Origin of the sequence: Anaerovirgula multivorans (assembly GCF_900188145.1) — a bacterium.
In the GTDB taxonomy this organism is placed as follows: domain Bacteria; phylum Bacillota; class Clostridia; order Peptostreptococcales; family Natronincolaceae; genus Anaerovirgula; species Anaerovirgula multivorans.
In genome coordinates this window covers 115344-173014 of record NZ_FZOJ01000002.1, presented here as the reverse complement: position 1 = coordinate 173014, position 57671 = coordinate 115344, and the positions used below count along the sequence as shown (strand labels likewise).

The following is a 57671-nucleotide window of genomic DNA, read 5'->3' as shown; positions in this document are numbered from 1 at the left end:
ATTCATGGATATAGAAAACCAAGGATATCTATATTTACTGAGGCGCTGGAAGCAATGGATTCTATTCCTAATGAAGCAGTATATGTAGGAGATACAATCTCAAGAGATGTTATTGGTTCGAAGGCTGCTGGATTTGCACTAGCAATACAAATAAAATCGTTTTTAACTAATCTAAAGGATACAAATGTCGGAGATCATGGAGCTGATTATGTAATAGAGGATTTAAATGAAATTGTAAATGTTTTGGATAAAGTAAACAGTTAACTTTTCACCTATTATAATATTTGAGATTCAAATAATTATTAAAATCAATAAGAAATTTTATGAAAGTAGAAGGGTACTTAGAAGATCCTGCAATACATGCTTGTTTTATAAAGAGATATTCCTTTATTCATATCCTTATAATGATTTCCTAAATGAACTATGGTTTAAAAGGGAAGCTAACTTACCTATAATATAGCATTTAGGTTACTTTTCTATATATTATTGATGATATAAGCATTTTGAAAGATTACTAAATGTTATGTTATTTGATTCATGAAAAAAGGAGTATAATGCCTAAAGTGAAGACAATTACCATAAAAAGCTCCTTTTTTCCCCCTTGATCAATGGTAGCAATTTTTTTGAATAAGCAAGAAAATGGACTTTAAGACGATGTTGCATATGAGAAATTGACTGAATACTCAAACTTTAAAAGGGGTTTTTATTAATTATAGAATTTAAATTTTTAAGTGGGGGGAGGATTCAAGTAATGCCAAAGTTGAGTACAGATTTTTCAGGTAAAACAATCAGAACATGGAATAAAAACTTCTACAAAAATACTTTTATATCATTTTTTACAAACCCATATAAACTAATTAGTATGATAACCCTTATGCTTTTAACATGTCTTATCATCATGCCTTTATGGGAGATACTCACTACTACTTTTAAATGGAGACAAATTGATTTGAGGGAAGTAAAGGATGCGGTTCCAGGGGAATTTACCCTATATCATTGGAAAAATTTATTATCTAGCAACATAAGTCAATCCTTATTTTACAAACCTATGGCCAATACTTTATTGATATCTATTACAGTTTCATTTTTCGCTATTAGCTTAGGGTCAATCATGGCATGGCTTATCGTTCGTACTGATCTTCCTTGTAAAAAACTTTTCACCTTTCTAATTATTGTACCTTATATGCTGCCTTCTTGGTATAAAGCAATGGCATGGCTAGCAGTATTTAAAAATGATAGAATTGGTGGAAATCAAGGACTTTTGAATTATATTTTCAATATTACAACGCCTGACTGGCTTGCTTATGGATTCGTACCAATTGTACTTATTCTTTCAATCCATTACTATGCATTTACCTTTCTTCTAATGTCCTCTGCCCTGAGTTCTGTTGGAGGAGATTTAGAAGAAATGGCGGAAATTGCAGGAGCAAATAGGTTTACTATTCTCAAAAAAATCACACTTCCCATAGTACTTCCAGCAATATTATCTTCTATTATACTTACTTTTTCAAAGGTGATTGGAACATTTGGAGTACCTGCCTTTTTAGGACTAAAAGTCAATTACTATACGATATCAACTATGCTGTACTCCAGTATGCGCAATAGACAAACAGTTCAAGCCTATATACTCAGTATATTTTTAATACTAATTGCTGCCTTAACAGTTTATATTAATCAGAGGGCAATAGGAAAAAGAAAAAGTTATACTACAATTGGAGGAAAAGATACAAGAAGAAACCTGTTTGAATTAGGAAAAATGAAAAACCCAGTTGTCATCATACTTTCTACATTCTTAGTTTTTGCTGGGATAATGCCCCTTATATTAATGATTCTTCAGACATTTATGCTTAAGGTTGGAGAATTCAGTTTAAGTAACTTCACAACTCATTTTTGGATAGGTCAATCAATTCCAGCTATAGGGGAAGGTGAACCTGGAATATTAAAAAATCCTGCAATATGGAGTTCTATTAAAAATACATTCAAATTAGTAATAAGCTCTTCAGTCATAGCTACATTCGTTGGATTGATACTAGGATATATTATATCTCGAGGCAGAAAAAAATTATCAGGAAGAATAATAGACCAGTTGTCATTTACGCCGTATCTGATACCTTCAATTGCATTTGGTGCTATATATCTTTCAATGTTTTCTCAGCCCAGATTTATAATGCCGGCACTGTATGGTACATTAGCCCTATTAATATTAATAAGTGTTGTTAAATACCTTCCCTTTGCAGCAAGGGCGGGGACCAGTAATATGATTCAAATAGGAACGGAACTGGAGGAAGCGGCTGCTATTGAGGGTGCATCCTTTATGAAAAGATTTTTACGAATAATGATGCCTCTTTCTAAACAAGGTTTTCTAAGCGGGTTTCTACTGATATTTATTAGTGCAATGAAGGAGCTAGATCTTATTGTATTACTTGCAACGCCTTCTACAACTACGCTCACTGCTTTAACATACGCATACTCTGATACAGGTTTCCGACAGTATGGAGATGCGATGACTACTATTATTGTTATAACCATCATAGTAGTTTATCTGTTATCAACAAAAATTGGAAAAGCCGATATGTCTAAAGGAATAGGGGGATAATCATGAGTCAAATAGTGCTTAGCGATATAAATAAATATTATGATAAGGTGCATGTTTTAAAGGACGTAAATTTAGTTGTAGAGGATGGAGACTTCATGACCCTTTTAGGCCCATCAGGATGCGGGAAGACTACTACGCTAAGGGTTATAGCAGGTCTGGAGAATCCTCAAGAGGGAAGAATTACCATAGACAATAAAGAGGTTACTAATGCTATTGAAGCATATTATGTACCACCATCAAAACGAGGCTTAAACCTTGTATTTCAAAGTTATGCTTTGTGGCCCCATATGACAGTAAAAGAAAACGTTTCTTTTGGATTGACAATTAAGAAGCTATCAAAGAAATTGATAGAAGAAAAAGTAGAAAATGCTTTGAAAAGAATGCGGATCTTTGAATATATGGACAGATATCCTTCAGAATTGTCTGGAGGTCAGCAGCAAAGAGTTGCAATTGCTCGAGCTATTGTTTCTGAACCTAAAATACTTCTTTTAGATGAACCTCTCTCTAATTTGGATGCAAAGTTGAGAGTTGATATGAGATCGGAGCTAAAAAGACTTCATAGGGATCTAAATACTACAATCATATATGTTACTCATGATCAGGTTGAGGCACTAACAATGTCAACGAAAATTGCTATATTCTTTGAAGGCAATCTTGTGCAAGTAGACACACCTAAGAATATCTATAACAACCCTGCAAGTAAAAAGGTTGCTGACTTTATAGGAAACCCTAGAATCAATTTTATTGAAGGGAAATGTACAAGAATAATAGAGGGTTTAGAAGTAGATAGTATTTTAGGAAAAATGAAATTTTACAATAATAAATTGCTGAGAAAAAATATGGAAAGCATTAAAGAAAAGGTGATCATGGCACTGAGACCGGAACACGTGAATATCAAGAGAGATCTATGTGATGGTGGCATCGAGGGAAAGATATATTCTATATTACCTGCCGGATCTGAAACATTAATTCAGGTAGATATCAACGGCACACGAATCATGGGAAAAGTAATTGGGCAAGAAGATTTTGACTATGATCAAACAGTATGGTTGGATATCGATTCTAAAAAAGTAAATGTTTTTGAGCAGGAAACAGAAAATCTAATTGTAACAATATAGTACGGAATAGGTGTTAGTGGCTGTCTATTGGTTTGAATGAAAAATAAATCCTAGGATTTATTATAAAAAAAGTAGAAGGGGGTCAAGGTTATGAAAATGGGAGCCATTAGAGTAAGGACAAAATTACTAATCACGGTTGTTTTACTAATCGTTATGATGCTTACAATAGTAGGATGCGGAGAAAAAGCTGTACAACAGGATATTGATGCAACAAATTCAGGCAATGTGTCTGAATGGTTGGAAAATGCGGAATTAGATAAAGATTTTACAGTAGAAGAATTATATGAAAATGCAAAAAAAGAAGGTAAGGTTGTAGTATACTCCATGTCAAGTAGGATAAAAACAATAAAGGAAAGTTTTGAAAAAGAATATCCTGGAGTAACTGTTGAGGGTTATGACATGAGAATGGCTGAAATATTTGAAAAAACTGAAAGAGAACATGCAGCTGGCTTGAATAATGTCGATGTACTGTTTGTAAAAGATTCCGATGGAGCTATGGTAAACGAATTTATGAAGACTGGTATTTTACACAAATATATTCCAAGTGATATCGGCGCACAAATACCTCAGGAATATCATAAATATGCATTTGCTCCTTATATTGAAATGAAGCAGGTTTTCTATAATACAGAGGCTTATGAAACCTGTCCAGTAACGAACTGGTGGGATTTGACAAAATCTGAATTCAAGGGAAAAATTATGTTGGCAAATCCTATATCTACAGCAGAGAACATGGGACTATTTATGGCAATGATACAAAACGCTGATGAAATGGCAGTAGCCTATAAGGAAGCCTTCGGTGAGGAAATAGTTCTTGATGGAACAGAAAATGCTGGATATGAGTTTATGAAAAGACTTGCTGCAAACGATTTAATTCTAACCAACTCAGATTCGGAAGTAGTTGAAGCTATAGGAGCACCAGGTCAAACAAATCCTCCAATAGGCATTGCGGTTTCCTCTAAGCTAAGAGATCGATCAAAGGGTCTAGAGATTGGTACAACTTATGAAATGGAGCCAAGATTTTCTGTGCCCGCTCCTGCTTACTTGGTTATTGCTGATCATGCTCCAAACGTTAATGCTGCCAAACTATTTATAAGATGGGTAGGCGGTGAAGCAGATGGAGCTGGTGAGGGGTTAGATCCTTTTAGAGTAGTAGGTTCATGGCCAACTAACGAGAATATCCCTACTGAGGAAGAAACACCTCCTCTGGATACTTTAAATGTATGGGATTTAGATTTGGATTTTAATTATGATCATCTTAATAAAATTAATAATTTCTGGATATCTGTACTTAACTAATTTAAATAGGGGAAGGGATGAAATGATGAAGAGAACTATCCCATTATTATTAATGATTACAATGCTATTCACTATACTTTTAGGCGGTAGTAGTGTTGTAGCAATATCAGCCCAAGATGATAGCCCAATAATGATTAATCATGAGGATTTACAGCTATTGCATCCAAGGAGAGGACATAGTGCTACAGTGATTGGTGATATATTATGGATTACAGGAGGAAGAGCTTATTACTCTCATTATCTAGGTTGGGGGCAAGATGGGACTAAAGAATTTCAAGATTTCCCTAACATAGAATGGATCAACTTAAAAACTGGAGAAAGAGGATACACCGATGTTGGAACTGGTAGTAAGTACTACAAATCTACAGCCTTCACTATAGATGATCATAGTCCTTATATCTACATAGCTGCAAATAGGGAAATGCAGAGATTTAATACTGAAACATTAGAAATAGAAGCTATGGAAAACATTGGCGAACTGGATACGTGGAATACTGGCTCGTGGGGACAAATGGAAATTGACGGGAAAAACTACGTAGTTATTATGGCTGAAGATGCTACTATATCTATATTTGATCCTGTGACTGAGAAATTTATAGATAGAGAAGCCTTTGATTATGAGATTCCTGCTGAAGGTGGATATGCAGGTGCTGTGGTTGAAAACAAATTTTACATATTTGGAGGAGAACCACTTCACGATGATTCCCTCGATAGTGAAGACGAGGGCGAAGCCAGCCGATTAGCATGGGTATTTGATCCCAATGCCGAAAAAGGTTCACAGTGGAAACAATTAAGTGATTTGCCTAGCGGTGTTGATGGACCCTGTGTAGCTGTTGTAGGCGACAAACTATATATCCTAGCAGGAAGAAATATGGGTGAATTCCTCCCCACTGTTTATGAGTATACCCCTGCTACCGACAGCTATATCAGAAGAAGTGACTTGCCTTATGGTTCACATAAGCATGCAATTGCAGCATATGGGGATAGTATATGGGTAACATATGGCTATACGTGGGGACTCGAAGAAGAAAATAAATTCGGTTTTAGAATGCATCATCCCCATGTAATTGAATACTTTCCTTTGAGAGATGATATAGTACTACAGCCTGGAGAGATGAAGTCAATTAAGGGAGATAAAATGAACATCAATCTTACTTGGTCTGAGGCAGATCATATTACAGGAAAGAAGCAAAGTCTTTCAATAAACTGGATTGCTGCTACATCATCAACAGAAGGCGTGATTTACATAAGAGAAAAAGATGGAGGAAAATTCGAGGAAATAAAAGTTAAACCAGAGTATTTCTCCATGGATATTTATGAAGCTCATTCATATCAGGCAGTTTTGAAAAATCTAATACCAGACACTGTATATGAATATTATGTAGAAAGCAAAGGAACGAATCCGATAAAATCAGAAATATACACACTTAGAACAAGCCCAGAAGATCCCATAAACTTCACTTTTGTTGTTATGGGCGATACAAAAGCCCAGTATGATGTTTTTAATGATTTAAATGGTGAGATTTTAGAAATGTTTGGTAAAAATGCAGAAAAGGGAATACCAGGATTTGTGGGTTTTACAGGTGACTACGGTGGAAATGGTGCATTTATTGAGTATGATGCATGGTTTAATTATGGAGTAGGTGGGAAGTCCAATACTAAGGAAATGATGGCAAGATATCCGATGATTCATGTACACGGGAATCATGAAAGGTTAGCACCAACATGGTGGAATTTATTTAACTTCCCTGAAAAGGCAATGAAAGGTTGGCCAGATTTGAACAACGAAGGCAATGAAGAATATTGGTATTCTTATAATTATGGGAATGTACATTTTGTAGCCTTCATGTCAGGTTATCCTAAGCAGGAATGGAATAAGGCACAGCTTGAATGGTTGAAGAATGACCTAGCTAAAGCCAAGCAAGCAAAAGATACTGGAGAAATTGATTGGGTGGTTATTTTGTTACATCATTCAATCTATACAACCAGCACAGGGCATATGAATGATGTTCTTGAAGGTGCTGGACTAATGGAAGAAGGCGGATTTATAGATATTGCAGAAGAATCAGGTGCTGTTGATGTTGTTTTTACTGCGCATGACCACAACTATGAGCGTACGAAGAACATAGTGGGCTACCGTTCAAGACTTGAGGGTGAACTGCAACAGGCACAGTATTATAAAAAAGATAATGCTTATGCTGAAGAGGGTTCAGGAAGGTTCGGGGAGGCGACTGCGGACAAAGGTATCATATTTATTACCAGTGCTGGGGCCGGAGCTCAGAATAGAGATATGTATCCTATAGAAGAAGTAGGAGATTCTTCGTGGCTTGCATTTAGAAAGACTGACCCGGCTTTAGAAGAAGCTGCTTCTACTCATCCGGTATTTCATTATATGACAATAGATGTAACTCCCGATACATTAACAATAACAGCTATTGAAAAGGATGTTGCTCATCTAGAGGGTTGGGAAGAAGCTGATGATGGATTTAACGGTGTATTGGATTCTATTGTAATCAGAAAACCAGTGAGTAAACAGTAGTCAGCAAAATGCATATTTCTAAGGTTGGTGCCATTCTGAGCATAGCGAAGAATCTTGATCAATATTAAAGGAAGATTCTTTACTTTGTAAGATTCTTCGCTATCACTCAGGATGACAGATTCAAAAGAAGTAATGAATTTTATTAAGCTATATAGTTGGTTACCCATATGATGATGAGAACAAATACTTTTTAAATAATAACAGATCGTTATGGAGGGGCTATGAGAGCAATAGAGCAGAATAGAATGAATAAAGCCATAATAGAAACAGGGAAAACATCAAGTTTGGCGGTTTTGGAGACTTTGCCTGAAATGAAAGAAGTAGAGATACAGAACACATATGATTTTCATGATCTTTCGAGAGCGTGTTTAAAAGTAGTTTTGTTTAATGTAGAGAGAGGCTTACATATTAATGAGATTGAAGTATATATGAAGCATCATCCAAAATTAAGAAATGCAGACATAATTTTCTTTAATGAATTAGATTATGGAATGTTTAGAACAGGAAACATCAATATGGCTTCTGAGCTTTCACAAAGACTTTGTATGAATTATATTTTTGGAATAGAGTTTCTAGAACTTGTGGCAGGGGATTCAAGGAAGAATATAAAAACTACTATGCAATGTGAACAAAATAAAGAGGGTTTTCACGGCAATGCAATCATGAGTCGGTATAAAATACGAGAACCCTCTCTTATGAGATTACCTGTAGAATATGATTGGTTTTATGACCAGCAAAAAAGGCTGGGTACAAGGATAGCAATTTTTGCAAAAATAACCTTGGGCAATAGAGAATTAGGACTTGTCTGTACTCACCTTGAGAACCGTACTTCCCCTATGGGTAGAAAGAGACAGATGGCTGCAATAATGGAAGAAGTTGAAAAAAGATTTAAGGGTATCTCAGTGATTGTAGCAGGCGATATGAACACCAATACATATGATGGAACAGATACGTTAGAGGTTTCAAGAATGCTAGAGGTTTTTAAATATGAAAGTGATAGAACTCAAGAACCTGAAAAATTTGAACCGCTCCTTGTCTTAGCAGAAAACTATGGATTTGACTACAAGAATGCAAACCTAAAGGGTAAAATTACAAGAAGAAAACCGATTGAAGGAAAAGATACTTTACTAATGAACCTTGATTGGTTTTTCGTTAGAGGAATGAAATGTTTTGAACCTGCTGTTATCAGTACAATTTTTACAACAAGTGAGCTTAAGGATTTTAAAGATATGGAAGATAGAGAAGGAAAGGAAATCTCCGACCACAATGCCATATCTGTGAAATGCACTTTTTAACAAATGAAACTGAAGGGAGAAATTATTACTATGAAGAATTATGATACTTTTATTATTGGACATATTTGTCTTGATAAAATTGTTGCCTTTGACACTGGAGAAATATCAGAGGCAGTTGGGGGAGCAGTTACATTCAGCTCCTATTCAGCGGTTGCAGGAGGACATAAAACTGGCGTGTTGACAAAAACTTCAAAGGAAGATATGAATCTTCTGGATTATTTTATTCTGCCTAAAGAAGATATCTATTTTTTAGAATCAGAAAAGACGACATCAATTAAAAATGAATTTCTTTCAGCAGACAATGAAAGAAGGATTTGCACAGCTTTAAGCGTTGCTGATCCATTTACTATGAAGGACATACCTAATGTAAATTCTAAAATCTATCATTTAGCAGGGCTAATTGCTGGGGATTTTGACAATGATATGATGAAGCAGCTTTCAACAAAAGGAAAGGTTGCAGTAGACATGCAGGGTTTTTTAAGGGTAGTTGAAGATGGGAAAATGGTTTTTAAGGATTGGAAAGAGAAAATGGAATACTTGCCCTATATACATTTTCTAAAAACAGATGCTGCAGAGGCAGAAGTTTTAACGGGATATGATGACAGAGAAAAAGCAGCTAGGGTTCTATTTGAATGGGGTGCTAAGGAAGTAATGATTACTCATAATACAGAGGTGATCACTTATGGTGAAGAAGGGCTGTGTACTTTTCCGCTAAAGCCAAGAAATATATCTGGTAGAACTGGAAGAGGAGATACGTGTTTTAGTGCTTATATAACAGAACGAATGAATAAAGGAATGGAAGAGTCACTTCTATATGCTGCCGCTTTAGTCTCACTAAAAATGGAAACACCAGGACCCTTTAAAGGAACCAGATCTGATGTGGAGAACTATATTGATAGATTTTACCATTGTAATACAGAGCTGGCAATTGATTGACAATGGAAAATTTTAGTGGTATACTCATGCTATCTTAAACGTATAAGTAGGTGTGATGATGAGTGTGACAATTAAAACCATTGCCAAACTAGCAGGAGTATCATCTGCTGCGGTTTCAAAGGCATTAAACGGACACAGTGATATCAGCGATGAAACAAAAAATAAAATATTGAAAATAAGTAAGGAGATAGGATATACTCCAAATGCTATTGCCAGAAGTTTGGTAACTCAAAAAAGCAATACCATAGGACTTCTTATTCCTAATATCTCTACTCCTATCTATGCAGAGATATTTAAAGGTTTAGATAATGGCGCAAGAGAACTTGGATATAGCTTATTTTTATGCAATACCAATGATGACATAGAAATAGAACGAGACTATGTTAGAAATTTAATGGAAAAGAGAGTAAATGGAATTATAATTGCTCCTGTTTCTGAAAATATTGATGATATCGTTGATATCACAAGGAATAGTATTCCTGTCATCTATATTGGGGGAAAAGTAAGTGATAATATGAACAATTATGTGATTGTTGATAATCTTTACGGCTCTAGACTTGCAACGGAATACCTGATACAACTTGGGCATAAGGATATATATATGCTAACTTATAATAAAGATACTAAAACAAATAGAGACAGAATAGCTGGCTATAGAGCAGTTATGTTAGAAAACAAAATAGATCCGAAAGTATTTATATATCATGAAAATTGCAGCAGAAGAGAATGTGGATATAGGCAAACTATTAAACTGATTGAAAGTGAGGATGTACCTACTGCTATTTTTGCCTCAAATGATATGGTTGCACTTGGAGTTATGGAAGCTGCACTTGAAAAAGGATTGAAAATACCAGATGATATTTCTCTAATAGGGTATGATGATATCGTATATGCTTCACTACCAACAATAAAATTAACTACAATATCACAACCCAAATTTGAAATGGGCGTCCTAGCCATAGATTTGCTTTTCAAAATGATGAATAATTTTAATGTAAATGATAAACATAGAAGAATTGTAAAGCCCGAACTAGTTATTCGAAATACGTGTAAATCAATATAGCAAATTATTCTCTTATTCAGATTCTTCATCTGTAAAACGAATTTATGGGGGGAGGCAATTATGATAACTAATTACGAAATCATATTAAGATTAGTGTTGTCGGCAATTATTGGAGGACTTATCGGAATGGAACGAGAAGCCAACAATAGACCAGCAGGACTTAGAACCCATGTTTTAGTAACTTTGGGAGCCTCTTTAATCATGTTAATTTCAATAGACGGGTTTAACAACTTAGCACAAACAGGAGATCCTGCAAGGTTAGCAGCACAGGTTGTCAGTGGTATCGGATTTTTGGGGGCAGGCACAATTTTAAGGACAGGTAATAATATAAGAGGACTAACAACGGCAGCAAGTTTATGGGTATGTGCAGGTATTGGATTGGCCATTGGTGGAGGATATTATGTGGGGGGGTTGACAACAGCAGCTATTGCTCTCTTTGCACTAATGAGCTTAGGCGTGTTTGAGAAGAGAATCTTCACAAAAAAATATAAAGTTTTGATAGTACAATGTAAAGAAAGAACTGGGTTGATAGGAGATATTGGGCAGGCTTTAGGGAGACATAATGTTACTATAAAGGATATAAAAATATTAAGAAATGGAGATGATGATTTCGAAGTAGATGATTATGGTATGAATATAGACACAGATCATCTTATAGAAATACACTTTGCAGTGAAGATTCCTAAGGACTTTAAATCAAAAAAATTTTTTGAAGAAGTTAAAAAGATTTATGGAGTTGAACATGCTCTATGGTATCAAGATCGAATTTCTTGTGAAGGATCTTCTCCTATATAATAAAGCCCAAAATATGTACAGTACGAATAAAACAAAGATTAAGTTATGAAAGTGTAATCTCTATCAAATAAGATAAAGATTACACTTTTACAATGTCTGGAATATATCAAAAGAATATGATAATTTTTAAATTATTATTTACAAAAAAAAAACCATGTGATATTATTGTCCTATAAAAAAACTATTCAGAATAAACAAAATATTATATAAAAAATTACTGCGATGTAATAGTGGTAAGCATAAGTAAGACGATTTTAGCTGCCGGATAGGTGGAATAATTTTACAAAATATGAATAGACACTATTGCATTTTTCTGCAAACGTTTGCTGCTGTTTTTCGTAAACGTTTGCAGAAAGGGAATGAAAATGGAAAAGTTGCATATACAGTAGGTACATAGGGAATAACCTTGATTTATGCTTGTAGACAAGTCTTTACTAACCAAGTTTTTATAGTAGGTATAATCTTAACTCTCAAGCTTTGTTAGGGTTAAGTTTATATAAAAAAGCAATAAAAAACTTAAGGGGGAGAAAGTATGAATCAAAAAAGAATTTTAGCATTATTGTTAGTTTTAGTGCTGACATTGGTAGCTTTTGTGGGTTGCAGTGGTCCGGCACCAGCAGGAAACGAGGGAGAAGCTGAAGAAACTGGTCAAGAGGCTGATCAAGGGACTGATGAAAAAATTAAAGTTGGTGTTTCTATTGCTAACTTTGACGATACCTTCCTAATGTACATGAAGGATGGTATGGATGCTTTTGCTAAGACTTTAGGTAGCGAAGTAGATGTAACCTATGTTGATGCAAATGAAGATGCTCCAAGACAGTTGAACCAAGTAGAAAACTTCATTTCTCAAGGTATGGATGCCATCATCGTGGTACCGGTTAATACTCAAGCTACAGAGCCTATGTCAAATGCAGCTGTGGCAGCAGGAATTCCACTAGTTTACGTAAACAGAGTACCTGATTACTTACCAGAAGGAACTACCTTTGTAGGTTCTGAGTCCATTGATGCTGGTATCTTCCAAATGGAATATCTAGCTGAAAAATTAGACGGAAAAGGTAATGTAGTAATTATGCAAGGTAGATTAGACAACGAAGCTAGTCAAAAGAGAACTGAAGGAGTACAAGAAGTAGCTGCAAAACATCCAGAAATAAACATCACTAAAGTACAAACAGCTAATTGGTCAAGAGAAGAAGGTATGACCTTAATGGAAAACTGGTTGTCCTCTGGAGATCAAATTGATGCAGTAGCATCTAATAATGATGATATGGCATTAGGAGCAATTATGGCGATTGAAGCTGCAGGTTTATTAGGAGAAATATTAGTAGGCGGCGTTGATGCTACACCAGACGCTATAGCACAAGTAGAAGCTGGCAAGCTAGATGTAACTGTATTCCAAGATGCCAATGGACAAGGTGGCGGAGCGATGGAAGCTGCTGTAAATTTAGCAAAAGGTAACGCAGTAGATCAATATGTATGGATTCCATTCCAATTAGTTACTCCAGAAAATTATCAAGATTTTAAATAAGAGAAGATCATCAAAACATACAAAGGATACCAGTTTATATTGGTATCCTTTGTATTAAAATAAAGGGACAAAGAAAATGGAAAATAATTATATTTTAGAGATGGAAAATATAACAAAAATATTTCCAAGAGTAGTAGCCTTAGAAAATGTTCGGTTAAAAGTTAAGAAGGGTACAGTAATTTTGGGTTTTGCTGGGTTGAAGGGGGCAGGAAGAACAGAAGTAATGCAGTGTATTTTCGGAATTGCCAAATCTGACCAAGGTGAAAAAATAGAAATCAAGTCTCCGCAAGAGGATATAAAACACAAGATAGCATTATTGACTGAAGATAGAAAACGAGCGGGATTATTTCCTTTATTATAAAGATATCTTCTAAGAAAATGATATATGTAGATAAACAGAAGCAATAAAAAGTGTTATAATAAAAAACATATGAGGATGAATAAACTAACGATAATATGATAAGATAGAAGGGTATAATAGATAGATAGGAATTAATATGATCTACAAACTTTACGCTTAATATATAATTAATATAATTATATATTGCTAAAAGTACCTAATAATAAAGCATAAGTGAGGGAGGAAAATTTATGAGCCAAAAACAATACAAAAGCCCATTGCATGAGATGGTGAATACAACCAAAACAGATTTCTGGAACGATTCTTGTTCTATAGCTGAATTAGAGTATGCCTTAGAATATGGAGCTGTAGGTGCTACAACCAATCCAGTAATTGTAGGAGAAGTATTAAAAAAAGAAATGCATTTATATGAAGACAGAATTAAAGAAATGATTCAAGAGATGCCTAATGCCACAGAGGACGATATTGCGTGGAAGCTAAATGAAGAGATGGCAGTTGCTGGAGCAAAGCTATTAATGCCAATATATGAAGTATCTAAGGGGCAAAAAGGAAGAATATCTATCCAAACGAACACAAAATACTACAGAGATCCTGAGCTCATATTGGAACAGGCAGTAGGCTTTCATACCTTGGCACCAAATGTTCAAGTAAAGATGCCTGTCACAAAGGCGGGTGTAAAGGCTGTAGAAGAGGCTACTTACCAAGGAGTGAGCATCAATGCAACTGTTAGCTTTACTGTTCCTCAAGCATTGGCAGTTGCTGAGGCGGTAGAACGAGGTTTAAAGAGAAGAGAGGCGGAGGGTAAAGATACTTCTCTAATGCATCCAGTATGCACTATTATGTTAGGAAGAATAGACGATTGGTTAAAATTCGTAGCAGACCGAGATGGAATCATCCTTGACCCAGCTTGCTTAGAATGGGCTGGTGTTGCCATCATGAAAAATGCCTATAAAATCTATAAAGAAAAAGGTTATAGAACCCAATTATTAGCGGCTGCTTATCGAAATCATCATCAATGGTCTGAGTTAATAGGAGCAGACATGTCATTAACTATACCTCATAAATGGATTAAACGCTTCAATCACTCTGATATTAAAGTAGAGAATCGTATTGATCAACCTGTAGATACTAAAATAATAGAAAAATTGACTCAAAAACTACCAGATTTTATTAAGGCATATGAACCAAATGGTATGACAGTAGAGGAGTTCGATTCCTTTGGAGCAGTAAATAAAACTTTATTACAATTCCTCGGAGGATATGACGACTTAGTAAGCATGATTCGTAAATATATGGTGATTGTAAAATAGTATAAGTAAATGAGCAAATACAGAAGCAATCTGCGGTTTTGAAGCAGCCGCTTATACAGAGGAAAATGAAAAGCTGGTAGAAGACAAATTTCACCAGCTTTTATAATCCCCTGATTATAAATAAATATCGTAAGAGAAGTTTGGGAATAGACTTACCATTTTAGTAATTCTTCTAAGTTAATTTAATAGGGTTTTTAAAAAAGAAACCAAAATCATGCATCTTGATCTCTGATAGTATCTATTTAAGCTAATTTTTCAATTTTAACACCAGATACTTTAAAGCCTGGAATCTTACAGTAAGGGTCTAATACTTCCCCATTAGTTAAAACGTTGGCGCCATCTCCCCAGTGGAATGGAATAAATACCACGTTTTCATCAACAATATCAGTAACTCTAGCTATAACTTGAATTTCGCCTCTTGGAGAAGTCGCTTTTACTAAATCCCCATCTTTAATATTCTTTTCTTTAGCCAAAGTAGGATGGATCTCAATATAGTTGTGAGGAGCCACAACGTTGATACCATCAGTTTTGTCTGTCATAGTTTTGGTATGGAAATGATATAAAATTCGACCAGTTGTTAATATATGTGGATATTCTTTATTACTTAGTTCTGGAGATTCAACCCATTCAACAGCTTTAAATAATCCAGTACCTCTTGTAGGTTTGCCTATATGAAGAATAGGGGTTCCAGGATGATCTTCTGTTGGACATGGCCAGGAAATACCCTCCTTATCAATTCTTTTATAGGTTATACCAGCATAGGAAGGTGTTACACTTCTGATTTCTTCAAATATTTCTTCGGGACTATTGTAAGAGCATGCATAGTCTAATTGATTCATAATCTCTGTAAGAATCATCCAATCAGGCTTAGATTCCCCAGGCGCATCCACAGCTTTTCGAATTCTTTGTACTCTTCTTTCGGTATTAACAAAGGTACCGTCTTTTTCAGCAAAGGCAGCTGCTGGTAATATAACATCCGCTAATTCTGCCGTTTCTGTTAAGAAGATATCTTGAACAACCAAGAAAACTTTTTCTAAAGCTTTACGAACATGATTTGTATCTGGATCCGAGATCATAGGGTTTTCTCCCATAATATAAAGCAGTTTTACTTCACCATGTTCTGCTGCAGGGATAGCTTGTGTAACGGTTAAACCTGCTTTATCTGATAACTTTGATCCCCAAGCTTTTTCAAACTTAGCTACAATATCTGGGTTTGTTACTGGTTGATATCCAGTGAACACTACAGGAAGTGCTCCCATATCACAGGCACCTTGAACGTTGTTTTGTCCCCTTAATGGATTTACTCCAGCACCACTTTTACCAAGGTTGCCAGTGACTAAAGCTAAATTTGATAAACTCATAACGTTTTCAGTTCCATTAACATGTTGAGTAATACCCATAGAATAAATAATACTTGCTGCGTTACAGGAAGCATAAAGTCTAGCGGCTTTACGGATATCCTCTGGATCTACTTCACAAATTTTAGCAGCATATTCAGGCGTATATTTCTTCACTACTGTAGCTACTTCTTCAAAACCTTCTGTATTATTTGTAATGTATTCCTCATCCTCTAAGCCTTCCTGTAGGATAACATGAATCATTGCATTGGATAGTGCTACACTTGAACCTGGTTTAATTTGCAGGTAAACATCAGCTTCTTTAGCTAAAGGAATTTCTCTAGGATCTGCTACAATTAACTTGGCCCCATTTTTTCTAGCTTGATGAACAAATGCTCCCATGACAGGGTGAGCCTCTGTAGTATTAGAGCCCGTAATAAAAATAGCGTCAGCATGTTTAACGTCTGCGATTCCATTGGTCATAGCACCACTACCAAGTGTTACAGCAAGACCTGCTACTGTTGAAGCATGGCATAGACGGGCACAATGGTCTACATTGTTGGTTCCAATAACAGCCCGCATAAATTTACTCATTAGATAATTTTCTTCATTACTAACTCTAGCTGAAGAAAATCCTGCAATTGCGTCAGCGCCAAATTGTTCTTTCACTTCTCTAATTTTATTAAGAATTATTTCATAAGCTTCTTCCCAAGTAGCTTCTTCCAATTTACCATTTTTTCTTATTAATGGTTTCTTTAATCTATCTGGATGGTTGACAAAATTATACGCAAATTTCCCCTTAACACATAATAGACCTTCATTAGATTCACCGTGGGCTGGTTTAATATCAACTATTTTATTTTCCTTCACTAATAACTCCAATTGACATCCAACACCACAGTAGGAACAGGTGGTTCTTGTAGCTTTTGTTTCCCAATATCTGAATTTTTCCTTTGCTTTTGGCATTAAAGCTCCAACTGGACATACTGATACACAGTTTCCACAGGATATACATTCAGATTCTGCTAATGACATACCAAACGGAGGAGAAACCTTGGTAGATACTCCTCTTTCAATCATAGAAATTGCATTTGTACTTTGAAGCTCATTACATACTCGAACACATCTTCCACAGGAGATACACTTGGCTGCTTCACTATAGTAGAAAGGGTTACTGTCATCTATTGGTTGGCGGGTGGTAGGTGCTATATAAGCAGGTTCTTTAATCTCATATTTGAAACATAGGTCTTGCAAAGCACAAAATCCTGATTTAGCACATGTCAAACAATCCATTGGATGCTTAGATAATAAAAGATTTAATATTTCCTTTCTTGCTTCCACAACAGAGGGGCTTTCTGTCCAGATACTCATTCCCTCTCCTGCTGGAGTAGTACAGGCTGTTGGTAGTTTAATGTTGCCTTCAACCTCAACCGTACAAATTCTACAAGCACCATCTGGTTTTAGCCTTGGTTCATTACAGAAGGTTGGAATTGTTATCCCAATTTTACTAGCTGCTTGTAAAATAGAAGTACCTTCTTCTACTTGGACAGAACGTCCATTAATTTTAACGTTAATCATTTTTCATCATCCTTTCTCAATTAAAATAAAATGAATTAAAGAAATAATTAAATATCAAATTCATAGATGTTCCTCATCTATATCTATAAAACATATGAATCTAAAAGCCTTCAAATATGAAACACAGAATTAATTGATTTTAGTGAGTAAGTAATGTAATTAAGTATATGAAAATTGAATTTTTCATTAGAAATTACGACAAGTTGGGTTAGTTATAGAAAAAGTATGCAGCTTAAATGCCTCCCTCGTAAGAGAGAAAAGCTACATAAAAGCTGCATAAAATGGATGTTGAAAAGATGTGCCGAATTTTTTACATATAACACAACTTGCCATAAGTATAGCAACAGCTAACTTTAGTGTCCAATTAAGAATAACTATATAAACCTTAGCATGTATTTATATTATTTTGGAAAAATTCATTGCGCGTATTATTCCATTTGATTGGAAAGAAAAAATGATACAAAGTAGTATATAATAGTTGTGATTTTTAATATTTATTAAGAAAAACTTTGTAGTATAAGAATTATCTATAATAAAGGTGTTTTCAATTGAAAAAATCAAATTGATAAATTAGTCATAATTTATTATAATTAAAACCAAAATGATAATGGTAAATAATAGTGTTTATTTAGAAAAGATCTATAAAAGTCTTAAGCCATTAATTAAGTTTAGTATATAGGAGAATTATCATGGATATTAGACAGCTAGAAACCTTTGTTGCTATTGTAAAATTTAAAAGCTTTTCAAAAGCTGCAGATATTCTCCATCTTACACAACCTACATTAAGTAATCATCTGCAAAATTTAGAAGAAGAATTAGGTACAACTCTATTGAATCGCAGTAATAGGAAAATAACCTTGACAAAAACAGGAGAAATACTATTTAATTACGCCACTAGCATAATTAATCTCAAAAAAACAGCTGTTTTTGAGTTGGGAAAATTTAAAGGAGAGATCACTGGTGATATTGAAATTGCAGCAAGTACTGTACCTGGACAATATTTATTACCAGAATTAATAGCTTATTTTAAAAAGATGTATTGTGGCACAACTTTTAAAGTTTATCATTATGATACAGAACAAATTGTAGATGGAATAATAAAGGGTGATATAAATTTTGGATTTGTTGGTGCCAAAACATATAGTAATCAATTAAAATATGTTGAACTAGAAGATGATGAATTATTACTGATTACACCCTATTCAAAGCCATATATTGATTATAAAAACAATGAAATTAGCTTTGAAGCATTTTTAAAGCAAAAGGAAGACTTTATATTTCGAGAAAAAGGTTCTGGTACCAGAAAGTTAATTGAAACAAAATTAATAGAAAAGGGATATAGTGTTGAAAATTTAAATGTTGTTGCTTATATTGAAAATACAGAGACAATAAAACAAAGCATAATGAAAGGCTTAGGAGTTTCTTTTTTATCTAAATATGCAGTTGAATACGAAGTGAAAAACAATCTATTAAATGCCTTTAAAATTAAGGAGTTCAAGTTAGATAGAAAAATATATTTTGTATATCATAAATATCGTTCTCCTTCACCTGTAGAAGTAGAGTTTCAAAAATTTGCCTGTAAATTCAAGACAAACAGAATAAGTATTTAGAGAACCATTTGATGGAATCTATAAAAAGATGCCATCTTTTTTATATACTAGGAAAGTTCTACTTTCCTAGTATATAAAAATAGGGGTTGTAGGGGATGAAATCCACTGCCCGCCTTCAGGAAGGTGCTCAGACAGCTTTGCTGTCGTCGAAGGAAACCTAGGGTTTCCTATAAGCAGGCAGCCAATTTAGCTTGCTAAATTGTGCTGATCGCTTAGTTGTTTCACCCAGCGAAAGCATCGAAGATGCTTTTTTTATTGTATTAGGACAATTTAGACAAATTGATGGGTTTTTGATATGATAGATCTATAATAATCATGTTGATAAGGTGATAAAATGACAAATAAACTAGAGAAACTAGAATTACAATTATATAAAGCCAATACAACCATTGAAATGTTAAATGATATTATAGAAAATTTAAGTGATGGCATTTATCTTACAGATGGTGAAGGAACTACCTTAAGGGTGAACCGTACCTATGAAAAAATGGCGGGGTTAAAGGAAAAGGAATTGATAGGAAAAAATATGAAGGATTTAGTAAAAGAAGGATACTTTTCTGAATCCGCCAGTTTGCAAGTAATGAGAATAAAAGCTCCTGCTACTGTGATGTATACCGTTAAAACCGGTAAAAAGCTTCTTGCAAAAGGGGTGCCGGTTTTCGATGATGAAGGCAACATCAAACTAATTGTAAACAATGTATGGGACTTAACGGAAATCTATAATCTAGAGAGCCAAACGTTAAATCAAGAGATGCCCTTTGATAAGAAGGATAAAGATTTTGTCTTTCATAGTGAGGCAATGGATAAGGTGGTAGAACTGGCATTAAAGGCGTCTAAGGTCAATTCAAACATACTAATATTAGGAGAATCTGGTGTAGGCAAGGATGTTATTGCAAAGCTTATTCATGATGCTAGCAGCTGTAGAGGTGGATTTATCAAAATTAATTGTGCTGCCATACCAGAGCATTTGCTGGAAAGTGAGCTTTTTGGTTATGAGCAGGGGTCTTTTACGGGAGCAAAAAAAGAAGGAAAACCAGGGATGTTTGAACTAGCTGACAAAGGTACTATTTTCTTAGATGAGATAGCAGAATTGCCGATACACCTGCAGGCAAAGCTGCTTAGAGTTATCCAGGAAAAAGAAGTTATTCGTATTGGAGGCACTAAACAAATATCTATTGATACTAGGGTCATTGCTGCTACCAATAGAGATCTTGAAGAAATGGTGAGAAAAGGAAGTTTTAGAGAGGATTTATTCTATAGAATAAATGTTGTTCCGATTAAAATTCCACCTTTAAGAGAGAGGAAAGAAGATATCATTCCTCTAATCCATTACTTTACAAATGTTTTCAATAAAGAATATCACTTTGATAAAAGATTTACTCAAGGAACCTTAGATCTCTTTTATCGTTATGGCTGGAAGGGTAATGTAAGGGAATTGCAGAATGTTGTTGAGCGGCTGATTGTTGTAACAGATAAAAAAATAGTGGAGGAAGAGGATGTTGTAGAAATATTAAACCTAAAAAACATAGGTGGTATTTCTGCTAAAGGAGGGAACCTAAAGGAAGCGGTAAAGCAACTAGAAATTAAACTTATAAAGGATGCACTAAAAATACATAGATCCACTAGAGGCGCTGCTAAAAAATTAGGAATAGATCAGTCCACTTTAGTAAGGAAGATAAAAAAATACAAACTAAACTACGATGCTATATTACATCAAGATGATGCGTTATAACATCAAAAAAACGTTTAAATAACAATAGAGCACTTGGAAACGATGTATAAAAGCATCGATTATATTTTTTGATATATAGAATAAAAGTTAAATGCCCAAGTATTGTTGAAATACTCAGTGTTGGCGCAGATGAGCAATCACAAATGTAGGATATAAGGTTGGCATAAATATTGCTATATTACTATGGTAAATAATAAATGAAGGGGGATATTACATGAGTAAAATCGTGGAGTTAGAGAAGGCGTTGGAGTATGTTAAAGATGGCATGACGGTTATGATTGCTGGTTTCATGGGGGTAGGAACTCCAGAAACCCTTGTAGATGGTTTGATTGAAAAGGGAGTAAAAGACTTATTTATTATCTGTACAGATACAGCGAGACCGGAAAAGGGCATCGGAAAGTTAATTGTGAATGATAGGGTGAAAAAACTAATTGCCTCTCATATTGGAACGAATCCAGTAACAGGTCAAAAAATGAATGCTGGTGAAATCGATGTCACATTAGTTCCGCAAGGTACATTGGCAGAAAGAATTAGAGCAGGTGGTGCAGGATTAGGAGGCATATTAACCCCCACCGGCATTGGTACTGTTGTAGAGGAAGGCAAAGAAAAAATTACAGTGGATGGAAAGCAATATTTATTAGAGTTACCCCTCAAGGCGGATATTGCATTAATTAGAGGTAGTAAGGTAGACAAACTGGGAAATGTTTGGTATAAGGGAGCTACTAGAAACTTTAACCCTATGATGGCTACAGCTGCAGATATAGTAATCGTTGAAGCGGAAGAAATTGTAGAAATAGGGGAAATTGATCCTAATGATGTGGTAACTTCAGGAATCTTTGTAGATTATGTTGTAAAGGGGGAAGAGTAATGGATATTAGAGAAAGAATTGCTAGAAGAGTCGCTAAAGAACTAAGTGATGGAGATATAGTAAACCTTGGTATAGGTATGCCGACGATGGTATCGGATTTCATTCCTGAGGGAGTGGAAGTGATTCTACAATCTGAAAACGGTTTTATTGGAATGGGGGCAGCTCCAAAGGAGGGAGAAGAAGACCCCGATATCGTAAATGCAGGAGGAATGCCCATTACTGTTAAAACTGGTGCATCGTTTTTTGATAGTGCCGTTTCCTTCGGTATTATTAGAGGAGGACATGTGGATGCAACCATATTAGGGGCATTGCAGGTAGATGAAAAAGGCAATCTGGCCAGCTGGATGATTCCTGGTAAGATGGTTCCGGGCATGGGGGGAGCGATGGATCTAGTTGTAGGAGCTAAAAGAGTTATTATTGCTATGGAGCATACTGCAAAGGGAAAACCCAAAATTTTAAAGGAATGTTCTCTTCCTTTAACGGCTGTAGGAGAAGTAGATTTAATCGTAACAGAAATGGGTGTTATTGAACCGACAGAGAAGGGTTTAGTATTAAAAGAAATAGCTGAGGATGTTACAGTGGAAGATATACAGGCAGTAACCGAAGCGAATCTAATGATTGACCCTAATTTAAAGACAATGGATATATAGGTATTTAAAATCAAAAATCAAGGGGCTAGGTACATTGATTGCAACAACAAAAACAACGTACCTGGCCTCTTGATTTTTGTTGCGCAAAACATACGTTCCCATTATAATGGTAATAAGCAGTAAATATAAGGAGGATACGTATGTTAGCGAGAACTCACATAGCTTTAGGATTAATTGCAGCATTATTTACAGCCACTTTTATAGGAGCCTCCTATTTTGAAAGCAGCTTTGATGCAGTTACTTTATTGATAATTGTCGTAGCAGCCCTATTGCCAGATTTAGATATGGGAACCTCTTCGTTGGCAGGAAAATTTGGAATTTTCAAGGCAAATCATATACAAAAAATATGGCTTGTAGTATTGATGATTTTGGGGATTTTAACGACTTTTTATTTAAAAGATACCCCCGTTTTTTACGGCGTTTTATTTATTTTGATATTGTGCGGATTGTTCTCTAAAGATTTTGCAAAGAAGAGCTATCATGTATTGAGAAATTTTGTTCAAGGGATGGTGGGTATAGGATTTGTTGCAGCGGCTTACTATTATCGGCAACCACCCTTATTAGGAATAGGAACTGTTTTGCTTTTGCTTTTATTTAGCAAACATAGGGGATTATCCCATTCTATTCTATTTGTAATCATCACTTATGCTATTGTAAGGAGTATTAGTACCTTCTACGGCTATAAAGATTATAGTCTTTTGTTTGGTGTAACGGTTCTATCTCATGTTGTTGGAGACATGTTTACCAAAGCAGGTGTAATGCTTCTTTATCCCTTTAGTCAAAAACGAATAAAACTTCCCTACACTATAAAAACCGGAGGAAAATTAGAAAACATTATTTTTTTTCTTGCTTGTTTAGGGGTATTTCGATTAATAAAGTTGTTGTAGAATTCCGAGTCAAAACTCGGAATTATTTTTTTGCTAAAAAGCATTGACTAAAGAATGATGCTATGATAATATTTATTAAAAATACCTATTATTCATATATGTTTACTATGAATTAAGAAATTGAGGAGGAGAAAAGTTGAAAAGGAATTTATTACTTATTTTAATACTTATGATGATTGTGGTTTTAGTGGGATGCCAAAGCACACCAACGACTGCCAGTGAAGATACTGATCGTGTAACAGAAACTTTGCCTGTGATAAAAATAGGAACTTCTGGCAGTTATCATCCTTATACATTTATGAATGATGATCAACAATTAGATGGATTTGAAATTGATGTATGGAATGAAATTGCTACAAGAACAGGATATGAAATAGACTTTACTGTCTCTGCTTTTACTGGACTTTTTGGCATGTTAGATTCTGGTCGAATTGATACCATTGCTAACCAAATCACCATGACTGAGGAAAGAGAAGAAAAATACTTGTTTGTAGAGCCTTATGTTTTTTCAGGAGCACAAATCCTTGTTAAGGGTGACAATGAGGATATAACATCATTGGAAGACTTAAAAGGTAAGAGGGTAGGGGTTGCTTTAGGCTCCAATTATGAGCAGCTATTAAAAGAATATGATGTAAATAACGAAATTGATATCATTACCTACGAAGAATTTTCGGGGAGTATTCAAGATGTAGCATTAGAAAGAATCGATGCTATGATTAATGATAAATTGGCCGCTATGATGAATATTCAGAAATCTGGTCTTGATTTAAAACTTGGTGGAGATCCGGTTCGTCCGTTGCAAAATGCTTTTCCTTTTGTAAACAAAGAGGAAAATGTTGAATTAATCAACAACATTAATGAAGCTATCCGTTCTATGCATGAAGATGGAACCTTTGCAGAAATTTCTAATAAGTGGTTCGAGATAGATATTACAAGTAGAAATTAATTTTAAAGGAAGATAACCTATGCTTACTAATGCCAATTTTCAACATGAATACATGTTTAAGGCTTTTCCCATTATATTACAAAGCCTTTTGATTTCTTTAAATATTATGGCTGTAGCATTGTTTTTTGGTCTAATCATTGGATTAACAGTGGCTTTTATAAGAATCTATAAGGTAAGGGGATTTTATTCCCTTACTTCCCTTTATTTATCGTTGATTCGAGGGACTCCCTTATTAGTGCAATTATTTATTCTTTATTTTGGGATACCTCAGCTTTTTCCTCAAACCATCGATTTTTTAACACCCTATGTAGCGGCTTGCATTGGTTTCAGTATCAACGTAGGGGCATATATGTCAGAAACCATTCGAGCGGCAATTTTGTCTGTTGATAAGGGTCAAAAGGAGGCAGCTCTATCGGTTGGAATGACACAATTCCAAGCGATGAAAAATATTGTACTACCCCAAGCAGCTATTGTAGCTATTCCTTCCTTAGGGAACACTATGATTAGTTTATTAAAGGAAACTTCTCTTGTATTTACTATTGGTGTAGTGGATATGATGGGAAGGGCAAAAATGTTAGCGGCATCTAATTATCGGTGGCTTGAGAGTCTTATAGCTGTTGCTCTGATTTATTGGGTATTGACGATCATAATCAGTTATCTGTTAACAACACTTGAGAGAAAATTAAACAAAGCTTATTCACTTTAATCTTAAATAAAGAGGATGAAGGATATGTTGGAGGTTCAAAATCTATATAAAAGTTTTGGAAAATTAGAAGTATTAAAGGGAATTAATTTTAAAATCAATAAAGGAGAAGTTGTAGCTATCCTTGGGCCTTCTGGATCAGGTAAATCTACTCTTTTGAGATGTGTTAACTTTCTAGAAAAGGCAGAGCGGGGATTTCTTCACATTGACGATTTAAAGCTAGATATAGAAAAGATAACAAAGAAGCAAGTTTACAAATGTCGTCAGTTGTCTACTATGGTATTTCAAAATTATAATCTATTTAAAAACAAGACCGCTTTGGAAAATATAACAGAAGCTTTAATTGCTGTAAAAAAGCTGCCTAAGGAAAAGGCAATGGCTATTGGAGAGGAATTACTGAAGAAGGTGGGTCTTTTGGAAAAAAGAGATGCTTATCCTGTCCAACTATCTGGTGGGCAGCAACAGCGTATTGGTATTGCAAGGGCAATGGCCCTTTCTCCAAAAGTCATTTTATTTGATGAACCTACTTCAGCCCTAGACCCTGAACTAGTAGGGGAAGTGTTATCGGTTATGGGGGATTTGGCAAAGGAAGGGATGACTATGGCGATTGTTACCCATGAAATGGATTTCGCTAGGAAAGTGGCGGATCGAGTGATTTTTATGGATGGTGGGGTTATTATAGAAGAGGGTACTCCTCAAGAAATCTTCAATAATCCTCGACATCCAAGAACAAGACAATTTTTAAATCAGATTATTCATAAAGCATAAGAGAAGCATATTAGCTTCTCTTTTTGTCTACAAAAACAAAACTTTCATTAACATAACTGTAACAATAGAACCAAATACAATATAAATAATTTGTAGTTTAAAGAAGGCTAAAAAGATAGCTGCCAAACGTTGCGAAAAAAACAACGGGAAATTGTATTGTTAAAGGGAGTGGTATATAATAAAATTAGCATAAATAGAAGAAAACTGCAGATGAAAGGAGAAAATTATGCTAAAAACAATATTATTTGATTTAGATGGTACTTTGTTACCTGTAGATACAGAGCATTTTATACAAAGATATTTTGGAGAATTGAGTATTAAATTTAAAGAATTATTTCAACCAAAGGAGCTAACAAAGCTTGTTTTAGAATCAACAGAATATATGATAAGAAATACTGATCAAGATAAAACAAATGCCGATGCCTTTTTTGAAGATTTCTATAGAAAAGTATCTCATAGACCTGAAAAGCTTAATCCGATATTCGATGAATTTTATAGTAAGGATTTTCCTAGAATAAAAGATTCTACATCACAAAATCAAAATATTATCGACGCTATTATCCTTTTGAAGGAGAAGGGTTATGAATTGGTGGTAGCTACCAATCCTTTGTTTCCTAAACAAGCTATTCTGCATAGGATTGATTGGGCTGGCTTAAATAAAGAGGATTTTCTTTTTATAACAAATTTTGAAGAAATGCATTATTGTAAACCTCATATTCATTTTTATAAAGAAATATTAGGAAAAATCAATAGAAATCCAGAAGAATGCATGATGGTTGGCAATGATGTGGAAGAAGATATGGTGGCAAAAAAACTTGGATTAAAAACTTACTTAATTGAGGATTATAAAATACAGCGTTCGGAAGATGTCAGCCTAATAGATCACTATGGTAAGTATGAGGATTTTTATGAATTTGTTAAGACATTATCTTCAATTAAAGAGGATGCGTCTTAGCAATACACCGAAGGATAAATTCTTGCTAAAAATAACATAATAAAAAGATAGCGATTTTAGATTTTGGAGGGATACAATCCTATGTCAGGCTGTGGCTGTAATAGAAAAGCAGAAGTAACACTAAAAAATTGTCCTCTGTGCAAGGAAAAATGTAAGAGCCTAAATTATATGGCGGTAAAACTTGTGGTAAAAGAAGATTTACAAAAATTTGTTTGTCAGGATCAATATTATATTTGTAATAGCGAGGATTGTGATGTCGTGTTTTTTAATGAGGGGGAAGAACAGATTTTTTTAACTAGAGATATTAATTTGGCAGCAGATTTTCAAGAGGTTACCAAAAAAGATAAAGGTTCATGTGAAAAAAGCTGCAAAGGTTGTGAACGTGGTAAAAGGGGATGATTTAATTGGGGAAAAGAGCAGTGTCGGCGATTGTATTAGCAGGTGGAGGAAGCACTAGGATGGGAAAAAACAAGGCATTGCTACAGCTTGGGGAAAAAACTATGATTGAGAGAATTGTTGATACTTTAAGACCATTATTTAATGAAATTATTTTAGTTACTAATCATCCTGAAGAATATCACTTTTTAAAGAATATAATCTATATAAAGGATGAGAAGATTTTAGAAGAAAGAAATTCTCTAATTGGGATTTATTCAGGTTTGTTGGCGGCAAATAATTCTTATGCTTTTGTTGTACCCTGTGACATGCCCTTTTTAAATCAAGGATTGATTAAGTATATGATAGACAAATTAGAAGATGAAGATGTATTCATTCCTTTTATAGAAGGTCATTATCAGCCACTGCATGCCATTTATAGTAAAAGGTGTATTGAGCCAATAAAAAAGCTCTTGGATCAACAAAAATATAAAATTATTAATTTTTTTCATGAGGTTTCTATCAAAACTATTGATGAAGATACAGTGAAAAGGTTTTCGAAGGAGTTTACATGTTTTTTAAATGTTAATACCTATCAGGCATATTTAGATATTCAAAAACATTGGGATAAATTATTGATTAGAGGTGATTAAACATGTCCAAAGATCCAATGGAAATTGTAGGTCGGCAGGGTAAGATTAAGATAGCCCATGACATTGTTATGACCATAGCAAGACATACTGCTGAGGAAGTAGAAGGTATCATATCTATAAAGGGAGGATTACCAGGTGGGATACTAGAGCTTTTTAGCAAAAAAACAAGCACCAAAAAAGGGGTTAAGATAGAAAATGAAGAAACCCAAGTGATTATCAATCTATCTGTTGTGGTGGATTATGGAGCTATAATCCCTGAAGTAATTAGAAAGGTTCAAGAAAAGGTTAAAATGTCAGTTGAGTCCATGACAGATGTTCAGGTATCAAAAGTAAATGTTTTTGTTCAAGATGTTAACATTACATAAAAAAACAGGCAAATGATTTGCCTGTTTTTTTAAATTGATCATCTACTTACTTACAGTTGCAGTCTCTAGAATCACAATGATCATAATGATGGTCATCTTCATAATACATCATTTTATGTTTATAGGCTTCTGACTTATGCATATAAGCCAAATGCATATGCATATAATACATCTTTTTCATATGTTCATAACGATGATCATCCATTGGTATATGAGGCATAGGCATGGCTGGCATGTGTCCCGGCATATGAGGCATAGGCATCATTGGAGGACAACCCGGCATGTAATCCGGCAAAGTTGGCATAGGCATAGCTGGCGTATGCCCTGGCATATGAGGCATAGGCGTCATTGGAGGACAACCCGGCATGTAATCTGACAAAGTTGGCATAGGCATGGCTGGCGTATGCCCTGGCATTGCAGGATAAGGCGAATGTATACAATCCTCCATTGGTGGATAGTTCATATTTTCTTTTTTTGTTTCCACAGAAAAACCCCCTATATATAGATTTGCGTTAATAAATTAACTCCTTTTAGTTATAGGATATGAAAAATCTTTCGTTTGGAAACTTGTCACATAAAAAAACCACTTGTTTTCGTATCAAGTGGTTTTAATAAAAGGTTTGGTTAGTTGCTTACTTGTGAGCGTTTACGTATTCAACAATATCCCCGATGTTTTTAAAGCCTTCAGCCTCTTCATCAGGAATCTCTACACTAAATTCATCCTCGATAGCCATAATAATCTCTACAGCATCTAGTGAGTCAGCATCTAAATCTTCTATTAATGAAGTAGCTGGAGTAATAGCTTCTACATCACTGACTCCCAATTGTTCCCCGACAATTTCTCTCACTCTGTTAAATGTCATAAGTTACCTGGGCTGTATAATTTAACTACAATCCAGGTTTTCACCTCCTTGAATAATATTATTCTTTTTCCTAAATAAACTATGTAATGACTATCATCACCTATATATTATAGGCAAAAGTTTATATTTAGAATACCACAAAATTCAAAAAAAGTGTATAATATGTTTTAGAAATTTACAACTTATATTTACCAGAAACAAATATAGTTCTCCATAAGTGAAGGAGAAAAGACAAGGGATATGGAATTCTAAAAGTATGTAAATAATATTAGCTGGGAGGTATGGGATATGCAGGAAAAAATAATAGGTATATTGGGAGGTATGGGCCCAGAAGCAACCTGTGAAGTCTTTAGAAGAATTATCAAATATACAAAAGTAGAGATAGACGCTGAGCATATTCGGGTAATAATAGATAGTAATCCTAAGATTCCAGATCGCACTAAAGCTATAGTGGGTGAAGGGGCAAGCCCTGTAAATGAAATGATAGCTACTGCTAAGAACTTACAAAAGGCTGGTGCGGATTTTCTTATTATCCCCTGTATGACAGCTCATTTTTTTATTAAGGAAATAGAGAGGGCTATCGATATTCCTATTATAAATGGATTAGTACAGACCAATAAATATATCGATAATACCTATCCAGCTATGAAAAAAATAGGATTATTAGCTACTTCTGGTACCATTTCTACAAAACTCTTTCAAGATGCTATGGAAAATAAAAAAATTATCATTCCAGACAAGGAGCTACAGGAGAAGGTAGTGATGGATACGATTTATGGAGTGAATGGTATCAAGGTTGGTAATACATCATATCAGGTAGTGGAGAGATTTTGTAAGGTTATAGAAGCACTAAAAAAAGAAGGTGCAGAGGGAATTATTGCTGGTTGTACAGAAGTTGGCTTGGTGCTATCAGCAAAAGATATGGACATTCCTTTGATTGATCCCCTAACAGTACTTGCAAAAACTGCAGTAGCTTTAGCAAAAAACTTAGAAAATTAAATATCAATTGAAAATGATATTTAATCTAATATCATAATAAATATCGTATAATAAAGGGTTTACAAAAACACACATTAAGAATATAATGATAATATAATTTCAATTGATAATTAGGGGGCGTCATTATGAAGGTAGACCCGAAGAAATCTTTTTTTGCAAACAAGATGAATAGAATTATTATCATTACCATTCTTATAAATGTTGTTTTGGTAGTAGGAAAACTGATGGCAGGATATCTTGCTAATAGTAAAGCTTTATTGGCAGATGGATTACACTCTGCTTCTGATGTGATAACTTCTATTGGAGTTATTATAGGTATGGCTATTGCTAGAAAACCAAGGGATGAAGAACATCAATACGGTCATGAAAGAGTTGAAACAATTGTAACCTTTCTTTTGGCAATAGCACTGCTATATACAGGAACAAAAATTGGATTAAGTACTATTCTTTCAGTTATAAATAAAGAATTTGTAGCTCCAGGTATGGCAGCTTTATTTATGGCCCTAGCTTCCATTGCTATAAAGGAATTTCAATATCAAATCACCTACAAAACTGGAAAAGAGATGAACAGTGGCGCATTAATTGCAGATGCATGGCATCATCGTTCTGATGCATTATCTTCTGTAGCTGCTTTTATTGGTATTGGTGGCGCAAAGATGGGATATTATATTTTAGATCCTATAGCAGGGGTAATTGTTTCTTTAATAGTAATTAAGGTGGGATTTGAGATTTTCAAGGAATGCTTTCAACAGTTAATTGATGTATCTATCCACCTAGAGGAATTGGAAAAACTAAAGGACCTAATATTGAAGCAAAGGAAGATATATGAAATTAATGATATTCGTACTAGAAGACATGGATCAAAGGTATTTGTTGATGTAAGGGTAAGTGTAGATCCAGACATGGATATTTATGACGGTCATACCGTAACGGAGGAAGTGGAGGATATTATAAGAACTGAAGTGAAAAATGTAGAAGATGTTATTGTACATCTAGATCCTTACTGTTGTGGAAATAAACATAAAAATCAGGAGCTTTTTTAGCTTCTTTTTTCTTGTATTTTTTCTTTTTGTAGCATTCATTTCTGACATTTGATATAATATCAAACGAGAATTGTGTAAAGTATACATTAATTTCATGTTAAAAGATTTAACATGGATTTAACATTTCTTTAACACGAAATCAATAGGAATGGTATATTATTTCCTCATGTGTGTATAACATAAGGTGTAAACTTATTTTACAGAAGAAGAAAAGGGAGGATATTAATGGAAATCTTATTTGGGCTACTGGGTGGGTTAGGTTTATTCTTATACGGTATGAATGTTATGAGTACGGGATTACAAAAAGCAGCTGGCGATAAATTAAAGTCCATTATAGGTATGTTAACCACCAATCGATTTATGGCGGTAATTGTAGGAGCAGTAGTTACCGCTATTGTACAAAGCAGTAGTGCATCAACCGTTATGGTGGTAGGATTTGTAAACGCAGGTATGATGCAACTGACCCAAGCAGTAGGAGTCATTATGGGGGCGAATATTGGGACAACTATTACAGCTCAGATTATTACGTTTAAAGTTGAAAGATATGCACCGATTATTGTAGGAATTGCTGTTGGTATTTGGCTATTTACCAAAAACAGAAAAACAAAACAGTTGGCGGAAGCATTTATAGGCTTTGGTATACTGTTTATTGGTATGGAATTCATGGGAGACGCTTTAAGACCTTTGAGAGAATATGAGCCATTTAGAGAAATGCTAGTGAGTTTTGGAGAACATCGATTCCTTGGAATATTGGCTGGCTTTGCTATCACCGTAGCAGTCCAAAGTAGTACAGCCTCCACAGGTATTTTGCTAGCCTTAGCGATGGAGGGACTGATTCCCATTACATCTGGACTACCTATTTTATTTGGTATCAATATGGGAACTACTGTAACTGCTATGTTATCCAGTATAGGTGCTAATAATACCGCTAAAAGAGCGGCAGCATTCCATTTCCTTTTCAACCTGATTGGAACGGTAATCTTTATATCCTTTCTACAAGGGCCCACCTATAGGATTATTACTTATTTAAATTCTGATAGCATACCAAGACAAATTGCTAATGCCCATACACTATTTAATATTACTAACACATTAATATTATTACCTTTTGCAGGGATTTTAGTTAAATTAGCAAAAAAAATTGTACCGGGAGAAGAGGAGTCTACACACGGTATAAAATATATAGATAATCGTATTTTGGAAACACCATCTATTGCCACTGTTACTGTTATAAGAGAAACGTTGCATATGGGGAATGTGGCAAGGACGTCTTTAGAAAGTGCTCTGGAAGGATTTATTGAGGGCAATCAGAAGAAAATTGATGAAACCTTTAAACTGGAAAAAGTGGTAAATGAATTAGAACGGGAAATGTCAGGTTATTTGGTGAAATTATCTAATACTAATATTTCCTTGGATAACAGAGAAACTGTTAATGGTTTATTTAATACTATTAACGATATTGAAAGGGTAGGAGATCATGCGGAAAATATAGCTGAATTAGCGGAATATAAGATAGATAATCAGCTGAATTTCTCTGACAATGCTATTGAAGAAATCAATGAAATTGCAACGATAACATTAAAGGCTTATAAAAACGCCTTAACCGCTTTGAAAAACCTAGATGCTAGCTTGGCTATGAAGGTAATCGAAGCAGAGGGACAGGTAGATGTTTTAGAAAGAACTCTAAGGGCTAACCATATTGAAAGATTAAATAATCAAATGTGTGTTCCAGCCTCTGGCGTAATCTTTCTAGATATAATCAGTAATCTTGAGAGAATAGCCGATCATGCTTCCAATATTGCTATGGCGGTACTAGATAAAGTAAAGACTAAAAGATAAAAAGATATCCTATAGTGATGTTAAAATAAAAAAGGATAAAAGCTTTTTAGCAAAGCTTTTATTCTTTTTTTATACGCAAAATATAGAAAATATTAGAAAATGTTATGAGCATAATAATAAAGTTGTATATTTAAAATCTTAAGGGATAAAATAAAAATAGTTTAATTGGAAGGGGTTCAATATGGAAAAGGAAGGGAAAACACAATTAATAATTATCGGTGGTGGTGAAGATAAGCGGGCAGATAAAAAAATTTTGAAGGAAGTTGTCTATTTGTCAGGTAAAGATAGAGCTAATATGTTGGTTGTTACAACTGCCACAAGCTATCCCTTAGAGGTAGGAGAAGAATATAGGAGAATATTCTACGATTTAGGTGTAAATAGAGTAGATACGATTAACATTGCCAGCAGAAAAGAAGCAAATCAGAAACAGATTATTAGAAGTCTAAAGGATATAGACTGTGTTTTTTTTGTAGGAGGAGATCAACTGAGGATTTCCAGTATATTAGGAGGTACAGAGTTTCATCATTATATACAAGACAAATTAGAAGAAGGTTTAATTATAGCAGGTACAAGTGCAGGAGCTTCTATGATGAGTGAGGTCATGGTAGTAGAGGGGGATGAAGAGGACGCTCCTAGAAAATGTACTGTTAAAATGGCACCAGGAATGGGTTTCTTAAAAGGAGTCATTATCGATCAACATTTTAATCAACGGGGAAGAATCGGTAGATTGTTAGGAGCAGTAGCACAGAACCCCTATACATTAGGAATAGGTATCGATGAAGATACTGCAATAATAGTAAATAAAGAAAATCAAATACGAGTTATTGGTTCCGGTGTAATAACAATAGTAGATGGTAAAAATATTGGATTCACAAATATTTCTGAACAATATCCTGATGAACCTTTAGCAATAACAAATGTAAATGTTCATATTTTGCCTACAGGGTATAAATTCAATTTAATAAATAGAAGGGCTAGCATCATAGAGGAAGAGACGAAGGATATAGAGGAGGATCGTAAATGAATCTGGTGAGAACAAAGGTATTTCCCAGTAGAAACGTATACGCTCATTTTCCTGTAATAAGAGTGGACGTAGATCTAGAAAAGTATGTGGATATACCTACTTGTGATATAAAGAATTTTAACGAAGAGCTCGTAACCCTATTACCAGGTCTAAAGCAACATAAATGTAGTATTGCCACTGAAGGAGGATTTATAAAAAGGCTTGAAAGAGGTACTTATCTTGCCCATGTAATGGAGCATATAACATTGGAAATTCAAAAAATACTAGGATATGATATTAATTTTGGAAAAGCAAGGTATTTAGAGAATGATACCGTGTATTATATTGTCTATGGTTATGCTAATGAGATTGCTGGTCTAGAGTCAGCTAAGCTAGCTTTTGAGATTATACAGTGCTTACTCTATAATGATTGTATCAATTTACAAGAACGAATTGAAAAAATAAGAAGGCTTATTATAAGTGATGAATTAGGACCGAGTACTTCCGCCATAGTGGCAGAAGCTCGACAAAGAAAGATTCCTGTGATGAGAATTGGAGGAGATAGTTTATTGCAGCTGGGGTATGGTAAGTATGCAAAAAAAATACAAGCAACCATCACAGATGCTACAAATTGTATAGCTGCTGATACTGCTGGAGATAAGGAATTAACTAACAGTATTTTAAAAATACACGGTATACCAGTACCAGAGGGTAGAGCTGTGGAAAAATATCAAGATGTAAAAAATGTTATAAAAGACATTGGCCTTCCTATAGCCATCAAACCATATAATGGAAATCAAGGAAAAGGGGTATCTTTAAATTTAAGAACATTAAAGGATATAAGGAGAGCTTTTATCATTGCTAAAAAGTACAATAAGCGTGTATTGGTAGAAAAATTTATTCCTGGAAGACATTATCGTGTGGCAGTAGTAGCTGAGAAGGTGGTTGCTGTTTCAGAACGAATTGCAGCCCATGTTATTGGTAATGGAAGAAATACCATTAAGGAATTGATTGATATAGAGAATCAAAATCCTCTGCGGGGAGAAGGACATGAAAAACCACTTACAAAGATGAAAATAGATGATGTGATGATGCAACTACTAAACAAAACTAGTAGGAGGCTAGAGGATATTCCTGAAGAAGATGAAGTTGTCTATTTAAGAGAGAATGATAATTTAAGTACTGGAGGCATTGCCATAGATGTTACAGATGAAATACATCCTGATAATGCTAGATTAGCGGTTAATGCAGCTAGAGCCATTGGATTAGATGTTGCAGGAGTAGATATAACTACGAATAGTATAAGCGAATCTATATTGAAAGAAGGGGGAGCAGTTATAGAAGTAAATGCTTGTCCTGGGATTAGAATGCATCACTATCCATCTAAAGGGAAAAGCAGAAATGTGGCTAGTGCAATTGTAAACTCACTATTCCCCGAAGGAAGTCAGCATTCTATACCTATTATTTCTATTACGGGAACGAATGGGAAAACTACAACAACTAGAATGATAGCTAAAATTTTAAAGGAAAGTGGATTCGTGGTAGGAATGACTACTACTGGAGGCGTATATATACAGGATGAGGAAATCATAAAAGGTGATACAACTGGTCCGAAAAGTGCACAGGCTATATTAATGGATAAAAGAACTGAGGCAGCAGTACTGGAAACTGCTAGGGGCGGTATTGTTAATAGAGGACTTGGCTATGAAATAGCAGATATAGGTATTGTCACAAATATAAGTGATGATCACTTAGGAATAGATGGGATCAACACTTTAGAAGAAATGGCTGAAGTGAAGGCTCTTGTTGTTGAAGCAGTTAAAAAAGATGGTTATGCCATATTAAATGCAGATGATCGGTATGTGAACATAATAGCAGAAAGAGTAAAATGTAATATCATTTATTTTACAAAAAATCCAAGGAACGAGATTGTTACAAAACATATGATTTCTGGTGGAAAAGCTGTTTATGTAAAAGAAAAAACCCTTTATATTTTTGATGGCGAGAAAGAGGTTCCAGTTATTGGAGCACAGGAGATTCCAGCTACCTTTGGTGGAGTACTGGAGCATAATATAGAGAATAGTATGGCAGCTGTTGCAGGAGCCCATGGATATGGAGTAGAAATAAAAACAATTCGTCAAGCACTCAGTCAATTTTATACAGATACCATTAACAATCCAGGTAGATTTAATGTATTTGATGTGAAAAATTTTAAAGTAATTATCGACTATGGACATAATATTGATGGTTATGCTAAGGTACTAGAGGGTCTAAAAAAAATCAAAGGGAATCGGTTAATCGGTGTAATCGGCGTACCGGGTGATAGAACCGATTTAAGCATTTTAAAGGTTGGAGAAATCTCTGGAAAGTTCTTTGACTTTAGTTATATTAAAGAAGATAAAGATTTAAGAGGAAGAAAAGCAGGGGAAGTGGCAGATTTATTAAAGAAAGGATGTAGTCTTGGAGGATTAAATGACAGCTGCATCGAGGTAGAACTATGTGAAGTGGCTGCATTAAATAAGGCTATGGAAAATGCTGAGGCAGAAGACATCATTATCGTATTTTACGAAAACTATTATCCTCTTGTTGAAGCAGTGGAAGCTTTTAAAAAGAGAATAGATATACCACCGATAGACATAGTTGATATGCCTATAGCTGACGGAATCGGAAATGTTAGCCCCTTAATTTAGGGGCTATATATATGCAACCAGATATTGAGTTCTTTGTAATATTCTGTTATGCTTTTTATTATATTAATATTATATTAATATATAGATTAAAGTATCATTTTGGGTATATATGAACTAAATGATGATTTTGGAGAGAAGGGGATACGATTGAAAAGTATTAGTGCATTTTTTGATGTGGATGGAACGCTTTATAGAGATTCTTTAATGGTAGAGCATTTTAAACGATTAATAAAGTATGAGATTATAGATCCAGCTATTTGGCATAATTTAGCAAAAAAGACATTTCATGATTGGGATAAAAGACAGGGGAACTATGAAGATTATCTCCTAGAAGTAGCAGAGATATATATTAATTCTATGAAAGGACAAAATAAACAGCATATTGAATTTATAACCAATCAAGTAATTAATATAAAAGGAGATAGAGTATATCGATTTACAAGAGACCGAATTGAGTGGCATAAAAAACAGGGACATAAGGTGATATTTATATCTGGTAGTCCCGACTATTTAGTGGCGAAAATGGCTGAAAAATATAATATAACTGATTACAGAGGCACCCAATATCAAGTGGATGAAAAGAATAACTTTACTGGAGAATTACTACAGATGTGGGATTCTGATAGCAAACAAAAGGCTATTTTAGAATTAGTCGATAAATATGATATTGATTTGGAAAAAAGCTATTCTTATGGGGACACCAATGGAGATTTTTCTATGTTAAAGATGGTTGGTAATCCCATAGCTATTAATCCAGCCAGAGAATTGATATTAAGAATAAAGGAAAACCAAGATTTAATGGAAAAGATTAAAATTATTATTGAAAGAAAGGATGTTATTTATCAATTGAAGGCGGATGTGGATATTTTATAAATATACGTTGATATACTTTAATTTTAATACACAAAAAAAAGCCGCAGGAGAGAATGATTACTCAACTGTGGCTTTTGTCTGTAGCTATTCAGCTAATTTATAGGATTGGTCTAATATTTCAATTTCATTTTTTATGCCAGAAGTAGCATGCATGGTTTTATCTTTTGTTACAAAGATTCCTTCTACATCCTCAAGATTTTCAACAAAACGAAGTCCTTCCTCAAGGCCCATAACGAAGGTGGCTGTTGAATAGACGTCTCCTTCTATAGATGTGTTAGATATTATCGTTACACTAGTTAATTCATTATCGGCAGGATATCCTGTTGTAGGATCTAAAATATGATGATAGGATTTGTTATTTTCTTCATCAATAACAAATTTTTGATAATCTCCTGAGGTTACTATAGAACGATTGGTTAATTCAACTCTAGCAATAACACTAGTTGTTCCATACTCTGGAGTCTGTATTCCCATTTTCCAAGAGGTACCATCGGGTTTCGGTCCTAGGACATAGATATCGCCTCCCAGATTAACAAAGCCACTTTCTATTCCAGCCTTTTTTAAGGTGTTTACAGCCTCGTCAACAGCATAACCCTTAGCAATTCCCCCTAAATCTATGGTCATTTCTGAGTCTTTAATAAAAACCTTTGAACCGTTAATTTCTAAACGATTCAAGTCAATATGTTGAAGAGCCTTCACTATTTCCTCATTCGTTGGGATTCGAGAAGGACCTTCACTACTAGATGCCACATTAAGCCCCCATAGCTTGGATAATCTTCCTAATCCAATATTAAAAGCACCGTTAGTTAATTCATAGTATTTTAATCCTTTTTTTATAACTTCTAAAGTTTCCTGGGAAATCTCCACAGATTGAATGCCTGCATTTTGATTGATATTATATACATCACTGCCTACCACAGAAGTACTCATAATGTTTTCTATTTCGTGAATACGTTGATAGGCCATGGTAACTGTTTCATTTCCTTTTTTAGAGGAGGTACTATAGGCCTGTATTTGACCAAAGGTACCTAAAACAAACTGATTTTCTTTAACTAATTTAGGTGCCCTTGCTCCACAAGCTGTAAGCACTAAGGATAAAACAACAAAAAGTAAAGCTATCCTAATTTTATGTCTGAAAATTTTGTTAATCATGGCCACCTTCCTTTCAATATCAACTATTATAACAAGTACAAACTGAAAAGTAAAGCACATCAAAGACGGAATAGATACTGCCAATTAGATGACTAAATCAGAAATATGGGCAATATACTAAATGAAAATCACCACTTAATTGCAGAAGACAGAAAAGCCGCGAGGAACAATAATCGTTATATAACAATAGAAATTATTAATCTTTTATGACTATGAGAAAATATAGTTCCTGCTATTTGCTATATCATAAGCATTGCAACATAAATATGCTACTACTGTCAACTTTAGGAAATCCTGACGTATTATAGAGTAAGGAGGTATGTGGTATGAGAATAGCCAGTAGATATTTGAGACTTTTAGATCCCTATATGGTTGGTCCAGATGTAATGCATGTACAGGAGAGATTGATTACATTAGGTTTTTATGAAGGCGAATCAGATGGTATATACGATGAGGAAGTGTATGAAGCAGTTAGAGCTTTTCAAACAGATTATGGATTAAATCCAGATGGTATTGTTGGACCAGATACATGGAATGCAATAGGGTTAGATCCAACGGTACAGTTTCCAACACCACCAGAGGGTTATACGATAGAGATAGATTTAGACAGAAAAATATTGACCCTAAAGCAATATACGGAAACCATAAATACTTATCCAGTTGCAGTTGGAAAACCTTCAACCCCTACACCAGCAGGTGAATGGCAAATCATTCAAAAAACTCGAAATCCTGGAGGCCCTTTCGGTACTCGATGGATGCGGATCAATGTGCCCTGGGGGGGCTATGGTATCCATGGTACAGATGCGCCAGAATCCATAGGAACAGCAGCTAGTCATGGATGTGTTAGAATGTTTAATGAGGATGTTAACGAGCTTTATGACATTGTTCCTTTAGGTACACCTGTAAAGATAACAGGAGAAGTGTTTTCAGGTAGAATATTAGACATTGGCGTGGAGCCAGGCCCCGATGTATTTGAAGTAAAGGTTATTTTAACGGAATTAGGTTATTATGAGGGAGAAATCGATGGGATCTATGATGAAGCTACGGCAGAGGCTGTGAGAAACTTTCAAAGGGATTTCAATATAGTTGCAGATGGTATTGTAGGTGTAGATACCTATAATGAACTACAGCTGGCAAGGGATCAGTATTTAGAAGACAGAGAACCTTAGGGAGAACTAATAGTGGATCACCTAGTCATATTTCAAAATAGGTGATCCAAAATTATTCCCATGATTGAAGGTTTTATGATAGAATAGACTAAATGAAAAATTCCCAAAGGGGAGATGTAGATGAAACTGATAAAAGGTAAAAAAATACTAAAAGAAGAAGTACTTAATTATTTACAGGAAAAGACTTCTTTACAGGAAATATTTTTTTATGGTATTGTTGATAAAGAAATAATTGACATTGTTTCACAGAAAGCTTTTCAAATGGAAAATACAATTTCCTTCAAAATTATTATTCCCAATCTGCATGATTTTAAGTTTGTTAACTGGCTTCGGAATCATCAGCGTCTCCATAATAATTATCAGGTTAGAACGAACCCAAAGTGTAGTGGACAGTATATTGTTGTTGATGACATGATGATTTTTATATCAGGGACAGATGCAAGTAAATATACCCAATTAAATCAAGAGGTTTTATTTGTCATAGAGCAACATCATAACGGAAATTCACTGTTTCTAAAAGGCATGTTTTTAAATGAATGGGCTAATGGTTACGATTTGCATCTATAAATAGTAACTAGCATAACGATTCCCTAAGTATCTATTTTGTGGATAAATTAGAGAAAAATATGTTTTGTAATGTAGCCTAATATGTTTAGAGAGGAAGAAAATAATGCGTACTATTATTGTAGGAGGAGGAAAGCTAGGTTATAAACTAGCAGAATCTCTATCCCAAGAGGACAACGATGTTGTTGTAATTGATATTGACAGCAATACTCTAGAAAGAATCCATGATAATTTAGATGTATTGACGATTAAAGCTAATGGTACTCAGCTTCATACATTGGAGCAATTGCACATTAGTAGTTGTGACTTAGTTGTTGCTGTTACTGGTAGTGATGAAACCAATATCTTAGTAAGTATTATTGCGAAAAAGAAGGGATGTAAAAAGGTAATAGCTCGTATTCGCAATCCTGAATATGCAAATCAAGTGGAATTTATTAGATCCACTATGGAGATTGATTATATTGTTAACCCTGAATTGGCAACTGCTAAGGAAATAGCGAAATATTTACTAAAGAGCCAAGCTGTTTATATGGAAGATTTTGCAAAGGGTAAAATAGGCATGGCGGATTTTAGGGTGCAAAATTTGACGGGAATAGCAGGAAAAAAGATTAGAGAATTAGGTATGACAGAACCATTATTAGTAGTAGCAATTTCTAGAAATGGAGAGGTAATCATTCCCTATGGGGATACGGAAATCCTATCTACCGATACCATTCATTTAATGGGGCAAAAGGAAAGTATAAAGGAGTTTTCCAAAAACTACGATTCTCCTATTAGCAGGAGAAATGTCAGAAAGGTTTTAATTCTAGGGGGAGGGAGATCTACCTATTACCTTGCTAATAAACTTCTTCATAATGGAGTAGATATAAAAATCATTGAACAAGATAAAGAAAGATGCAAATACCTAGCAGAGAATCTAAAAGGTGGTTTAGTAATTCATGGAGACGGCACTGATATCAATCTTCTGACTTCAGAAAATATTAGTGATATGGATGCTTTAGTATCCCTTACTGGATTTGATGAAGAAAATTTGTTGATTTCTTTGTTAGCTAAACAATGTGGAGTTGATAAGGTTGTTGCTAAAGTTAGTCGTTCAAATTATATACCTATCATAGAGCAATTGGGAATTGATACTGCTGTTAATCCTATTTTGATTACTGCCAGCGACATTCTAAGGTTTATTCAAGGAGGAAGAGTGGTATCTATTTCTCTATTATTAGGAGGAAAAGCAGAGGTACTAGAAATCATTGCTCATAATGAATCAAAAATTGTTGGAAAGAAGCTTTCCCAATTAGGATTGCCTAAGGGTATCATTATTGGATCAATTCTCCATGAAAATAAAGTAATCATTCCTGATGGGGATTCTATTATTCATGCGGGTGACAGAGTAATTGTGTTTTGCCTTCAATCTGAAGTAGCTTCACTGGAGAAATATTTCTATAGGGCTAAAGGAGGACTAATCAATGAACTATGGAATAGTTATAAAGGTTTTGGGAAATCTACTTCTGTTTGAAGCTGCTGCTTTGCTGCTGCCTTTGGGTGTGGCTTTTTACTATAGGGAAAACAGCGCTCTAGCTTTCATATATACGATTCTTCTTTTGATCATTCTAGGGGGAATGATGGCCAAAATCCCCCACGTTTCAAAAAAAATTAGGTCAAAGGAAGGCTTAGTAATTGTTGCCAGTGGCTGGGTTTTTGTTTCCTTTTTTGGTGCTCTACCCTTTGTGTTGGATGGGAGTATCCCTTCAATAATAGATGCTTTTTTTGAAACAGTATCTGGGCTCACTACAACAGGTGCTACTATTATTGATAATATAGAAGTGTTGCCTCGAAGTATTTTGTTCTGGAGGTCCTTTACCCACTGGCTAGGAGGAATGGGAATTCTAGTTTTAACCTTAGCTGTTTTGCCCGCTATAGGGGTTGGAGGGTTCCAGATATTCAAGGCGGAGAGCCCCGGTCCTGTATCGGACAAGCTGGTGCCTAGAATGCGTAAAACTGCAACGATTCTATACACCGCATATGTAGGCATTACCTTGCTACAAATCATTATGTTATTGTTCGGTAGATTATCTTTGTATGAGGCAGCCATTCATACCTTTGGAACTGTAGGAACTGGAGGATTCTCTATCTATAACAACAGCATAGGTGCCTATAGAAGTAGCTATGTGGTAATAGTGATTTCTATTTTTATGATTGCATCAGGCGTGAATTTTTCTCTGTACTATGAATTATATAAAAGAAATTGGAAAGAGATATTTAAGAATTCTGAGCTCAGGCTATATTTATCTATTATTGCATTAAGTGTTCTATTAATTACCTTTAATTTATATGGAAAAGTATATGTAACTTTTTTTGAAACCTTTAAACAAGCTTTATTTCAGACAGCTTCCATTATTACAACCACTGGTTATGCTACCACAAATTATGAGGAATGGACCCACTTTAGTCAAGGAGTTCTATTCTTTTTAATGTTTGTTGGAGGTTGTGCAGGATCTACAGGAGGTTCAATAAAAGTTATCCGACTACTTATTCTGTTAAAACTTGTTATAAGAGAGATTTCTAAAATACTACATCCTAGAGCTGTAGTCCCTGTACGAATTAACGGTAAAATGATCTCGCCAGACGTTATTGCTGGTGTGTCTAGTTTTTTCTTTTTATATTTATTGCTTTTAGTAATGGGTTCTCTATTGATTTCTCTAGAGGGGATTGGCTTAGTTAGTTCTATTAGTTCTGTTGCTGCAACACTAGGGAATATTGGTCCTGGCTTTGACTTCGTAGGACCTACCCAGACCTATAGTGCTTTTAGTGTGCCTAGTAAACTATTACTCTCTCTTATGATGCTGTTTGGAAGATTAGAATTATATACAATATTTATTTTACTGATGCCTGATTTTTGGAATGAAAGAATTTAATGATAGAGTATTGACACAATTCATAAAATATATAAAAAAAGCAGCTATTATGCTGCTTTTTTCTTACTAAAAATAATGAGTAATGATTTGTTTAATTATTGAAATACCAATTATTATTTATTATAATTATATAAATGATTTATATATCCGTTAGGAGAATTAACCTTTCAGGAAGCCTATGAGGTTTTCTATCAACAGACAAAGGCTTTAATAGAAGCAGGTATAGATTTAATTCATATTGAAACCATGTCGGATATTAAAGAGGCAAAGGTCGCGGTGATGTACTCATCATTTGTTCCATGACCTTTCAGGAGAACATGAGAACTTTAACTGGAGCTGATCCAGAAACAGTAGCTACAATATTAGAGGCTTTAGGGGTAGGTATAATCGGAGCTAACAGTTGTAAGTAGCTAGATTATATTGGAACCTTTAGAATATTTTAATAAATTGATTACTCTTAGATAATTGGGTATAATTAATAATAGTTATTAGATAACTAGATCATAATATTAATTATACTAAATACTTAAGGGGAGGATTTTAGATGAAAGTTGTTAGAAAAAGTTTGATTGTTATTTTAGTATTAAGTATGTTAGCTTTAGCTGCTTGCAGCTCAAACACAGGTGCAGCCCAAGATCCAGAGGGACCATATAAAAATGGCACATATACGGGAGTAGGCAAAGGCTTTGGTGGAGATATCGAGGTAGAAGTAGTAATTGAAGGAGGAAACATTGCAGAACTAAATGTAATTTCTCATGATGAAACTACTGGTATTTCTGATGCAGCTTTTGACGGTATTAAGGAGCAATTGCTTGAAAAACAATCTACAGAAGATATTGATACAGTTTCCAGTGCAACAGGAACAAGTAATGGATTAATCGAGGCGATTACTGAAGCTTTAGAACAAGCAGAATAGTTAACTAGTTGAAATTTCAAAAAAGTATAGCACATTCTAACTTAGTTAGAATGTGCTACACTTTTTTTGAAAATAAATAGTATGGATTCAATATTATCGGATATTATAAGAAAAACCATTGACTTTCATCTTAAAAATTAGTAAAATTAAAGAAAATGAATTAATATACATTTAAAAGAATAAATAGTTATTATTATCGTAAAATATAAGAGAAGAAATAATGATTTATATATAAATATAATTGATCTGAAAGGAGAGCGCTATTATGTTAAAGGAAAACAAATCAAAATTATTATTAAATTATAGCCCTCAACCAAAGGAAAAAAATATTTATTCTGAAAAAACTCAAAAGATACTAAAGGAAAACCGAGAAAAAAGACTAGAAATGTGGAAAAATCATTAATGATAAAGTAGGGAAAATGCCTACTTTTTTTTATACAAATAATGATAGCAGGGGATTTCCCGCTGCTATCAATCTCCTAATAATATACTAAGATCTAAAAGCTCTCTTTGTAGCTCTAATAGCTTATTTTTTAAGTGATCGTAGTCTTTCTTTAATAATTTGTCGTCCATTAGGCGATTGGACTTTGTTACTAAGTTTTCAAATTGATCATATACCTGCTGCAGCTCTTTTTTTATGTTTTCTTTTCGTTGGATAGGTTCTAATATTTCACCTGAGTAAGCCTTGAGTACTGCATCCTCCACTTGGAAGGAGTATCCCATATTTGGAATCGTAGTGGGAACATGATACTTATTATTGATTAGCTGGGAGAGAGTATGGGAAGCATCTTCTTCACCATGAACTAGAAAAATTCTTTTAGGCTTTTTTTTGAATCCTCCAATCCAGTTTAATAAATCCTGCTGATCTCCATGACCAGAAAAACCTTCAATACTATGGATTTCTGCCAATACTGCGATATCTTCTCCTAAAAGCTTTACTTTTTTTACTCCATCCTTTAGAATTCTGCCTAAGGTACCCTCAGCTTGATAACCGACAAAGACAACGCTGTTATTTGCCTTCCATAGGTTATGCTTTAGATGATGCCGAATTCTTCCGGCAGTACACATTCCACTTGCGGAAATGATCACCTTAGGATAATTTACTTCGTTTAAACGCATAGATTCCTCATGATCACGAACAAAATATAAGTTATCAAAATCCAGAGGATTGTCTCCTTCTAATATAAGTTTTTTAGCTTCTTCATCAAAACAATAGGCGTTCTTCTTGAAAATTTCTGTAGCAGAAAGTGCCATTGGACTATCAATATATATGGGTACTCTAAGAAAGGTCTCTAATTCCTCTGTGTACTCATAGTATTTGTTTAACTCATAGATTAATTCTTGAGTTCTACCTACTGCAAAGGAAGGAATAATGACAGTACCGCCCCTCAATACAGTATCGTTAATAATGCCTATCAACTTTTCCATACGTTTTTCTGCATTTTCATGGAGACGGTTACCATAGGTAGATTCTAGTATAAGATAGTCTGCCTCCTCTACAATTTCGGGGTCTCGAATTAACGGCTTATTTTTCATACCAATATCTCCAGAAAAAACAATTTTGACTGTATCTTCCTTTTCAGTAATCCATAATTCTATAATGGATGAACCTAGTATATGTCCAGCATCCCTAAAACGCACTGCAATATTTTCATTTAAAGTAATTTTTTGTTGATAAAGAGCGGATTCGAAGTACCGAAGGCTATTTTGAGCATCCTCGGCAGTATAAAGAGGCTGAATAGGCTTTTTACCTGCCCGCTTTCTCTTTCTATTTTCCCATTCTACATCATTTTCTTGGATATGCCCACTATCCACCAACATGATTTCTGCTAAATCTTTGGTAGCTTTTGTACATAGTATCTTGCCTTTAAAGCCATCCTTCACTAATTTAGGAATTCTTCCGCTATGGTCAATATGAGTATGACTTAGCAGTAAAAAGTCAATATCCTTAGGATTGAAGGGAAAATCTTCATAATTTAGAGCTTCTAAGTCTTTGCTACCTTGAAACAAACCACAGTCTAATAATATTTTGTATTTACCGGTGGAGATTAAAATATTAGAGCCGGTGACGACTTTAGCCGCTCCTAAAAATTGTATTTCCATTGTTTTTCCTCCCTTTATGAAGATGTATTATATATCATTATACACCATTTTTATCAAATGATTTCAATTATATTTTCCATAAAATAAAATATTCCGTGTTTTTTAAAAGAATATAAAATTATTTCATTTTTGGAGATAGTTTTTGAAATTTTGGGGTATATATTATTAAGGTGAAAAATCAACTGAGCTTAACAAAAAATTAACGAAGGAGTGTTTCACTGTGTACTTTGATATGGTAAAGGCACTACCCAAAAAAGCTTTAGAAGACAAAGATTTAGATGTAAAAGGATTAAAGGTTTACTTAGTCCAAGACTTTAATCTGGAAATTTTACGAAGAATGGTAGATTTCGGTCAAAAAATTTTCGGAGAAGCAGGAATGGATGAGTGGGGACTGGTACCTCAAATACGACATGGAAACGTGTTTGTATTAAAAGAGGATATTCATAGTAAAATAGTTGGAATGGCAATATTGATGAGGGATTGGGAAGATGAAAAGAAATGCTACTTATTTGATTATGCTATTCAAGAAGAATTACAGGGAAAAGGATTAGGCTATCATTTTCTTAAAGTCATTTGTTTAAATTTAAAAGAACAAGGATTTGATATAATGGGATTAACCGTGGACATTCATAATAAGCCAGCTATACGTCTATATAAGGATAAGATGGGTTTTGTAGTAGAAGAAATGAATAAACATGAATATGGAGAAGGAGAACACCGATACATAATGAATCTAGATTTAAATATAATAAAGTAGTAGGATGATAATTTCATGAATGCCCTAGGGTATTCTTTTTTTTCTAAAAATTGGTCATCTATAATGTATTAACAATTATATCTTTTATAAAATATGAAAATATAATAGAATGGTGGTGATACAGTGATTACCAATACTGATTTATTATTAAGATTATTATTAGCAGGGGTATTAGGAGGAATAATTGGCTTTGAAAGAGAAGTTAACAATAGACCTGCGGGCTTTAGAACCCATATTTTAGTCACCGTTGGATCTTGTCTTATTATGATCTTATCGATTTATGGGTTTATCGGCTTTGGGCCGGAAGGAAGAGGTGGAGAACCTGCTAGATTGGCTGCCCAAGTAGTAAGTGGTATAGGTTTTTTAGGTGCAGGTACAATCATGCGGGAAGGTACAAATGTAAAAGGTCTCACCACCGCTGCTAGTCTCTGGATTAGTGGAGGTATCGGATTGGCGGTAGGGGCAGGATTTTTTATAGGTGCATTAATCACTACAGCCATAGCTCTATTTTCCTTGGCTAGCTTAGGTCTATTAGAAAAAAGAATAGGAAAGCTCAGAAGGTATTCAGAGGTGAAAATTAAGGGAATAGGCAGACCTGGATTTATAGGAGATATTGGGACAGTTTTTGGTAGGTTTCATATCAATATTAAAAATATTATTGTAGAAAATGATTTTACTCAGGAGGAAGATGAATACGAGTACAATATGCAAATTACTTTTTTTGTCAAAACCCCTTCAAAACTCAATCGATTAGAAGTATATAACGACTTAAAAAGAATTGAAGGAATAGATAGTGTAGTGTGGGATGATATTCAGGTTATCCATAACAATAGGATTATATAAAAGGATAAAATATGCAATTAGAAGGGGGAAAGAAAAAGGATGCAAAAAATATACTTATCACAGATTGAAGATGGAACGCCGATAGCCTATGATCTATGCAATCCTCAGGGGGCAATATTAGTAAAAAAAGGTACAAAAATGACAGCTTTCCTTAAACAAAAACTACAAAAAAATAATATTATTTATTTGATCACAAATGTTTCTCCCTTTGAAGTACTGGATGATAGAATTAAATATTTAGACGAACCTGTTGTTAAACAGATTGAAGAAATAAAGAAAGTATATAAACAAAGCTTCCAAGAAATAAGCAAAGAGTTTGAAATATTTAGAAGCGGTGGCAATATAGACAAAAAAATGATTGCGAGTTTAGCAAAAAATCTAGTATCCAGCATTAACGAAAATCAACAGGTATATATGAGCATTCAAGGAATTCGAAGAAAAGATGAATATACATACCTACACTCGATAGACGTTTCTATTTTTATGATTTTATTTGGTAAAACCATGAGTTTTAACGCTAAAGAAATAGAAGATGCAGCCATAGCAGGGCTATTACATGATATAGGAAAAACTCAAATTAGAGACAGTATATTGTTAAAGCCTGATAAGCTCACACCAGAAGAAATGGAGATTATGAAAAGACATACGCTTTATGGCTATGATATTTTAAAAAATCAATTGGGCTATAAGGAAGATATTGCTAAGGCCGCAAAAGAACATCATGAAAGAATAGATGGCGGGGGTTACCCACAGGGAATAAAATGGGATAAGCTATATCTTTTCTCTAAAATGGTGGCAATATGTGACATATATGATGCAATAACAGCTGAGCGAATTTATAAAAGGGCAATGCTACCTCATAAGGCGATAGAATATTTAATGTCAATCGTAGGAACCCAACTGGAACATAGTCTAGTTAGAAAATTTATTCATAATATAGCTATCTATCCATTAGGAACAAAGGTCCTATTAAATACAGGGGAAGAGGGTATTGTAATAGGAATTAATAAAGACTTTCCATTGCGACCCGTTGTTAAAATAGTTGAAGGTAATATAATAAGAAATCTATTAGTAGAGTTAACGGTTTTTATTAAAGAAATAATAAATAATTAATTAATTCCTCCCATAGACCTAACAAAAAAAGCACACCTTTTTCTTAATAAATATTGCTAACTTACTTAATACAAGTTAAACTATAATTAATTATATTGAAAACCTAGTAAGGGTTGGGATTGACTATGACATATAACAAAATATTAATTTTAATTGAAGAAAAGCAAAAAGATTGCTATTTAAAAAAAGTGCTAAGAAAGTATGGACATGAGGTAGTAGAAAAACATTTAGAAGAAGATTTAATAAACCTAGTATCAAAAGTGATGCCCCATGTAATATTAATAAATATAACTGATAATACATATTTAAAAGTTATTAAGACATTAAAAGATAACAAAGATACTAATGGAATCCCCATCCTTCTCTTTTTAGATGATGAAAAAGAGAAAGAAAAATCAAAAGCCATTGATTTGGGCGTAAATGATTTTCTACAGAGGCCTATTGACGAAAAAGAACTTGTTTTTAAAATACATAATCAATTAAAGACTGTTGCATTAGAAGAAGATCTTAAGAAGACTAAAAGTGCTTTAGAAGAGAGCTTGGTTACTATTAAAAACCAAAGAATTGAACTAGAACACAACTTGACGATGGCTTCTCAAATTCAGGAAGCGCTTATTCCCAAAACATTAGGGAATATACCTAATTGCTCCTTTTTTTGGCACTTTCAACCATCTGGCAAAGTTGGAGGAGATATATTTGATGTTTTTATGTTGGATGAAGATCACATGGGGTTATATGTTATTGATGTAATGGGACATGGGGTGGCTTCCTCGATGCTGGCAGTAGCTTTATCAGAATTCCTGATCTTAGACGTAGATAGGGGATCTCCTTTAAAGAGAAAAATAGACAATCCTCCATATTACGAAATCATTCCTCCAGTTGAGGTGATTAAGTATTTAAACAAAAGATTTCCTTTTACTAAATATCAACACTATTTCACAATTTTTTATATGGTTTTAAATGTAAAAACCGGTGTATTAAAATACGTTAGAGGTGCTCACCCTGCACCAATATTAGTAAGAAACAATGGAGATTTTGTTGAATTAGATGGTTATGGAACACCAGTAGGCTTTGAATTTACAGAAGGCTATGAAGAAAAAACTATATATTTAGAGCCTGGAGATCATTTAATTATCTATACGGATGGATTGTTGGAATTAAAGGAAGATGATGGAAATACTTTAGAATATGAAGGATTTATAAAATATCTACAAGAAGAAATAAAAAGTAGTAATTATCATTATTTAACCTATAATATTAATCAATTAGCAAATAGACAACAACATTTAAAGGACGATCTCTCAGTATTGGAAATGAAATGGGTGAAATTTATATAAAATTTTGGAAAGGAAGGGGTTACTATGTTAGAGAAAAAAATTATAATACAAAAAGAAACAGGATTAAATGCAAGAGCAGCTAGCCTGTTAGTAAAAGAAGCAACTAGATTTAAATCAGAGAGCTTTATTATGAAGGATGGTAATGAATATAATTGCAAGAGCATTATGCATATCATGAGTATGTTAGCAGGAATGGGAGAAGAGATTCTCCTAAAGGTAGAGGGCTCAGACGAAGAAAAGGCTTTTCGAGCACTAGTAGAACTAATTGAGAATCTAAGAGATGAATGAGAAAGCATTTAGGGGCTTTCTCTTTTTGCCTTTTAAAGATAACATTTTTATGTTAATATAATCTTTAATGTAAACCTATTGTTTAAAGAAAGGGAAGTGTAGAAATGAAGGACCTAGTACAGTCAGTAGATCGAGCATTATCAATTCTAGAAGTTTTATCAGATTATGAAGAAGGAATGGGGATTACTGAGATTAGTTCTAAAATTGATTTACATAAAAGTACTGTTCATAGATTACTATTAACCTTAATCAAAAAAGGATATGTTGAACAAAATCCAAACACCAATAAATATAAGCTGACATTAAAATTATTTGAATTAGGTAATAAATCAATAGAAAAAATGGATATACGTACTGTTGCTAAGCCATATTTACAGCAATTGAAAGAGTTAACAAATGAAGTCGTTCACCTTGTTGTAAGGGAAGGGGCAGAAATTGTATATATTGATAAAGTTGAATCAGAAAATAAAATTCGAATGCATTCCCGTATTGGCACTAAGAGCCCTATGTACTGTACATCTGTAGGAAAGGCGATTATGGCTTACTTGACTGAGGAAGAAGTGGAAAATATATGGCAGGCAATAGAAATCAAACGGTTCACGGAGTATACAATTACAGATTTGAAGGTTATGAAGGAAACACTAAAAAGGATTAGGGAAGAAGGCTATGCATTAGATGAAGAAGAAAACGAAATAGGAATACGATGTATAGGCGCCCCTATTTTTAATCATATCGGTGAGGTATGTGGAGCTATTAGTATATCTGGACCAACAATACGGGTAACAAAAGAAAGAATAAATGATTTTAAAAATAACATATTAATGATTAGTGACAAAATTTCCAAAGAGCTTGGGTATAGAGAATAGTGTACCTAAGCTCTTTTATTTAATGTCTCAATAAAATTAAATTTAATTTATAGGATTTGTATAAAAAACAAAGCAATAATGAAAAATATCAAGAAAACCTTTGATAAATGTGGAAAATTAGCTTTTTGGTATTTTGATAGAATCTATACAATTTCGTATAATGAAACTAAGGTTTGTATTATGAAACGTAGATAAGATGAGGAGGAAAAAAAGATGATTCCCAAAATAGAAACTTTACAAAAAATCGCAGAAGTTGGAATAGTTTCAGTGGTTAGGGCAGAAAATGCTGAAATAGCTGAAAAAATTGCTAAAGCTTGTATAGATGGTGGTATTCCAGCTATCGAGGTAACATTTACTGTTCCAGGAGCGGAAAAAGTAATTACTGCTTTAAAAGAAAAATTTACAAAAGATCAATTAATCGTAGGAGCTGGAACTGTTCTAGATAGTGAAACTGCTAGAATTGCTATTCTTGCAGGAGCTGAGTATGTGGTTAGTCCATCCTTTGATTTAGAGACAGCAAAGCTATGTAATCGCTACCAAATACCATATATGCCAGGCTGCATGACAATTACCGAAATGGTTAAGGCTATGGAGGCAGGAGCAGATATAATTAAGGTGTTCCCAGGGAGTGCTTTTGGAGCAAGCTTCATTAAAGCTATTAAGGGACCACTACCACAGGCAGCATTAATGCCTACTGGGGGCGTAAGCTTAGATAATGTAGGTGAATGGATAAAAAATGGTTGTGTTGCAGTTGGTGTAGGCGGTGAATTAACAGGCGGAGCGAAAATTGGAGATTTTCAATCAATTACAGATATTGCTAAACAATTTGTAGAAAAGATAAAAGAAGCTAGAAAAAAATAGGAGGTTATAGAAATGAAAAAAGTAGTTACACTTGGAGAAATTATGCTGAGATTATCTACTCCAGGCTATGAGAGATTTGTTCAGGCGGACAGCTTTGACGTAAACTATGGTGGCGGAGAAGCTAATGTATGTGTATCATTAGCGAATTATGGGTTAGATGCTAGATTTGTAACAAAGGTACCTAAACATGAGATCGGACAAAGTGCGGTGAATGCTTTAAGAAGATATGGTGTAGACACCAGCTATATCGCTAGAGGTGGCGACAGATTAGGTATATACTTTCTAGAGAGTGGTGCTTCTCAAAGAGCTTCCAAGGTTATTTATGATAGAGCCCATGCTGCTATTGCTGAAGCAGATCCATCAGATTTTAATTGGAAAGAAATATTTGAAGGTGTAGATTGGTTCCATTTCACTGGAATTACACCTGCACTAGGGGACAAGGCAGCAGTTATTACGTTAGAAGCTTGTAAAGCTGCTAAGGAAATGGGTGTAACCGTTTCTGTTGACTTAAACTTTAGAAAAAAACTTTGGACTCCAGAAAAAGCTAATGAAGTGATGTCTGGATTGATGCAATATGTAGATGTATGTATCGGAAATGAAGAGGATGCTGAAAAAGTATTTGGCATCAAAGCTGCCCATACTGATATTACTAAAGGTGAAATTGACCATGCAGCCTATGAGACAGTGGCAAAGCAGTTGGTTGAAAGATTTGGGTTTAAGTATGTAGCCTCTACTTTAAGAGAAAGCTACTCAGCTTCTGATAATGGATGGTCAGCTTTATTATATGATGGTGAAAAGTCCTACTTATCTAAAAAATACGATGTAAGAATTGTAGACAGAGTTGGAGGAGGAGACTCCTTTGCAAGTGGATTAATTTATGGATTAATTACAGAGATGCCATTACAAGGTGCATTAGAGTATGCTGTTGCTGCATCTGCGTTAAAACATACAATCCCAGGAGATTTCAACTTGATTTCTAAGGACGAAGTAGAAACATTAACGAAGGGTGACGGTTCTGGAAGGGTTCAAAGATAATATGGAATGTGTAACCTTTGGAGAGTCCATGGTTTTATTCAATCCAGATTCTACGGGTCCTTTAAGATATGTCCATAACTTTAACAAATCAATAGCAGGAGCCGAATCTAATGTAGCTATTGCTTTAGCTAGACTAGGTCATGAGGTAGGCTGGTTTTCTAAGTTAGGTGATGACGAGTTTGGAAGGTATATTAAGGCCGTCATTCGAGGAGAAGGAGTAGATGTTTCTAGGGCTTCAATTGATTCAGAGAGAAGCACTGGCCTTCTTTTTAAAGAAAGATTTGCCCATGTTAATCCTAATGTCTATTACTATAGGAAAAATTCAGCTGCCAGCAATATCACAACCGAAGATTTAGATTTGGATTATATTAGATCTGCAAAAATTTTGCATGTTACAGGAATTACTCTAGCCTTATCTCATACTGCAAGAGAAACGGTATATAAAGCTATTGAAGTTGCGAAATCAAACAACGTATTGATATCTTTTGATCCAAATATTCGTTTGAAATTGTGGAATATTGAAGAAGCTAAGTCAATCATAATGGATATAATAAAAATGACAGATATTGCTTTTCCTGGAAAGGAAGAAGGAAAACTCCTTCTAGGTACCGATGAACCTAAAGAAATTGGCAGATTCTTTCTAAATATGGGCTGTAAGATCGTGGCTACAAAACTGGGAAAAGAAGGTTGCTATATAGCAAGTAGAGAAAACGAAGAGTTGGTTGCAGGGTATATTGTAGAAAAGCCAGAGGATACTGTGGGAGCGGGAGATGGTTTTGCTGCCGGCTTCTTATCGGGAATCCTAAGGAATTTAAATCTAAGAGAATGCGGACAATTGGCCAATGCTGTAGGTGCAATGGCTACCCTGGTAAGAGGGGATATGGAAGGTTTTCCTACCCTTCAACAGGTTAAAAAGTATATGGGTATCGAAACACATATTGATAGATAGTGAGTATTATTTCAAATAGATAAGTCTATATTTACCCTCCCCCCTTAAATATAGAGAAATATAACAGCTTATTTACATATTCGGTAAATAAGCTGTTTTAGTATATTTGTCAATTTACTAAAAAATATTATAAAAAGGAGTATGATCTTTATGATAACACTAGAGCATGTCGGTATTGCTGCAAAAAATACTGAGGCATTAAAGGATTGGTACATAAAACTTTTTGGTTTTAAAATTGTTTATGATAATAGGAAGGAACGTCCTACCTATTTCTTATTAATGGAGGATAACAGTATGTTGGAAATATATCCTGCAGACAATGAAACAGAGATATTAGGTAACAAATACCAAGGGATTAGACATTTATCCTTTGGAACTGATAATATAGAAAGAGAATTTGAAAATTTGATGAAGCATGATGCTGAGATGATAGATGGTTTAAAAGAAAACGATAAAGGGATAAAAACCATATTTTTTAAAGACATTGAAGGAAATATCATTCATTTTATTCAAAGACCTGCAAGTTTATATTAGAATAAATTATTTTTGTAAAGACTACTAATTCCAGTAGTTTTTACAAAAATAAAATAATGTACACAACCATTGTTAACGTGTGCATTGTGTGATATCATAAGTATGAGGTGGTAAAACAATGAGCGTGACAATAAAAGATATAGCAAAGCTGGCAAATGTATCACATACAACAGTATCAAGGGCATTAAATGATAGTCCTTTAATTACTCTGGAAACAAAAGAAAAGATTAAAAAGATAGCTAGGGAATTGAATTATTCTCCTAATTATAGTGCCCGGAGCTTAGTGCTGGATAAGTCCTATCATATTGGTTTGTTTTTTTCCAACATCGATCATGGTACCTCCTCCCATTTCTTTTATGAAGTAGTTAGAGGTGTTAATCATGTAATTAAGGATCAATATAATTTAGTAGTAAAAGCAATAGACGATTATCAAGATTTTAATAGAATTAACAAGAAAAATTTTGATGGTATTCTTATTATGAGTCAAAGTACAAAGGATAACCCTTTTATTTATCATACTTTAGATAAAAAAATTCCCTTAGTTGTATTAAATAGAGAGATGCAGGAGAAAGGGCTGTTCAATATCCTATCTGATGATAAAAGAGGCTCCTATAAGGCAACAGAGTATCTAATTAAAAAAGGGCATAAAAGAATTGGGATCATTGAAGGTAGAAAGGGGTTTAAGTCTAGTCAAGAAAGAAAAGAAGGATTTTTGCAAGCATTAATAGACTATGACATACCTTTTAAAAAAGAATATATGATAGAAGGTGACTATGATTTAGAGAGTGGGTATACTGCTATGCAGCAGCTCTTAACAAATCAAGAATTACCTACCGCTATTTTTTCTTCAAACGATGATATGGCAGTAGGGGCAATGAAAGCAATTCAAGAGAAAAATCTTAAAATACCAGATGATATCTCAATGATTGGATTTGATGATAATATTTTTTCATCGTTTTTAACACCCGCATTAACGACTGTAAAAAGGCCTATAGAAAAAATTAGTAATGAAGGTGCTAAAGGACTTATACAATTAATGAATGGGGAGAAACCATTAAATAATCGGGTATACATTAACACTGAGCTGATCATAAGAAATTCTGTTAAAAGCCTATAGAATATTATTTAATCATAAAAGCATGAGAATTATGCACACGTTAACAATAATTCAAAGGAGGAAGAATAATGAATTTAAGTAAAGAGGTTTATAAGGAATTTAAAAAGTATCCAGAGAAGATATTACAGTTTGGGGAAGGAAACTTTTTAAGGGCCTTCGTTGATTGGAAGGTAGACAAAATGAATAAAGAGGCAGATTTTAACAGTGGGGTAGTCGTAGTGCAGCCTTTGGAAAATGGGTTGATAGATATGTTGAACAAACAAGATGGTCTTTATACATTATATCTAAACGGAATAAAAGATGGAAAAGTAGCAAGTGAGCACTCTGTAATTAATTGTATTACAAGAGGAATCAATACTTACACTAAGTATGATGAATATTTAAGTGTAGCTGAAAATCCAGAATTAAGATTTGTAATCTCTAATACGACAGAAGCAGGAATTGCCTTTGATGAAAAGGATCAACTGGAGGATAGACCACAAAAGAGTTTTCCCGGTAAACTAACTGCTTTGTTATATCATCGATATAAGACTTTTAATGGAGATAAAGAAAAAGGATTCATCTTCATTCCTTGTGAATTAATTGAGAAAAATGGTGATAAGCTTAAAGAAACAATTCTTAAATTTATTGAGCTTTGGAAGCTAGAAGAAGGTTTTAAGCAATGGATAGAAGAAGGGAATACCTTCTGTAACAGTCTAGTAGATAGAATTGTACCTGGTTATCCTAGAGAAAGAATACAAGAAATCAATAGTGAATTAGGCTATGAAGATAATCTAGTAGTAGAGGCAGAACCATTCCATCTTTGGGTAATTGAAGGTCCTGTTTGGGTAAAGGATGAGTTCCCAACAGATAAAGTTGGATTAAATGTGCTCTTTGTTGATGATATGACACCCTATAGAACAAGAAAAGTAAGAATATTAAACGGAGCACATACAAGCATGGTACCTGTAGCTTATCTTTATGGAATTGATACGGTTAGAGAAGCAGTAGAAGATGATATTATTGGAAAATTTACAAAGGATACAATCTTTGAGGAGATTATACCAACCTTAGATTTACCTCAAGAAGAACTGGAAGCATTTGCTAATGCAGTACTAGATCGTTTTAGAAATCCTTTTATTAAACATGAATTAATGAGTATATCCTTAAATTCTATGTCAAAATTTGAAACAAGGGTACTTCCTTCTATTTTAGAATATCAAAATAGAAAAGAGCAGCTACCACAAAAGTTAACCTTTTCACTAGCAGCATTGATTGCCTTCTATAAGGGAGAAAGAAATGGTGAAAAAATTGCTTTAGCAGATGATGCAGAGATTTTAGTGCAGTATGAAAGTTTATGGGCTAATTATGATGGTTCACAGGGACAATTAAAAACCATAGCAGAAACGATTTTAGCTAATGAAAAAGTTTGGAAAATGGATTTAAATCAGGTAGTAGGGTTAACGGATGCAGTAACAGCACACTTAGTTAAAATTCAAGAGCTAGGTATGAAAAAGGCTGTTTTAGGAGTGATGAATTAGTATGAAAAGATTTATTAAAATCAATAGTAGTGATAATGTAATTGTAGCTTTAACAGATCTA

At 34.2% G+C, this 57671-nt stretch carries 55 protein-coding genes (2 of these 55 cut by a window edge); 50 read left to right on the top strand and 5 right to left on the bottom strand.

The annotated features are described in order from the left end of the window. The 12 genes from CHB72_RS02950 to CHB72_RS02895 form a co-directional block, all read left to right on the top strand. Positions 1–264, top strand: the end of a protein-coding gene (locus tag CHB72_RS02950) for an HAD family hydrolase (protein ID WP_089281382.1). It extends 486 nt beyond the left edge of the window; 264 of the gene's 750 nt are visible here — the last part of the coding sequence; the start codon falls outside the window, past its left edge; it ends in the stop codon at positions 262–264. A 487-nt stretch (positions 265–751) separates the two neighbouring features. Next, positions 752–2596, top strand: coding sequence for an ABC transporter permease (locus tag CHB72_RS02945; RefSeq protein WP_089281381.1), 1845 nt, complete (start codon positions 752–754; stop codon positions 2594–2596). A gap of 2 nt (positions 2597–2598) precedes the next feature. Continuing rightward, on the top strand, positions 2599–3714 hold the full coding sequence (locus CHB72_RS02940; protein WP_089281380.1) for an ABC transporter ATP-binding protein: 1116 nt from the start codon (positions 2599–2601) through the stop codon (positions 3712–3714). A gap of 90 nt (positions 3715–3804) precedes the next feature. Beyond that, on the top strand, positions 3805–5013 hold the full coding sequence (locus CHB72_RS02935; protein WP_089281379.1) for an ABC transporter substrate-binding protein: 1209 nt from the start codon (positions 3805–3807) through the stop codon (positions 5011–5013). Positions 5014–5035: 22 nt separating this feature from the next. After that, positions 5036–7552, top strand: a complete 2517-nt coding sequence (locus tag CHB72_RS02930) for a metallophosphoesterase (RefSeq protein WP_176431162.1) — start codon at positions 5036–5038, stop codon at positions 7550–7552. Between the two features lie 221 nt (positions 7553–7773). Continuing rightward, positions 7774–8847, top strand: a complete 1074-nt coding sequence (locus CHB72_RS02925; RefSeq protein ID WP_089281377.1) for a hypothetical protein — start codon at positions 7774–7776, stop codon at positions 8845–8847. A gap of 30 nt (positions 8848–8877) precedes the next feature. Then, complete coding sequence (locus CHB72_RS02920; protein ID WP_207652476.1) at positions 8878–9783, top strand: PfkB family carbohydrate kinase; 906 nt, start codon at positions 8878–8880, stop codon at positions 9781–9783. 64 nt (positions 9784–9847) lie between these two features. Continuing rightward, positions 9848–10846 carry a LacI family DNA-binding transcriptional regulator gene (locus CHB72_RS02915; RefSeq protein WP_176431161.1) on the top strand — a complete coding sequence of 333 codons (999 nt, stop codon included), beginning with the start codon at positions 9848–9850 and terminating at the stop codon, positions 10844–10846. A gap of 60 nt (positions 10847–10906) precedes the next feature. After that, complete coding sequence (locus tag CHB72_RS02910; protein ID WP_089281375.1) at positions 10907–11641, top strand: MgtC/SapB family protein; 735 nt, start codon at positions 10907–10909, stop codon at positions 11639–11641. Between the two features lie 532 nt (positions 11642–12173). After that, a complete protein-coding gene (locus CHB72_RS02905) occupies positions 12174–13166 on the top strand; it encodes a sugar ABC transporter substrate-binding protein (RefSeq protein WP_089281374.1) in 993 nt (330 codons plus the stop codon). A gap of 76 nt (positions 13167–13242) precedes the next feature. Further along, positions 13243–13527 carry an ATP-binding cassette domain-containing protein gene (locus tag CHB72_RS02900; protein WP_089281373.1) on the top strand — a complete coding sequence of 95 codons (285 nt, stop codon included), beginning with the start codon at positions 13243–13245 and terminating at the stop codon, positions 13525–13527. Positions 13528–13757: 230 nt separating this feature from the next. Next, positions 13758–14837: a transaldolase family protein gene (locus CHB72_RS02895; RefSeq protein WP_089281372.1), complete on the top strand. Its 1080-nt coding sequence runs from the start codon at positions 13758–13760 to the stop codon at positions 14835–14837. Positions 14838–15079: 242 nt separating this feature from the next. Here CHB72_RS02895 and fdhF read toward each other — a convergent pair whose 3' ends face one another. Next, complete coding sequence (gene fdhF, locus CHB72_RS02890) at positions 15080–17752, bottom strand: formate dehydrogenase subunit alpha (RefSeq protein WP_089281371.1); 2673 nt, start codon at positions 17750–17752, stop codon at positions 15080–15082. A 689-nt stretch (positions 17753–18441) separates the two neighbouring features. Between fdhF and CHB72_RS02885 the strand changes: the two genes are divergently transcribed. The 12 genes from CHB72_RS02885 to CHB72_RS02830 all read left to right on the top strand — a co-directional run bounded on the left by CHB72_RS02885 (position 18442) and on the right by CHB72_RS02830 (position 28264). Next, positions 18442–19362 (top strand): selenium metabolism-associated LysR family transcriptional regulator, encoded by a 921-nt coding sequence (locus CHB72_RS02885; protein WP_089281370.1) that lies wholly within the window; start codon positions 18442–18444, stop codon positions 19360–19362. Between the two features lie 334 nt (positions 19363–19696). After that, positions 19697–21094: a sigma-54 interaction domain-containing protein gene (locus tag CHB72_RS02880; RefSeq protein ID WP_089281369.1), complete on the top strand. Its 1398-nt coding sequence runs from the start codon at positions 19697–19699 to the stop codon at positions 21092–21094. Between the two features lie 214 nt (positions 21095–21308). Beyond that, the gene (atoD, locus tag CHB72_RS02875; RefSeq protein ID WP_089281368.1) at positions 21309–21962 is read left to right on the top strand and encodes an acetate CoA-transferase subunit alpha; all 654 of its coding nucleotides are present in this window, start codon (positions 21309–21311) and stop codon (positions 21960–21962) included. Next, entirely contained in the window at positions 21962–22612 is a 651-nt protein-coding gene (locus CHB72_RS02870; protein ID WP_089281367.1) for a 3-oxoacid CoA-transferase subunit B, read from the top strand. The genes atoD and CHB72_RS02870 overlap by 1 nt, the downstream gene beginning before the upstream one ends. A gap of 140 nt (positions 22613–22752) precedes the next feature. Further along, positions 22753–23499, top strand: a complete 747-nt coding sequence (locus CHB72_RS02865; protein WP_089281366.1) for a metal-dependent hydrolase — start codon at positions 22753–22755, stop codon at positions 23497–23499. Positions 23500–23635: 136 nt separating this feature from the next. Then, entirely contained in the window at positions 23636–24445 is an 810-nt protein-coding gene (locus tag CHB72_RS02860; RefSeq protein WP_089281365.1) for an amino acid ABC transporter substrate-binding protein, read from the top strand. A 19-nt stretch (positions 24446–24464) separates the two neighbouring features. Beyond that, positions 24465–25151: an amino acid ABC transporter permease gene (locus CHB72_RS02855; RefSeq protein ID WP_089281364.1), complete on the top strand. Its 687-nt coding sequence runs from the start codon at positions 24465–24467 to the stop codon at positions 25149–25151. 24 nt (positions 25152–25175) lie between these two features. Next, positions 25176–25916 carry an amino acid ABC transporter ATP-binding protein gene (locus CHB72_RS02850; RefSeq protein WP_089281363.1) on the top strand — a complete coding sequence of 247 codons (741 nt, stop codon included), beginning with the start codon at positions 25176–25178 and terminating at the stop codon, positions 25914–25916. Between the two features lie 226 nt (positions 25917–26142). Continuing rightward, positions 26143–26871 carry an HAD family hydrolase gene (locus CHB72_RS02845; protein ID WP_089281362.1) on the top strand — a complete coding sequence of 243 codons (729 nt, stop codon included), beginning with the start codon at positions 26143–26145 and terminating at the stop codon, positions 26869–26871. Between the two features lie 81 nt (positions 26872–26952). Further along, positions 26953–27270 (top strand): hypothetical protein, encoded by a 318-nt coding sequence (locus tag CHB72_RS02840; RefSeq protein ID WP_089281361.1) that lies wholly within the window; start codon positions 26953–26955, stop codon positions 27268–27270. Positions 27271–27275: 5 nt separating this feature from the next. After that, the gene (locus tag CHB72_RS02835; protein WP_089281360.1) at positions 27276–27899 is read left to right on the top strand and encodes a molybdenum cofactor guanylyltransferase; all 624 of its coding nucleotides are present in this window, start codon (positions 27276–27278) and stop codon (positions 27897–27899) included. A 2-nt stretch (positions 27900–27901) separates the two neighbouring features. Next, complete coding sequence (locus CHB72_RS02830) at positions 27902–28264, top strand: Asp23/Gls24 family envelope stress response protein (RefSeq protein ID WP_242975014.1); 363 nt, start codon at positions 27902–27904, stop codon at positions 28262–28264. A 46-nt stretch (positions 28265–28310) separates the two neighbouring features. Here CHB72_RS02830 and CHB72_RS02825 read toward each other — a convergent pair whose 3' ends face one another. Both CHB72_RS02825 and acpP read right to left on the bottom strand, forming a co-directional pair. After that, entirely contained in the window at positions 28311–28748 is a 438-nt protein-coding gene (locus tag CHB72_RS02825; RefSeq protein WP_089281359.1) for a hypothetical protein, read from the bottom strand. Between the two features lie 148 nt (positions 28749–28896). Then, a complete protein-coding gene (acpP, locus tag CHB72_RS02820; RefSeq protein ID WP_089281358.1) occupies positions 28897–29127 on the bottom strand; it encodes an acyl carrier protein in 231 nt (76 codons plus the stop codon). Between the two features lie 288 nt (positions 29128–29415). Here acpP and cuyB point away from each other — a divergent pair, with 288 nt between their 5' ends. From cuyB to CHB72_RS02790, 6 genes are all read left to right on the top strand, one after another. Beyond that, entirely contained in the window at positions 29416–30126 is a 711-nt protein-coding gene (gene cuyB, locus CHB72_RS02815) for a cysteate racemase (RefSeq protein WP_089281357.1), read from the top strand. Positions 30127–30251: 125 nt separating this feature from the next. Further along, entirely contained in the window at positions 30252–31169 is a 918-nt protein-coding gene (locus CHB72_RS02810; protein WP_242975013.1) for a cation diffusion facilitator family transporter, read from the top strand. A 225-nt stretch (positions 31170–31394) separates the two neighbouring features. After that, entirely contained in the window at positions 31395–33008 is a 1614-nt protein-coding gene (locus tag CHB72_RS02805) for a Na/Pi cotransporter family protein (protein WP_089281356.1), read from the top strand. Between the two features lie 181 nt (positions 33009–33189). Next, positions 33190–34032, top strand: a complete 843-nt coding sequence (locus tag CHB72_RS02800; RefSeq protein ID WP_089281355.1) for a cyanophycinase — start codon at positions 33190–33192, stop codon at positions 34030–34032. Then, on the top strand, positions 34029–36701 hold the full coding sequence (gene cphA / locus CHB72_RS02795; RefSeq protein ID WP_089281354.1) for a cyanophycin synthetase: 2673 nt from the start codon (positions 34029–34031) through the stop codon (positions 36699–36701). Before CHB72_RS02800 ends, cphA begins: the two co-directional genes overlap by 4 nt. A 147-nt stretch (positions 36702–36848) precedes the next feature. Beyond that, positions 36849–37574, top strand: coding sequence for an HAD family hydrolase (locus CHB72_RS02790; RefSeq protein WP_089281353.1), 726 nt, complete (start codon positions 36849–36851; stop codon positions 37572–37574). A gap of 84 nt (positions 37575–37658) precedes the next feature. Here the strand turns inward: CHB72_RS02790 and CHB72_RS02785 are convergent, their stop codons facing one another. Continuing rightward, entirely contained in the window at positions 37659–38726 is a 1068-nt protein-coding gene (locus tag CHB72_RS02785; protein WP_089281352.1) for an FAD:protein FMN transferase, read from the bottom strand. 326 nt (positions 38727–39052) lie between these two features. On the opposite strand from CHB72_RS02785, the gene CHB72_RS02780 reads away from it, so the two are divergent. The 7 genes from CHB72_RS02780 (at position 39053) to CHB72_RS26235 (ending at position 44690) form a co-directional block, all read left to right on the top strand. After that, positions 39053–39895 carry a L,D-transpeptidase family protein gene (locus CHB72_RS02780; RefSeq protein WP_089281351.1) on the top strand — a complete coding sequence of 281 codons (843 nt, stop codon included), beginning with the start codon at positions 39053–39055 and terminating at the stop codon, positions 39893–39895. Positions 39896–40015: 120 nt separating this feature from the next. Then, entirely contained in the window at positions 40016–40462 is a 447-nt protein-coding gene (locus CHB72_RS02775) for a hypothetical protein (RefSeq protein ID WP_089281350.1), read from the top strand. A 103-nt stretch (positions 40463–40565) separates the two neighbouring features. Then, positions 40566–41972, top strand: coding sequence for a Trk system potassium transporter TrkA (gene trkA / locus CHB72_RS02770; protein ID WP_176431160.1), 1407 nt, complete (start codon positions 40566–40568; stop codon positions 41970–41972). Continuing rightward, on the top strand, positions 41923–43371 hold the full coding sequence (locus CHB72_RS02765; protein WP_089281348.1) for a TrkH family potassium uptake protein: 1449 nt from the start codon (positions 41923–41925) through the stop codon (positions 43369–43371). Before trkA ends, CHB72_RS02765 begins: the two co-directional genes overlap by 50 nt. Positions 43372–43512: 141 nt before the next feature. Next, a complete protein-coding gene (locus CHB72_RS28190; RefSeq protein WP_089281511.1) occupies positions 43513–43674 on the top strand; it encodes a homocysteine S-methyltransferase family protein in 162 nt (53 codons plus the stop codon). A 241-nt stretch (positions 43675–43915) separates the two neighbouring features. After that, positions 43916–44287: an FMN-binding protein gene (locus tag CHB72_RS02755; RefSeq protein WP_089281347.1), complete on the top strand. Its 372-nt coding sequence runs from the start codon at positions 43916–43918 to the stop codon at positions 44285–44287. Between the two features lie 265 nt (positions 44288–44552). Further along, positions 44553–44690 (top strand): hypothetical protein, encoded by a 138-nt coding sequence (locus CHB72_RS26235; RefSeq protein ID WP_176431159.1) that lies wholly within the window; start codon positions 44553–44555, stop codon positions 44688–44690. Between the two features lie 68 nt (positions 44691–44758). Here the strand turns inward: CHB72_RS26235 and CHB72_RS02750 are convergent, their stop codons facing one another. Then, complete coding sequence (locus CHB72_RS02750; RefSeq protein WP_089281346.1) at positions 44759–46390, bottom strand: MBL fold metallo-hydrolase RNA specificity domain-containing protein; 1632 nt, start codon at positions 46388–46390, stop codon at positions 44759–44761. A 220-nt stretch (positions 46391–46610) separates the two neighbouring features. Here CHB72_RS02750 and CHB72_RS02745 point away from each other — a divergent pair, with 220 nt between their 5' ends. From CHB72_RS02745 to CHB72_RS02685, 13 genes are all read left to right on the top strand, one after another. After that, positions 46611–47147 carry a GNAT family N-acetyltransferase gene (locus tag CHB72_RS02745; RefSeq protein WP_242975012.1) on the top strand — a complete coding sequence of 179 codons (537 nt, stop codon included), beginning with the start codon at positions 46611–46613 and terminating at the stop codon, positions 47145–47147. A 123-nt stretch (positions 47148–47270) separates the two neighbouring features. Next, positions 47271–47990, top strand: coding sequence for an MgtC/SapB family protein (locus CHB72_RS02740; protein WP_089281345.1), 720 nt, complete (start codon positions 47271–47273; stop codon positions 47988–47990). A gap of 39 nt (positions 47991–48029) precedes the next feature. Next, on the top strand, positions 48030–49103 hold the full coding sequence (locus CHB72_RS02735) for an HD-GYP domain-containing protein (protein WP_089281344.1): 1074 nt from the start codon (positions 48030–48032) through the stop codon (positions 49101–49103). Positions 49104–49228: 125 nt separating this feature from the next. After that, the gene (locus tag CHB72_RS02730; protein ID WP_089281343.1) at positions 49229–50440 is read left to right on the top strand and encodes a SpoIIE family protein phosphatase; all 1212 of its coding nucleotides are present in this window, start codon (positions 49229–49231) and stop codon (positions 50438–50440) included. A gap of 24 nt (positions 50441–50464) precedes the next feature. Further along, positions 50465–50728 carry an HPr family phosphocarrier protein gene (locus CHB72_RS02725; RefSeq protein WP_089281342.1) on the top strand — a complete coding sequence of 88 codons (264 nt, stop codon included), beginning with the start codon at positions 50465–50467 and terminating at the stop codon, positions 50726–50728. Between the two features lie 104 nt (positions 50729–50832). Then, complete coding sequence (locus tag CHB72_RS02720) at positions 50833–51594, top strand: IclR family transcriptional regulator (RefSeq protein ID WP_089281341.1); 762 nt, start codon at positions 50833–50835, stop codon at positions 51592–51594. Positions 51595–51807: 213 nt separating this feature from the next. Beyond that, positions 51808–52455, top strand: coding sequence for a bifunctional 2-keto-4-hydroxyglutarate aldolase/2-keto-3-deoxy-6-phosphogluconate aldolase (locus CHB72_RS02715; RefSeq protein ID WP_089281340.1), 648 nt, complete (start codon positions 51808–51810; stop codon positions 52453–52455). A gap of 12 nt (positions 52456–52467) precedes the next feature. Continuing rightward, a complete protein-coding gene (locus CHB72_RS02710; protein ID WP_089281339.1) occupies positions 52468–53490 on the top strand; it encodes a sugar kinase in 1023 nt (340 codons plus the stop codon). 1 nt (position 53491) lies between these two features. Next, entirely contained in the window at positions 53492–54439 is a 948-nt protein-coding gene (locus CHB72_RS02705) for a sugar kinase (protein WP_089281338.1), read from the top strand. A 150-nt stretch (positions 54440–54589) separates the two neighbouring features. Next, positions 54590–54973 carry a VOC family protein gene (locus CHB72_RS02700; protein WP_176431158.1) on the top strand — a complete coding sequence of 128 codons (384 nt, stop codon included), beginning with the start codon at positions 54590–54592 and terminating at the stop codon, positions 54971–54973. 118 nt (positions 54974–55091) lie between these two features. Further along, positions 55092–56090: a LacI family DNA-binding transcriptional regulator gene (locus tag CHB72_RS02695; protein WP_089281336.1), complete on the top strand. Its 999-nt coding sequence runs from the start codon at positions 55092–55094 to the stop codon at positions 56088–56090. Positions 56091–56158: 68 nt separating this feature from the next. Then, positions 56159–57610, top strand: coding sequence for a tagaturonate reductase (locus tag CHB72_RS02690; protein ID WP_089281335.1), 1452 nt, complete (start codon positions 56159–56161; stop codon positions 57608–57610). 1 nt (position 57611) lies between these two features. Further along, on the top strand, positions 57612–57671 hold the beginning of the coding sequence (locus CHB72_RS02685) for a UxaA family hydrolase (protein WP_089281334.1). 1428 nt of this gene lie beyond the right edge of the window; only the first 60 of its 1488 coding nucleotides appear in the window; its start codon is at positions 57612–57614; its stop codon lies off the right edge, out of view.

Bases quoted from the DNA above. Each gene is read 5' to 3' on its own strand.
- CHB72_RS02945 (WP_089281381.1), top strand. From the start codon at position 752: ATGCCAAAGTTGAGTACAGATTTTTCAGGTAAAACAATCAGAACATGG.
- CHB72_RS02940 (WP_089281380.1), top strand. From the start codon at position 2,599: ATGAGTCAAATAGTGCTTAGCGATATAAATAAATATTATGATAAGGTG.
- CHB72_RS02935 (WP_089281379.1), top strand. From the start codon at position 3,805: ATGAAAATGGGAGCCATTAGAGTAAGGACAAAATTACTAATCACGGTT.
- CHB72_RS02930 (WP_176431162.1), top strand. From the start codon at position 5,036: ATGATGAAGAGAACTATCCCATTATTATTAATGATTACAATGCTATTC.
- CHB72_RS02925 (WP_089281377.1), top strand. From the start codon at position 7,774: ATGAGAGCAATAGAGCAGAATAGAATGAATAAAGCCATAATAGAAACA.
- CHB72_RS02920 (WP_207652476.1), top strand. From the start codon at position 8,878: ATGAAGAATTATGATACTTTTATTATTGGACATATTTGTCTTGATAAA.
- CHB72_RS02910 (WP_089281375.1), top strand. From the start codon at position 10,907: ATGATAACTAATTACGAAATCATATTAAGATTAGTGTTGTCGGCAATT.
- CHB72_RS02905 (WP_089281374.1), top strand. From the start codon at position 12,174: ATGAATCAAAAAAGAATTTTAGCATTATTGTTAGTTTTAGTGCTGACA.
- CHB72_RS02900 (WP_089281373.1), top strand. From the start codon at position 13,243: ATGGAAAATAATTATATTTTAGAGATGGAAAATATAACAAAAATATTT.
- CHB72_RS02895 (WP_089281372.1), top strand. From the start codon at position 13,758: ATGAGCCAAAAACAATACAAAAGCCCATTGCATGAGATGGTGAATACA.
- fdhF (WP_089281371.1), bottom strand. From the start codon at position 17,752: ATGATTAACGTTAAAATTAATGGACGTTCTGTCCAAGTAGAAGAAGGT.
- CHB72_RS02885 (WP_089281370.1), top strand. From the start codon at position 18,442: ATGGATATTAGACAGCTAGAAACCTTTGTTGCTATTGTAAAATTTAAA.
- CHB72_RS02880 (WP_089281369.1), top strand. From the start codon at position 19,697: ATGACAAATAAACTAGAGAAACTAGAATTACAATTATATAAAGCCAAT.
- atoD (WP_089281368.1), top strand. From the start codon at position 21,309: ATGAGTAAAATCGTGGAGTTAGAGAAGGCGTTGGAGTATGTTAAAGAT.
- CHB72_RS02870 (WP_089281367.1), top strand. From the start codon at position 21,962: ATGGATATTAGAGAAAGAATTGCTAGAAGAGTCGCTAAAGAACTAAGT.
- CHB72_RS02865 (WP_089281366.1), top strand. From the start codon at position 22,753: ATGTTAGCGAGAACTCACATAGCTTTAGGATTAATTGCAGCATTATTT.
- CHB72_RS02855 (WP_089281364.1), top strand. From the start codon at position 24,465: ATGCTTACTAATGCCAATTTTCAACATGAATACATGTTTAAGGCTTTT.
- CHB72_RS02850 (WP_089281363.1), top strand. From the start codon at position 25,176: ATGTTGGAGGTTCAAAATCTATATAAAAGTTTTGGAAAATTAGAAGTA.
- CHB72_RS02845 (WP_089281362.1), top strand. From the start codon at position 26,143: ATGCTAAAAACAATATTATTTGATTTAGATGGTACTTTGTTACCTGTA.
- CHB72_RS02840 (WP_089281361.1), top strand. From the start codon at position 26,953: ATGTCAGGCTGTGGCTGTAATAGAAAAGCAGAAGTAACACTAAAAAAT.
- CHB72_RS02830 (WP_242975014.1), top strand. From the start codon at position 27,902: ATGTCCAAAGATCCAATGGAAATTGTAGGTCGGCAGGGTAAGATTAAG.
- acpP (WP_089281358.1), bottom strand. From the start codon at position 29,127: ATGACATTTAACAGAGTGAGAGAAATTGTCGGGGAACAATTGGGAGTC.
- cuyB (WP_089281357.1), top strand. From the start codon at position 29,416: ATGCAGGAAAAAATAATAGGTATATTGGGAGGTATGGGCCCAGAAGCA.
- CHB72_RS02810 (WP_242975013.1), top strand. From the start codon at position 30,252: ATGAAGGTAGACCCGAAGAAATCTTTTTTTGCAAACAAGATGAATAGA.
- CHB72_RS02805 (WP_089281356.1), top strand. From the start codon at position 31,395: ATGGAAATCTTATTTGGGCTACTGGGTGGGTTAGGTTTATTCTTATAC.
- CHB72_RS02800 (WP_089281355.1), top strand. From the start codon at position 33,190: ATGGAAAAGGAAGGGAAAACACAATTAATAATTATCGGTGGTGGTGAA.
- cphA (WP_089281354.1), top strand. From the start codon at position 34,029: ATGAATCTGGTGAGAACAAAGGTATTTCCCAGTAGAAACGTATACGCT.
- CHB72_RS02785 (WP_089281352.1), bottom strand. From the start codon at position 38,726: ATGATTAACAAAATTTTCAGACATAAAATTAGGATAGCTTTACTTTTT.
- CHB72_RS02780 (WP_089281351.1), top strand. From the start codon at position 39,053: ATGAGAATAGCCAGTAGATATTTGAGACTTTTAGATCCCTATATGGTT.
- CHB72_RS02775 (WP_089281350.1), top strand. From the start codon at position 40,016: ATGAAACTGATAAAAGGTAAAAAAATACTAAAAGAAGAAGTACTTAAT.
- trkA (WP_176431160.1), top strand. From the start codon at position 40,566: ATGCGTACTATTATTGTAGGAGGAGGAAAGCTAGGTTATAAACTAGCA.
- CHB72_RS02765 (WP_089281348.1), top strand. From the start codon at position 41,923: ATGAACTATGGAATAGTTATAAAGGTTTTGGGAAATCTACTTCTGTTT.
- CHB72_RS02755 (WP_089281347.1), top strand. From the start codon at position 43,916: ATGAAAGTTGTTAGAAAAAGTTTGATTGTTATTTTAGTATTAAGTATG.
- CHB72_RS26235 (WP_176431159.1), top strand. From the start codon at position 44,553: ATGTTAAAGGAAAACAAATCAAAATTATTATTAAATTATAGCCCTCAA.
- CHB72_RS02750 (WP_089281346.1), bottom strand. From the start codon at position 46,390: ATGGAAATACAATTTTTAGGAGCGGCTAAAGTCGTCACCGGCTCTAAT.
- CHB72_RS02735 (WP_089281344.1), top strand. From the start codon at position 48,030: ATGCAAAAAATATACTTATCACAGATTGAAGATGGAACGCCGATAGCC.
- CHB72_RS02730 (WP_089281343.1), top strand. From the start codon at position 49,229: ATGACATATAACAAAATATTAATTTTAATTGAAGAAAAGCAAAAAGAT.
- CHB72_RS02725 (WP_089281342.1), top strand. From the start codon at position 50,465: ATGTTAGAGAAAAAAATTATAATACAAAAAGAAACAGGATTAAATGCA.
- CHB72_RS02720 (WP_089281341.1), top strand. From the start codon at position 50,833: ATGAAGGACCTAGTACAGTCAGTAGATCGAGCATTATCAATTCTAGAA.
- CHB72_RS02715 (WP_089281340.1), top strand. From the start codon at position 51,808: ATGATTCCCAAAATAGAAACTTTACAAAAAATCGCAGAAGTTGGAATA.
- CHB72_RS02710 (WP_089281339.1), top strand. From the start codon at position 52,468: ATGAAAAAAGTAGTTACACTTGGAGAAATTATGCTGAGATTATCTACT.
- CHB72_RS02705 (WP_089281338.1), top strand. From the start codon at position 53,492: ATGGAATGTGTAACCTTTGGAGAGTCCATGGTTTTATTCAATCCAGAT.
- CHB72_RS02700 (WP_176431158.1), top strand. From the start codon at position 54,590: ATGATAACACTAGAGCATGTCGGTATTGCTGCAAAAAATACTGAGGCA.
- CHB72_RS02695 (WP_089281336.1), top strand. From the start codon at position 55,092: ATGAGCGTGACAATAAAAGATATAGCAAAGCTGGCAAATGTATCACAT.
- CHB72_RS02690 (WP_089281335.1), top strand. From the start codon at position 56,159: ATGAATTTAAGTAAAGAGGTTTATAAGGAATTTAAAAAGTATCCAGAG.